The organism is Pedobacter alpinus (assembly GCF_042684645.1).
GTDB lineage: Bacteria > Bacteroidota > Bacteroidia > Sphingobacteriales > Sphingobacteriaceae > Pseudopedobacter > Pseudopedobacter alpinus.
The window spans coordinates 1-57,671 of the sequence record NZ_JBHULV010000055.1; the positions used below are offsets into that span (position 1 = coordinate 1).

Consider the following 57,671-nt stretch of genomic DNA (forward strand, 5'->3'; position numbering starts at 1 on the left):
ATAACTGTAAATCAATTAGTTAATAATTCCGTTTTACGAAATCGGAAATTGTTCGGACAGATATGATCAAAAAATGGATTTAAGAAGCAAAATGAACGATTAAAACCCAACTATTCGTAGTCTCAAACGAAGCATAACTTCTAATTAAGTAAAGGTAAAGAGTTTCCAAACTCTTTACCTTTGTCAAAATAAGCTATAAAAAATCCAAAAAGAACCTTAAAATTACATAAATGTAAAAATAAGAATAAAATAATATGCTTATTTGGTACATTTGGTAAAAATAGAACGAAAAATGGATTTCAATACCACTATTCCAACATCTAAAAGAATTGATCGCTTGCAGTACGAAAATCCTTGGTGGTTAAACGGAGAAGTGCAACAAACATATAGAGAAATGTCGAGACGTTTGTATTTCGATGTTTTTTATCCTTTTGTAAAAGATAATAAAGTAAAAAGAGCCTTAGTTTTAATGGGGCCTCGTAGAGTTGGTAAAACAGTGATGATGTTCCATGCCATCCAGCAACTTTTAACGGAATCTGTTTCTTCAAAAAAGATTTTCTTTATAGGTATTGATAATCCTATTTACATGCAACTAGGCTTAGAAGAATTACTTTTACTAGCAAAAGATGCTGTACAATTAGAAAATTTAGAAGGCTGTTTTGTTTTTTTTGATGAAATTCAATATTTAAAAGATTGGGAACGTCACCTAAAAGTTTTAGTTGATTTGTATCCTAAAACAAAATTTATTGTTTCAGGTTCGGCAGCTGCTGCTTTACGTTTACAAAGCTCAGAAAGTGGCGCAGGAAGGTTTACAGATTTTATGCTTCCACCACTCACTTTTCATGAATATATACACCTAAAAGGGCTAAATCATTTAGTTCAAAATAAATCAATCATTTACAATAACAAAGAAATACCCTATTATACTAGTCACGATTATAAAGCATTGAATAAAGAATTTTTTCATTACTTAAATTTCGGCGGCTATCCTGAAGTGGTGCTATCAGAAACCATACAAAGTGATATGGGAAGGTACGTGAAAAATGATATTGTTGATAAGGTTTTGCTAAGAGATTTACCTAGTTTGTACGGTATTAAAGATGTGCAAGAACTTAATAGTTTTTTTAGTTATTTGGCTTATAACACCGGAAACGAGTTTTCTTTTGAAAAATTAGGACAAGACAGCGGTATTATTAAAGAAACCATTAAAAGGTATTTAGAATATTTAGAAGCAGCTTTTTTAATTAAAGTTTTGTATAAAGTTGATGATAATGCTAAAAAATTTAAGCGTGTTACAAGTTTTAAAGTATATCTAACAAATTCATCACTCCGTACTGCATTATTTTCTCCAATTCAAGAAACAGATGAAGAAACAGGAAACATGATTGAAACAGCCATATTCTCGCAATGGATGCATCGTGAAAATTTAGATTTAAAATATGCCAGATGGAAAATGGGTAGATCGGAAGGTGAAGTTGATATTGTTTTATTAGATAACAAAAAACTAAAACCACAATGGTGTGTAGAAGTAAAATGGAGTAATCGGTATTTTGAAAGAACACAAGAATTAAAAAGCTTAATCCATTTTTGTAAGCAAAATAATATTAAATCTACATTGGTAACCACAATTGACTTATCAGGAAATAAAACAATAGACGATTTGAATATTACATTTTTGCCCGCTGCTATTTATGCCTACAATATTGGTGTACTTTCATTAGTTCAGAAATCATTTATTTAAAAATTATATCTTCAAAAATTATAAATCTAATTAGACATGAATAACAACCAAGATAATCAAATCCCCGAAGGAGGATTTAAGGGCTTATCCCTTATAGTAGCTACAGATGAAGAAAACGGCATTGGTAAAAACAACCAATTGTTATGGCATTTACCTAACGATTTAAAGTTTTTTAAAAAAGTAACCTCTGGGCATACCATTATTATGGGGCGTAAAACTTATGATTCTATTGGCAAACCTTTGCCAAACAGAAGAAATATAGTAATTAGCCGGCAAGCAAATTTACAAATAAATGGAGTAGAAATTTATCCCAATTTAGACGCTGCAATTGCAAGTTGCAAGAACGAAGAAGAGTGTTTTGTAATTGGTGGAGGCGAAATTTACAAACAAGCATTGCCGTTTGTGAAACAAATTTACCTTACCAAAGTAGCTAGTACTTTTAATGCAGATACATTTTTTCCTACTTTAAATGAGATAGAGTGGGAGGTTGTGTTTAAGGAAGAGCATCAAAAGGACGAAAAACATGCTTTTGATTATGCTTTTTTAATAATAAAAAACATTAGTTAATAAATTGTTGTTTAGGGATTTTATAAATTAAAAATTTAATTAGCTTTGCCCTCTTGAATAAAAATAGCAGAATTACACAAAATCAATTAAACTAAAAATGCAAAACAAAGGAATTATTAAGTTTGCAGCAATTGTATTAACACTATTATGTTTATATGCGCTTTCTTTCACTTTCGTTACCAACAAGGTAGAAAACGATGCTAAAGAGTACGCTAATGGCGATCCTGTAAAAGAAAGAAGGTATTTAGACTCTATTTCTAACCAACCAGTTTACCCACTTTTTGGCCATACTTACCAGTATGTAAAACAGAAAGAGATTCCATTAGGTTTGGATTTAAAAGGCGGTATGAACGTAACCATGGAGATAGAATTATCTGCTTTGGTAAGAAGTTTAGCCAATAACCCATCTGATGATACTTTTAATCAAGCATTAAAATATGCTGAAAGTCAGTTATCTAAAAGTCAAGATGGTTTAGTAGCTTTATTTGTTGCCGAGTATGAGAAGTTAAGTCCTAACGGTAAATTAGCTACCTTTTTCTCTACAAAAGAAAACGCTGCCGATATTAAGTTAAACGCTTCAAATGCTGAGGTTAAAACTTTCTTAGACAAGCAAGCAAATTCTGCTGTTGAGCGTTCATTTAATATTTTAAGAACCCGTATTGATAAATTTGGAGTAACACAGCCAAATATTCAATTGCAAGACGGTTCTAACAGAATTTTAGTAGAATTACCAGGCGTTACAGATAAAGAACGTGTTCGTAAATTATTACAAGGTTCTGCAAAATTAGAGTTTTACGAAACTTATGATAACCAGGAAATTTTCCCTGTATTACAAAATATCAATAATATTTTAGCAGCTAAAGAGCCTAAGACAGCAGCAAAAACAGCTACAGCTGACACAGCAAAAACTACTGCTACTAGTGATAAACCAGCTTTATTAAGTGCTAAAAAAGACAGTACTTCTAAAGATTCTGCAAATGTTGAGGCTTTAGCAAAATCAAACCCATTATTTGCAGTTTTATCTCCAGCTACTTTCCAAGGTCAAGACGGACAACAAGGTTTACGCCCTGGGCCAACTGTTGGTTATGCAGCACAAAGCGATACTGCTAAAATCAATGCTATTTTCGCTCAGGAAGACATCAAAGCTTTAATTCCAAATAATATAAAATTGCTTTGGGGTGTAAAATCAATGACTCCAGAAAACAAAATTTTCGAGTTATATGCTATTAAACCTACAGGTATTAACGGCGAACCAGCTTTAGCAGGAGACGTAATCTCTAACGCTCGTGAAGATTTTGACCAACGTGGAAACCCAGAGGTTGTAATGGTGATGAAAACTGATGGAGCAAGAGAATGGAAAAGAATTACTTTAGCAGCTTCAGGTTCTCCTCAAAGCGAAGAAGATAACAAATCTATTGCTATAGTTTTAGACAACTCTGTTTACACTGCGCCAAGAGTTTCAGGCGAAATTCCAAACGGTATTTCTTCTATCTCTGGTAATTTTACAGTTGAAGAAACAAAAGATTTAGCCAACGTTTTAAAAGCGGGTAAATTACCAGCACCAGCTAAAATTGTACAAGAAGCAGTTGTAGGCCCATCTTTAGGTGCTGCTGCAATTAGCTCAGGTTTAACTTCTGCTGTGTTAGGTTTAATTGTGGTATTAATTTTTATGATGTTCTATTACAATAGAGCAGGTACAGTTGCTAATATTGCAGTATTTACCAACGTGTTTTTCTTAATGGGTGTACTTGCATCATTGGGTGCGGTATTAACCTTACCAGGTATTGCAGGTGTGGTATTAACATTAGGTATGGCAGTTGATGCAAACGTTTTAATTTATGAGCGTGTACGTGAAGAATTAAATTTAGGTAAATCATTACGTTTAGCTATTTCCGATGGTTATAAACATGCTATGCCGTCAATATTGGATTCTCAAATTACCACTTTATTAACAGGTATAATTTTATACATATTTGGTTCTGGTCCAATTCAAGGTTTCGCAACTACTTTAATTATTGGTATTGTTACTTCTTTATTCTCTGCAATCTTAATCTCTAGATTAATTTTTGAATGGATGTTGAAAAAAGAAATGCCAATTAAATTTTCTAATCCTTGGAGTGATCATACTTTCAAAAATGCAAATTATGCTTTCGTTAAAAAACGTAAAATATTCTACGCATTATCTGGTATTTTCATCACTTTAGGTATCATTTCTATTATTGTTAGAGGTTTCTCTTTCGGTGTTGATTTTAAAGGTGGGCGTACTTATGTAGTTAAATTTGAGAAACCAGTAACTACAGAAGATGTAAGGGTTGCCGTTAATGAAACATTTGGTGTAGCCTCAGAAGTAAAAACTTTTGGTAGCGATGACCAAGTAAGAATTACAACTCCTTACATGATTGATAGTCAAGCAGAAAATGCCGATCAATTAGTTGAGAATAAATTAAAAGAAGGTTTAGCAAAAGTTTCTGGTAATAAAAGTACTATAGAAAGTTCTCAGAAAGTTGGGCCAACTATAGCAAACGATATAAAAATATCTGCTATTTACTCGGTATTGCTTTCAATTTTAGCTATAGCACTCTACATCTTTATTCGTTTCAGAAAATGGTCATACAGTGTGGGCGCTTTAGTAGCATTAACTCACGATGTTTTATTAGTGCTTTCATTCTTCTCTTTATTTAACGGAATATTGCCATTCTCTTTAGATATAGATCAAGCATTTATTGCTGCAATTTTAACTGTAATTGGTTATTCTATCAATGATACTGTAGTTGTATTTGACAGAATTAGAGAGTATTTAAGTGAGCATCATGCTAAAAATGAAAAAATGTCTGATGTAATTAACAATGCAATTAACAGCACACTAAGTCGTACTGTAATTACCGCTTTAACAGTAATATTTGTTTTAGCTGTATTATTTGTGTTTGGTGGCGAAGTAATTAGAGGTTTCTCTTTTGCTTTATTAATAGGAGTAATATTCGGTACTTATTCTTCAATCTGTGTTGCATCTCCAGTAGTGGTAGATTTAATTAAAGAAGACAAGAAATAAGTTTTAAACAACTGTAAAAAAAGGCTTTCAGGTTTAATACTTGGAAGCCTTTTTTGTTTTTAGAAAAGGTGCTGTAATGCTAGTTATTTTCAGCAGTCGGGCTTTACGCTCATACGCTTGCTCCATTTCACAAACCCAAAACACGGCCTTATCCACAAATGCCGGTAAACGCTTCAATCCCGTTTATTAAACAAAAGCCTTTGCAAGAGCAAATGATATTCTTTAAATATTTAAAGCTTCAACTAAATTTTAATATTCTTAACATTAAAACTTCTTCCTTTCTTAGGTGTGCTAATTATAAAAACTAAAACGGAATTGGTTTTTGTTAACTATAGTCATCATCGTAAATCAATAGCTGCAAAGTGTTAGAGGCCTAATGTATTTTAACAATACAATCTTAGGATATTCATGCTTTGTTATCCCAAATATTTTACGGTCAAGCACTCAAATAAATTTTTAATAAATAAGGATGAATCAAAAAAATAATAAAAAAAAGGATGATAACATAAAGTCATCATCCTTTTCAAAATAATATATGGGAATTAATTAAACCTTAAAAAAGTATAATTTCCTAAATTTACCTTAGGTAAAGTAGCGCCATATTTTAAATTAATTTGCGTCATCATTTCATTAGCAACAACTGCATATCCCATTGGGGTTAAGTGTACCCCATCTAAAGAAAATACTTTTCCTTGTATAAAAGATGTATTTAACGTTACTCCGTCAATTACTCGTCCTGTTCCTTTTAAAGAGTTTAAATACTTAAAAGCATCAAAAATTGCTAATCCTTTTGCGTTAGCTAAAGTTTTAATACTGGTGTTATAGCTATTAACAAAATCTCTAACATTAGCTACTTCATCCTTATCTAAAACATATTTACTTTCTATTGGATTGTTAGGGTGTAAACCATAAGGAAACGGAGCGCCAGGGCCAACGTTAGATTTCCCCATTAAACTGCTAGCTGGAAATGGCAAAATTATTAAATCTTCTGCAGTAGCAGTTCTTGCACCAGAAGTTGTAGAAATAAAAATATTTGCTATTATAGGGGTATTTGCAGGGCGGGCGGCATTTACACCAGCTAGTACGGCTGCAACAGTTACAGTATTAAAATAAGGTATAGCAGATACATCTGGTATAGTTGCAACAATTCCTTTTGCACCTTTGGCCGTTAGCTTGTTTAAAAGTTCTGAATACATGGTATTAAAATCTGCTTTAGGTGTAAGTACATCACCAACTCCGCCACCAGTAGCATAACCTAAGGCATCATTATTACCCAACCAGTTAGAAAAGAAAGTGAAATCTTTGGCAGTAACAAAATCTAAATAAGCAGTAGAATTTGTTCCTGCATTTCCCGGTAATAAACGTTCGTAAAAACCATTAACATTCCCGTAAACTCCTAATTTAATGTCACGTAATTTTATACCTGGCACACCATAATTATTAATGTCAGTTGTATATTTGGTATATAAGGTTACATTTCCAAAACCTGGAATTGTAGCCGAACCTCTAACTCCTAACGCTGTTGTTACCGGAATTAGAATTGGTGTTCCTGTAGCAGATAAACCACCATATCTTAAATAACCCGATCCGTTTTTTTGTGCTGTAGTAAATAGAGGCTGAGGAAATTCACCACCACCAGCTAGTTTCATTTGTTGAGCCATTATTGAAGGGAAAGAACTTAGCTGTCCGGCCAAATATAATCCATTATCAGCATACCCCGCAGTTAGTGAATTTCCTACAGAAATAAAACGGGTAAAGTCTGCTTTGCCAGCCTGTGGCGCTACAGTTACATTAGTATTACTTTCTGATTTACAGCCGATAACAAAAATTAAGCCTGCTAAAAAGAGGCATTGGGTAATGTTTCTAATTTTCATATTATATTTTTCTAATTGTGTAATAATTGGTTAAAGCAATTTAGGAATTGCCTTTTATTATGCAAGCATATCAAATGTATTATATATTTATCTATATATCAAATTTATTACCTCAATAAATAGAAATTAAATCATAAACAAAATGTGATAATGTATTTGATTTTCGAGTAATAAAATGTAATTTCGCAAACTCAAATACAAAAGCCCTAATAGGCTAAAAAACAAGGGATTTTAAAAAAAATACCATATAATATGCCAAATATTGGAAAAATAGCGCAAATCATCGGTCCAGTTATCGACGTTAGTTTCTCTGCAGAAGATGCAAAACTTCCGAAAATCTTTGATGCATTAGTCATCACTAAAGAAAACGGACAAAAAATTGTTTTAGAAGTTCAACAACATTTAGGTGAAGACAGAGTAAGAGCTGTTGCCATGGATTCTACTGACGGTTTAGTTAGAGGTATGGATGTTGTAGATAGTGGAGCGCCTATAAAAATGCCAATTGGAGAATCGATTAAAGGTCGTGTATTCAACGTGGTAGGTGAAGCTATTGACGGTATCGAAAACTTAGACAACACTAACGGAAAATCAATACACAACCAACCACCACGTTTTGAAGATTTATCTACAGAAAACGAGATTTTGTTTACTGGTATTAAAGTAATTGATTTACTTGAGCCTTATGCAAAAGGTGGTAAAATTGGATTGTTTGGTGGTGCCGGTGTTGGTAAAACTGTTTTAATTCAAGAATTAATCAATAATATTGCAAAAGCTTACGACGGTTTATCTGTATTTGCAGGTGTTGGTGAGCGTACGCGTGAAGGTAATGACCTTTTACGTGAGATGATTGAAGCAGGTATTATTAAATATGGTGATGCTTTCAAACATTCTATGGAAGAAGGTGGATGGGATTTAAGTAAAATTGATAAAGAAGCTTTAAAAGATTCTAAAGCAACTTTCGTTTTTGGTCAAATGAATGAGCCTCCAGGAGCAAGAGCTCGTGTTGCTTTATCAGGATTAACCATTGCTGAATATTATAGAGATGGAGAAGCCGATGGTCAAGGAAAAGATATTCTTTTCTTTATTGACAATATCTTCCGTTTTACTCAAGCCGGTTCTGAAGTTTCTGCATTGCTAGGTCGTATGCCATCTGCGGTAGGTTACCAACCAACTTTGGCAACAGAGATGGGAACTATGCAAGAGCGTATTACTTCTACTAAAAGAGGCTCTATTACCTCTGTACAAGCAGTTTATGTTCCTGCGGATGATTTAACCGATCCAGCTCCAGCAACAACTTTTGCCCACTTAGATGCTACAACAGTATTGTCTCGTAAAATTGCAGAACTAGGTATTTATCCAGCGGTAGATCCATTAGATTCTACTTCAAGAATTTTAACTCCAGTAGTTGTAGGTAGCGAGCATTACGATTGTGCACAAAACGTTAAAGAAATTTTACAACGTTACAAAGAATTACAAGATATCATTGCTATTTTAGGTATGGATGAGTTATCTGAAGAAGATAAATTAACTGTTTCTAGAGCAAGAAGAGTACAACGTTTCTTATCTCAACCTTTCCACGTAGCTGAGCAGTTTACAGGCTTAAAAGGTGTTTTGGTTGACATTAAAGACACTATCAAAGGTTTTAACATGATTATGGCAGGCGAAGTTGATGAGTATCCAGAAGGAGCTTTCAACTTAGTTGGTAACATTGAAGAAGCTATTGAAAAAGGTAAGAAAATTTTAGCTGAAGCAAACGCTTAGAAGATGTTAGATTTGAGTATTGGGTATTGAGACTAGAACTCACTACTCAATACTCACCACTCAATACTGAAAAAATGAATTTAGAAATTTTAACACCAGATAAAAAAGTATTTGAGGGAGAAGTTACTTCAGTAACAGTCCCAGGAAGTCAAGGTTCTTTTGAGATTTTAAACAATCACGCACCTATTATTTCAACTTTAGAAAATGGTAAGGTGGTAGTTAGAAGCGCAGGGAAAGAAGAAAAATTTTATACCGTTGGTGGTGTTGTAGAGGTTATTGATAATAAAGTTATTGTTTTGGCCGAAAGTGTTAGTCAGAAATAATTTAAATCATATTATTTAATTAAAACCAGCAAATTTTGCTGGTTTTTTTTATGCTCTAAATTCCGGTATTTTTAAAATTTGTTTTTGGTTTTAGGAGTTTTTAAGAAGAAATGGATAGGTTGCTATGCAAGCATAATACACTATACCATATACCGATTCGTTGTTTGGTATAAATATTTGGAAATTAAAGCTGTGGTAAAGGTTTTTTGCTGAAATTATATTCTGTTTTAAGGTTTAAAATAGAATATAATTTTTTTTCAAAAAAAATCGATAAGGTATTGATACCTAATTATCCTTACACTATCTTGAGATTGTAATTAAACAAAAATATTAAATGTTATTAGTTGTCATTATTCCTCTGTTAATTGTGTTGCTTATTTTAAGCAATAATCAGAAGGCGTGTGTTAACTAAAATTATAAAATTAAAACAGACGCCTTCCCAAAAAGAAGGCGTTTTTTTTATAGTTTTTATTAATTAATGAGATGGAAAGTTCAAATAAAAATAAGGTAATATATAAAGATGGGGAGTTTTTAAATTCTACCGATGCAGGAGTTGATTACTTTAGCCAAACTTTGCATTATGGTTTTGGGGCTTTTGAAGGAATAAGATCTTATTTAACACTTAACGGCACAAAGCTTTTTAAAGTTAGGCAACATTTTGAAAGATTAAAATCTTCTTGCGAGCAAATACATTTGCCTTTTAATTGGGATATAGAACAATTAATTGTAGATACCTATAAATTGCTAGAAGCAAATGATTTAAGTAACGCTTATGTGCGTCCTTTTGTTTATGCTGATGAAGATATGTCTATGGTGACTTCTAAAAAAGCTCATTTGGTAATTGTTGCTTGGCAATGGGATGCTTTTTATGGAGATAAAACATTAAGAACTTGTTTATCTGCTTACGAAAAACCATCGCCACAGGCTTTACCAATTACATCAAAAATTACAGGTAACTACATCAATTCTGTTTTAGCAATAACAGATGCTAAGAATAAAGGTTTTGACGAAGCAATTTTGTTAGATCAAAACGGATATGTTACCGAAACTACATCTGCAAACATATTTATAGAAAAAGCAGGGAAGTTATATACCCCTAAAAAAGGTAATATCATGGCAGGTATTACCAGATCAACAATTATACAAATTGCCGAACAATTAGATATTGAGGTTGAGGAAAAGGATATCACATTTGAAGAATTTAAAGCAGCAGAAAGTGCTTTTTTATGTGGTACTGCGGTAGAAATTATTGGTCTTAGATCAATTGATAATGTCGTTTTTCCCCAAAACTTTTCTGAGAGTTTAGGTTCAACAATTCAAAGGGTTTATAAAAGCCTTGTATTAGATAAATTAAGTTTCGAAGTTATTATATAATGGAATTAAATAAATACAGTAAAGTTTTTACTCAAGACAAAACACAACCTGCTACACAAGCAATGTTGTACGGCATTGGGCTTACCACAGACGATATAAAAAAAGCGCAAGTTGGAATTGCAAGTATGGGTTACGATGGTAACACTTGTAATATGCACTTAAATGATTTGGCTGCAATTGTAAAACAAGGTGTTTGGAATAACGACTTAGTTGGACTAACTTTTAACACAATTGGAATTAGTGATGGCTTAACCAACGGTACAGAAGGTATGCGTTATTCTTTGGTTTCTCGTGATTTAATTGCAGATTCTATTGAAGCTGTTTGTGCTGGTCATTTTTACGATGGTGTAATCACAATTCCAGGGTGTGATAAAAATATGCCGGGTTCTATTATGGCAATGGCTCGTTTAAATCGTCCTTCTATTATGGTTTACGGTGGTACAATCCATGCTGGTCATTATAAAGGAGAGTCTTTAAATATTGTATCTGCTTTTGAAGCTTTAGGTAAAAAATTAGCAGGAAATATTTCTGATGAAGACTACCAAGGAGTAATTGAACACGCTTGTCCAGGTGCGGGTGCTTGTGGCGGAATGTACACTGCAAATACCATGTCTTCTGCGATAGAAGCTTTAGGTATGAGTTTACCTTATAGTTCATCTAATCCGGCAACTAGCCAAGAGAAAAAAGATGAGTGTTTAGAGGCTGGGAAGTACATGAAAATACTTCTTGAAAAAGATATTAAGCCTAAAGATATTATGACCGAAAAAGCATTTCATAATGCAATGGTTGTAATTATGGTTTTAGGTGGTTCAACAAATGCGGTTTTGCACATGATTGCCATGGCTAAATCTGTTGGAGTAAGTTTAACCATCAATGATTTTCAAAATATTAGTGATAAAACGCCAGTAATTGCCGATTTAAAACCAAGTGGTAAATACTTAATGGAGGATGTTCATAATTTAGGAGGCATTCCTGCTGTTATGAAATATCTTTTAAAAGTGGGTTTAATCCACGGAGATTGCTTAACGGTTACTGGTAAAACAATTGCAGAAAATGTTGCAAACGCAGTCGATTTAGATTTTGATGAGCAAGACGTAATCCGTCCGTTAGAAAAACCAATTAAAGAAACTGGGCATTTACAAATGCTTTTTGGAAACATTGCGCAACAGGGTAGTGTGGCTAAAATTTCTGGTAAAGAAGGGGAGAGATTTACAGGACCAGCTAGGGTTTTTAATGGTGAGTTTGAATTGATTGAAGGAATTTCTTCAGGAAGAGTGCAAGCGGGTGATGTTGTAGTGATTCGTTACGCTGGACCAAAAGGAGGACCAGGTATGCCTGAAATGTTAAAACCAACCTCTGCAATTTACGGAGCGGGTTTAGGCGCCTCGGTTGCTTTAATTACTGATGGTCGTTTTTCTGGTGGAACACACGGATTTGTGGTTGGCCATATTGTGCCAGAAGCATTTGAAGGTGGAAATATTGCCTTAATTAAAGATGGAGATTCTATTGAGATTGATGCTACAAAAAACACCATGAACGTGATGCTTTCTGACGAGGAATTGGCAGCAAGAAGAAAAGAATGGAAACAACCAGAACCTCCAGTTAAAAGCGGCGTGTTGTACAAGTACTTTAAATTAGTTAAAAACGCAACAGAAGGTTGTGTTACTGACGAAGATTAGAATTTGTGTTAAAAAATGTGCGGACTTAATATCTAGCATAGTAATTAACCAGTCACAAATTGAGACTGGTTCAAACAAAAAGATAAATAAAGGAGATTATGGATACTCTTGAAATAGATAAAAATAAAGTTGAAGAACAAAAGCCAAAAGCGGTTTCTACCATTTCGGGTTCTCAAATTTTATTGAATGGATTGATTGAAGAAGGTGTTGAAACCATCTTTGGTTATCCTGGCGGAGCGATTATGCCAATTTATGATGCGCTTTACGATTATAAAGATCGTTTAGATCACATCTTAGTTCGTCATGAGCAAGGCGCTACACATGCGGCTCAAGGTTATGCTCGTACATCTGGAAAAGTTGGAGTGGTGTTTGCAACAAGCGGGCCAGGTGCTACAAATTTAATTACAGGTTTGGCAGATGCACAAATAGATAGTACGCCAATGGTTTGCATTACAGGGCAAGTTTTCGCACATCTTTTAGGTACTGATGCTTTTCAGGAAACTGATGTAATTAATATAACTACGCCGGTTACCAAATGGAATTACCAAGTTACTGATGCTTCTGAGATTGAAGAAGTGTTAGCTAAAGCTTTCCATATTGCACAAACAGGAAGACCAGGACCAGTTTTAGTTGATATTACTAAAAATGCGCAAATACAGTTAACAGAATATTTTGGTTATACAAAATGCGAACACATCCGTAGCTATAAACCAAAACCAGTAGTTAGAAAAAGCTATGTTGAGGAAGCTGCTGCTTTAATTAACGCTGCTAAAAAACCATTTGTATTATTTGGGCAAGGTGTTTTATTAGGAAATGCAGAACAAGAATTTAAAGCTTTTGTAGAAAAAGCAGGAATTCCATCTGCTTGGACAATTTTAGGAGCTGGAGCAATACCAACAGATCACCCATTAAACGTTGGTATGTTGGGAATGCATGGCAATTACGGGCCAAATGTTTTAACAAACGAATGCGATGTTTTAATTGCAATTGGGATGCGTTTTGATGACCGGGTTACTGGCCGTTTAGATAAATATGCAAAACAAGCTAAAGTAATTCATTTAGATATTGACCCAGCCGAAATTGATAAAAATGTAAAGGCAACTGTACCGCTTTGGGGCGATTGTAAAGAAACTTTACCAATGTTAACGGAGTTGGTGCAGCAAAAATCTCATACAGAATGGTTACAGAAATTCCGTGATTTTGATAAAAAAGAATGGGATCAATGTATTGATGCAGAAATTAACCCAACAGAAGGCGAACTTTCTATGGGCGAAATTATTAATCAATTAAACCAATTAACTAATGGCGATGCAGTAATTGTTACAGATGTTGGACAACACCAAATGGTGGCTTGCCGATATGCAAAGCTAAATAATACCAGAAGCAGCGTTACCAGCGGTGGTTTAGGAACAATGGGTTTTGCTTTACCAGCAGCTATTGGTGCTAAATTTGGAGCTCCAGATAAAGACGTTGTTGCTATTATTGGCGATGGTGGTTTCCAAATGACTTTGCAGGAATTAGGAACGATTATGCAGTCAAAAGTAAATGTGAAAATCATTATCCTAAACAATCAGTTCTTAGGAATGGTTCGCCAGTGGCAAGAGTTGTTTAACGATAAGCGTTATTCTTTTGTTGATATTACCAGTCCAGATTTTGTGGCTTTAGCAAAAAGTTACTACATAGAGGGAAAAAGAATTTCTGAAAGAACTGAAGTTAAAGAAGCATTAACAACCATGTTAAATCATGATGGAGCTTACCTTTTAGAAGTAATGGTTAAAAAGGAAAACAATGTTTTTCCAATGGTACCACAAGGTTGTAGTGTAAGCGAAATCAGATTAAAATAAACACCCGCCCCTTATTCCCCTAAAGGGGATGGCTAAAGGGGAATCAATAAATTGATTTAAAATGGAAGCAAAAATAGAAAAGCAGGAATTTAACATCACAGTTTATACCGAAAACCAAATTGGTTTACTTAACAGAATTGCGATTATCTTTAGTCGTAGGAAGTTAAATATAGAAAGTTTAAACACTTCTCCCTCTGAGATAGAGAGCATTCATCGTTTTAATATTGTTATTACCGAAACAGAAGAAGTTGTTAGAAAAGTTGCTCGCCAGTTAGAGAAACAAGTAGAAGTATTGAAGGTTTATTTTAATACCAATGAGGATGTGATTTGGCAAGAAATGGCTTTGTATAAAGTACCTACCGAAGTAATTGCTGAACATGTAAGTGTAGAACGTTTATTGCGTGAACATGGAGCAAGAGCTGTGGTAATTCGTAAAGATTATACTGTTTTTGAAGCTACTGGTCACCGTGAAGAAACTGATAATTTAGTAACTGTATTACAACAATATGGTTTAATAGAATTTGTTAGAAGTGCAAGGGTTGCTATTATTAAAAATAGTGATGGCTTTCATGCTAAACTTAAAGAGTTTGAAAGATTAGAACCAGGTGAAGATGTGATTGAGAACGAGTATTTAAATACTGGAGAAAAAGTTTTTACAATGTAATAATGGCACAAGAAATATTTAATTTCATCATACAAACTCGCGAGGCTTTTATCCGTTTGGTAAATTCACTTTCCGTGGAAGAGCTGAATCAAATTCCAGCAGGTTTTAACAATAACATCATCTGGAATTTTGGTCATATTGTGGTTACCACACCAGCACTTTGCTATGTGCGTACCGGAATTTGGACTGACGTATCAGCAATCAAATACTGGAATGAATTTAAAAAAGACTCAAAACCTTCTCGTGATATCAATGAAGAAGAAATTGCTGAGTTGAAGGCATTAGCAATATCAAGTATCGAAAGCATCAAAGAAGATTATAAAAAAGGAATTTTTAATAGTGTGACACCGTTTGCAACAGCTACTTATGGTGCAGATATGAACAGCTTTGAAGAAATTTTAGTAACCACAGTAGGGCATGATAATATGCACCTTGGTTATGCTTTAGCACAAAGAAAATTAATTATAAAATAAAAAAAGCAGAGTTTCTCGTTTAAACAGCGGTCTTAGGACTATCAACAGCAGACTCTTTAAAAACTAAACAAATAAAAACAATGGCAAATTATTTTAACACATTACCTCTTAGAGAACAATTGAACCAACTAGGGGTATGCGATTTTATGGACAATTCAGAATTTACTGACGGAGTTGAAGCTCTTAAAGGAAAGAAAATTGTAGTTGTAGGTTGCGGTGCACAAGGTTTAAACCAAGGTTTAAATTTAAGAGATAGTGGTTTAGATGTAAGCTACACTTTACGTAAGGAAGCTATAGAAGGTAAAAGAGATTCGTGGAAAAATGCTACTGAAAATAATTTCACAGTAGGTTCTTACGAAGAATTAATCCCAACTGCTGATGTTGTAGTTAACTTAACTCCAGATAAACAACATACAGCTGTAGTTACCGCAATTATGCCTTTAATGAAACAAGGAGCTACTTTATTGTATTCTCACGGTTTCAATATTGTAGAAGAAGGAATGCAAATCCGTAAAGACTTAACTGTAATTATGGTTGCGCCTAAATGCCCAGGTTCTGAAGTTAGAGCTGAGTATGTTAGAGGTTTTGGCGTACCAACTTTAATTGCTGTTCACCCAGAAAACGATCCAGAGGGTAAGGGATTGGCGCAGGCAAAAGCTTATTGTGTGGGAACTGGTGGTCATAGAGCAGGTGTTTTAAAATCATCTTTTGTGGCAGAAGTTAAATCTGATTTAATGGGCGAGCAAACTATCCTTTGTGGTTTATTACAAACTGGTTCTATTTTGTCTTTCGATAAAATGGTCGAAAAAGGAATTGACGCAGGTTATGCTTCTAAATTGGTACAATATGGTGTTGAAGTAATTACAGAAGCTTTAAAACATGGTGGTGTATCAGGTATGATGGACAGATTAAGCAATGTTGCTAAAGTTGAAGCCTTCAAAATTTCTGAAGAATTAAAAGACATCATGCGTCCTTTATTCCAAAAGCACCAGGATGATATTATGGCTGGCGAATTTAGCCGCATCATGATGGAAGATTGGGCAAATGGAGATAAAAACTTATTAGCTTGGAGGGCTGAAACTGGCGAAACTGCTTTCGAAAAAACTCCAGCTGGTGATGTTAAAATTGGCGAGCAAGAATATTTTGATAATTACCTTTTAATGGTTGCTTTTGTTAGAGCAGGTGTAGAGTTGGCTTTTGAAACTATGGTTGAAGCTGGAATTAAACCAGAATCTGCTTATTACGAGTCTTTACACGAAACCCCATTAATTGCAAACACCATTGCTCGTAAAAAATTATTCGAAATGAACAGAGTAATTTCTGATACAGCAGAATACGGTTGTTACTTATTTGACCAAGCTTGTAAACCATTATTAGCTGATTTTATGAAAAAAGTGGATACTGATTTAGTGGGTAAAAACTTTAACGATGGTAAAGATGGTTCAGTAGATAACGTTGAATTGGTAAGAATCAACGAAATTTTACGTAACCACCAAGTAGAAACTGTAGGTGTTAAGTTGCGTAAAGCAATGACTGCAATGAAAACTATTAAAACGGCGTAGCCTCACCCTCAATCCCCTCTCCGAAGGAGAGGGGAGCATTGTGGAAAGTTGAAGAGGAAAAGAATAATATTATTTAGGAAAGCAAAAGATTTAAGTGAAAGAGCAGAGCAACAATAACTCCCTCTCCTTTGGAGAGGGTTGGGGTGAGGCTAATAAGCAGAGCCATAATAACTCCCTCTCCTTCGGAGAGGGTTGGGGTGAGGTCTTTGTTTATATTTCAAATTTGTCTTTGCAATTCCAAAAAAAATCAGTTTTTTCTAATCTAAATTGGACTATTAATCTTGGTGAAAACTGGGTTTTGGGTGGAATTAGCGGAAGTGGAAAAACAGCGTTAGCTAAAATCATTAGTGCTAAGCAAAGTGCTATTAGCAATGTAAAAATCAACTTTAAAAACCCAAGCAATTTACCTGCTCAGGTTTTATATGTTGAAAGCTGGTATCAGTTTAAAAATATAGAAGGTGTTGCTAATTTCTATTTCCAACAACGCTACACCAGTTTACAAGCTAAAGATACTTTAACAGTAAGCGCAGAATTAGCACATTACGCTAAAGAGCATCAATTAGCCATTGCAGATGTTGAAAATTTAGTGAACGCATTAGGTTTTTCAGCTTTAAAAAACTCGCAGTTGATAGAATTATCAAGTGGCGAACACAAGAAATTACAACTGGTAAAAGCTTTATGGCTAAAACCGCAGTTATTAATCATCGATCAGCCTTATACAGGTTTAGATGCTGCATCTCGTGAAAACTTAAATGTTTTGTTAGATGAAGTTGCACAGAAAGGTGTAACGCTAATTTTAATTAGCAACGATGAAGAATTACCTTCTTGTATCAATTGCTTTGCAGCGATAAAAGATGGAAAATTGATAGAAACTGAGGAAAAAGAAAGTATTGCTATTTCAACAGAAAAGCAGTTCAGAAACATTCCTAGTTTTTTAAAGGAAGCACCACTTTATGCTTCAGAAAATATTGCCAAAATGATTGATGTGAGTATCAGTTATGGGGATAAAAAAGTGCTGAAAAACATTAACTGGGAAGTTAAAGCAGGAGAAAAATGGCTATTGCAAGGCCATAATGGTTCGGGAAAGTCGACACTATTAAGCTTAATAAACGGAGACCATCCGCAATCTTATGCCAATACACTTTACTTATTTGGCAACAAAAGAGGGAGTGGGGAGAGCATTTGGGACATTAAACAACATATCGGTTTAATTTCGCCAGAGTTTCATTGGTATTTTGATGCAAACTCAACAGTTTGGGAAAGTGTTGCATCAGGTTTGTACGATTCGGTAGGCTTGTTTCAACAACTGCCTTATTCAAAAGGCAAACAAGTTGATGAGTTGATAGCATATTTCAGTTTAACCGAAAGCAAAAATGAAGTTTTAAGCACTTTATCAATGGGTAAACAACGCTTGGTTTTATTAGCTCGTACGATTATTAAAAACCCGGAATTGTTGATTTTAGACGAACCTTGTCAAGGTTTAGACAAACAACAAACCGCGGAATTTAACCATTTGGTTGATGCGCTAAGTGCAAACGGAATGACGGTAGTTTATGTTGGGCATTTTGAAGCACAGTTACCAAGCTGTTTAACAAAGAGAATTGTATTAGAAAACGGTGAAGTAAAAACCATCGAAGAGATTACAAAAGATATTAAAATAGACAATTACTCAACATTAGTTGAACAATAATATAAATCTCGCTTAGGGCGGAAAATAAATAAATAATATGTTACACGATCCAAATCGCATTTACATTTTTGATACCACACTTAGAGACGGAGAACAAGTGCCTGGTTGCCAATTAACAACTTCTGAAAAGATAGAAATAGCACTGCGTTTAGAAGCTTTAGGCGTTGATGTAATTGAAGCGGGTTTTCCTATTTCTAGTCCTGGGGATTTTGAAAGTGTTGTTGCTTTATCAAAAGCAGTTACCGAACCTATTATTTGCGCTTTAACCAGAGCAAATACAAAAGATATTGATTGCGCAGTAGAATCATTAAAACATGCTAAAAGACCACGTATCCATACCGGAATTGGTTCTTCAGATATGCACATCAAATACAAATTTAACAGCACACGTGAAGATATTTTGCAACGTGGTGTTGATGCTGTAAAATATGCAAAACGTTTTGTTGAAGATATTGAGTTTTATGCAGAAGATGCCGGTAGGGCAGATAATGCTTTCCTAGCACAAATGGTGGAAGCTGTAATTGCTGCTGGTGCAACTGTAGTAAATATTCCAGATACAAATGGTTACTGTTTGCCAGATCAATATGGTGCAAAAATTAAATATTTGATGGATCATGTGAAAAATATTGACCAAGCAATTATTTCTGTGCATTGCCATAACGATTTAGGTTTAGCTACGGCAAATACCATTGCAGGTATTCAAAACGGAGCTCGTCAAGCAGAATGTACTATCAATGGGATTGGCGAAAGAGCAGGAAATACAGCTTTGGAAGAAGTAGCGATGATTTTGAAAACCCACCAAGCTTTAGGTAAATACACCAATATCAATTCAAAACATTTTTATGAGTTGAGCGGAATGGTTAGCCGTATGATGCGTATGCCAGTGCAACCGAACAAAGCAATTGTGGGTAAAAATGCATTTGCACATAGTTCTGGCATCCACCAAGATGGGGTGTTGAAACATCGCGAAAACTACGAGATCATTAACCCAGAAGATGTTGGTATAGATTCATCTGAAATTATTTTGACCGCCAGAAGTGGTCGTCATGCTTTAAAACATCACTTAGAAAGACTAGGCTATGTTTTAGAGAAAATTAATATAGACGATGTTTACGAGCGTTTTTTAGTTGTTGCCGATAGCAAAAAAGAGATTAAAGATGATGATTTATTAGCTTTGATGAGCAGCGGTGGTTCTGAACGTAATTATAAAGCAGGTGTAACCGTTAAATTATTACAAGTAATGTGCGGCGATCCACTAATTCCAACCTCAATTGTGAAATTAGATATTAGAGGAGAATTGAAAGAAGCATCATCATCTGGTAACGGCCCAGTAGATGCAACTATTAAAGCGATTAACTCTATTATTGAGAGAGAGGTAGAGATAAAAGATTTCCATATCGATGCGATACACGGCGGAAGTAACGACGTTAGTAAGGTGAATATGCGTATTAAATACGATGGAAAGCATTACAACGGTTACGGCTTTAGTACTGATATTGTGCAAGCATCGGCCAACGCTTATTTAGATGCGGTGAATAAGTTCATCTAGTTGGTTAGGTGGTTGGTTTGTTCGTTGGTTAGGATTTGAGGGAAGTAAAGCTTGCGTTAACGATAACAGCGGATACCGGCCTCGTGAATAAGGCCTGATTATTATGAGCGGATAGCGTGTTAAAACGCCCAAATGAAAATAAAAAATTAAGAACTCCAGCAATTGGATTTCAAAAGATAAAAAGAGAAAAAACAAATAAAATGAGTAATACATTATTTGACAAAGTGTGGGATAGCCACGTAGTTCGCCAGATTGAAGGTGGACCAGATGTAGTTTTTATAGATCGCCACATGATACATGAGGTGACAAGTCCTGTTGCGTTTTTAGGTTTAAAAAGCAGAGGAATTAAGGTTTTGCATCCAGAGCGTACTTTCGCAACGGCAGATCATAACACACCAACTATTAACCAGCATTTGCCTGTTGAAGATCCACTTTCGGCAAATCAGTTGAAAGCATTGGAAAGCAACAGTAACGAATACGGAATTTCTCACTGGGGTTTAGGTCACCAAAAAAACGGAATTGTACACGTAGTAGGTCCTGAATACGGAATTACACAACCGGGTGCAACCATCGTTTGTGGCGATTCACATACCTCAACTCATGGTGCTTTTGGTGCTATTGCTTTTGGTATTGGCACATCTGAGGTAGAAATGGTTTTGGCTTCACAATGTATTATGCAGCCTAAACCCAAGAAAATGAGAATCAATATTACAGGTTCTTTAGGTTTTGGAGTTACGCCAAAAGATGTGGCTTTGTTTATCATTTCGCAATTAACTACTTCTGGTGCTACAGGTTATTTTGTAGAATATGCCGGTAAGGTTTTTGAAGAAATGACGATGGAAGGGCGTATGACGGTTTGTAACCTTTCCATAGAAATGGGTGCAAGAGGTGGTATGATTGCCCCGGATGATACTACTTTTGACTATGTAAAAGGCAGAGAGTTTACTCCAAAAGGCGAAGCTTGGGATAAAGCAATGGCTTATTGGAAAACGTTAAAAACGGATGCTGATGCTATTTTTGATAAAGAATATACTTTTGATGGTAGCAAAATTGAGCCCATGATTACTTATGGTACTAACCCGGGTATGGGAATTGGTATTTCACAAGATATTCCAAATGCTGAAGCTGTTGAAGGTGGTGTTGCTACTTACGAGAAGTCTTTAAAATATATGGGCTTTGGACAAGGTGATGCAATGATTGGTAAACCAGTTGATTATGTATTTATTGGAAGTTGCACCAACGGTAGAATTGAAGATTTTAGAGCTTTTGCATCTATTGTTAAAGGACGCAAAAAAGCAGATAACGTAACAGCTTGGTTAGTTCCAGGATCTCACATTGTGGAGGCTGCAATTAAAGACGAAGGATTATTAGATATTTTTACTGAAGCAGGTTTTGTTTTACGTCAGCCAGGTTGTTCTGCTTGTTTAGCCATGAATGATGATAAAATTCCAGCAGGGAAATATGCAGTAAGTACTTCAAACAGAAATTTCGAAGGACGTCAAGGTCCAGGGTCACGTACATTATTGGCTAGTCCATTAGTTGCAGCAGCAGCAGCGGTAACAGGTAAAGTAACAGATCCGAGAGAGTTGATGGAGGAAGTAGTTGGTTAGTTGATTGGGTTGTTAGGTGGTTCGGGCCTGTAAAGTTCGAGATCCTTGCAATTTTAATAACCTCAGCAGCTATAAAATAATAAAGGTATAAAATTTAGGTTTTAATTTACAGTTTGGTATTCGCTTCAAAAGCCTAACAAACCAACAAACTAAAACCTAACAAACTAAACAAAATGGCATACGATAAATTCACAATATTAAAATCTACTGGAGTTCCACTTCCGATAGAGAACGTAGATACAGATCAAATTATCCCAGCTCGTTTCTTGAAAGCAACAGAGCGTGTGGGTTTTGGTGATAACTTATTTAGAGATTGGAGATACAATACAGACGGTTCTGCAAAAGCAGATTTCGTTTTAAACAACCCAACCTATAAAGGGAAAATTTTAGTTGGTGGCAAAAACTTTGGTTCAGGTTCTTCTCGTGAACATGCTGCATGGGCAGTTTACGATTATGGTTTCAGAGCAGTTGTTTCTAGTTTCTTTGCTGATATTTTCAGAGGAAATTGTTTAAACATTGGTGTTTTGCCAGTGCAAGTGAGTGCTGAGTTTTTGGATAAAATTTTTGCAGCTATCCACGCAAATCCAGAAACAGAATTAGAAATTAATTTAGAAGCACAAACTATTACTTTATTATCAAGTGGCGAGTCTGAAAGTTTCGACATTAGTTCTTACAAAAAAGACAATATGATGAACGGTTTTGATGATATAGATTATCTACAAAACATAAAATCAGAAATAAAAGCCTTTGGAGAGCAACTCCCTTTTTAATTAAATTTTTCAAAAATCTTGTTGATGAAAAGACGGAAAATAGAAATCATGGACACAACCTTGAGGGATGGCGAACAAACCTCGGGGGTATCTTTTTCGGTTTCTGAGAAATTAACAATTTCTCAGTTATTATTAGAAGAATTATTGGTGGACAGGATAGAAATTGCCTCTGCCAGAGTATCAGATGGAGAGCTGGAAGCTGTTAAAGCAGTAACCAAATGGGCTAAAGAGAATAATTGTTTACATAAGATTGAGGTTTTAACTTTTGTTGATAACGGCGTATCTATTGATTGGATGTTGCAAGCTGGTGTAAAGGTTCAAAATTTGTTAACTAAAGGCTCTTTAAACCATCTTACACATCAACTTAAAAAGACACCTGAAGCACATTTTTCGGAAATTGCAGAGGTTATCCAGTTGGCTTTAAGCAATGGGTTAAAAACCAATGTTTATTTAGAAGATTGGAGCAATGGAATGCGTAGTTCGAGAGATTATGTTTTTCAATACCTAGATTTTTTAACACAACAACCTATTGAAAGGGTTTTACTGCCTGATACTTTGGGTGTTTTAACTCCACATGAAACTTTTGAGTTTGTATCTGCTATAAAAGTAAGATATCCAAATACACATTTTGATTTTCATGCACATAATGATTATGATTTAGGTACAGCCAATGTTTTAGAAGCCATTAAAGCTGATATTGATGGCTTGCATTTAACTGTAAACGGAATGGGGGAAAGAGCTGGAAATGCTCCTTTAGCAAGTGTGATTGCTGTTATTAACGACTTTTTACCGGAGGTGGAAATTGGTTTAAAAGAATCTTCTATTTACAAAGTTAGTAAACTGGTCGAAACTTTTTCTGGTGTAAGAATTCCGGCTAATAAACCAGTTGTTGGTGAAAATGTTTTTACACAAACTGCTGGCATCCATGCTGATGGAGATAACAAAAAGAACCTTTATTTTAACGATTTATTGCCTGAGCGTTTTGGGCGTAAACGTTCTTATGCTTTAGGTAAAACATCAGGCAAAGCAAATATTGAGAAAAATTTACAAGAATTAGGTTTAAAATTGAATGATGCCGATTTAAAGAAAGTTACACAACGTGTAATAGAATTGGGCGATTTAAAAGAGACAGTTACACAAGATGATTTACCTTATATTATTTCTGATGTTTTAGCTAGTAACGCTTATCTGGAAATGGTAAAAGTAGAATCTTATATGCTTTCGCACTCTAAAGGTTTAAAACCTTCGGCAGCAATTGCAGTTAGGTTTTCAGGTATTTTGTACGAAGAACATGCACAAGGCGACGGTCAGTTTGATGCGTTCATGCTAGCGTTAAATAAGATTTATAAATCTCAAGGTAAAACTTTGCCTGCTTTAATTGATTATAGCGTTCGTATTGCTCCAGGAAGTAGCTCAGATGCACTTTGTGAGACCATCATTACTTGGAAAACCCCTAAAAAGACATTTACTACAAGAGGATTAGATTCAGATCAAACGGTTTGTGCTATTTTAGCTACTGAGAAAATGTTGAATATTATGGAGACGCAGCAGAATCAAGAATCAAGTATTAAGACACAAGAACACGAAAAAGTTGGTTAGATAGTTAGGTTGTTAGTTGGTTCGTCCAACTAAGTCTAACAAACCAACAAACTAAAAACTAACAAACTACATAAAAAATGAAACTAAATATTGCCCTTTTAGCGGGAGACGGAATTGGACCTGAGGTTGTTAATCAGGCTGTAAAAGTGATAGATGCTATTGCTGTTAAATTTAATCACGAAATCAATTATACATCTGCATTAACAGGTGCTTGTGCAATTGATGATTGTGGAGAGCCATACCCAGACTCAACTCACGAGGTTTGTTTAGCTGCTGATGCAGTTTTGTTTGGCGCTATTGGTCATCCAAAATATGATAACGATCCAAAAGCAACCGTTCGCCCAGAGCAAGGATTGTTGAAAATGCGTCAGAAATTAGGCTTATTTGCTAACGTTCGTCCAACTTTTACCTTCCCATCTTTAATTGATAATTCTCCATTAAAAAGAGAAAGAATTGAAGGAACCGATTTAATTATTTTACGTGAATTAACTGGCGGAATTTACTTCGGTGAAAGAGGTAGAAAAGACGGTGGCGATACTGCATTTGATACTTGTACTTATACCAGAGCAGAAATTCAGCGTTTAGCTAAAATGGGTTTTGAAATTGCGATGACACGTAGCAAAAAATTATGCTGTGTAGATAAAGCAAACGTTTTAGAAACCTCTCGTTTATGGAGAGAAACGGTGCAGGATATGGAAAAAGATTATCCAGAAGTAACTGTTTCTTACGAATTTGTTGATGCAGTTGCGATGCGTTTGGTACAATGGCCAAATTCTTACGATGTATTAATTACTGAAAACTTATTTGGAGATATTTTAACTGATGAGGCTTCTGTAATTTCAGGATCTATGGGGTTAATGCCATCAGCTTCTAAAGGTTTACATACCTCTTTATACGAGCCAATTCATGGTTCATACCCACAAGCAACAGGAAAAGATATTGCAAACCCACTGGCAACAGTTTTATCTGCAGCAATGATGTTTGAAGATGCTTTTGGTTTACAAGCTGAAGCTGATGCGATTAGAGAAGTAGTAAACAAATCTTTAGCAGAAGGAATTGTAACCGAAGATTTATCAGGAAAAAATAAAGCTTACGGAACCAACGCAGTTGGCGATTGGTTGGCTAAGAATATTTAAAATAATAATACCAATTAACCTAAACCCTAAAGACCGGCGACTCAACCTCGTCGGTTTTTTTTTGAAATTGAAATTTTAAAATTAATTGACTGCTAATCCATTCTGGCTTAAAAACCTAAAAGCATAATGCAAACATCACTGCTTACCTGCTAAAACTCGTATCCAACACAAAAATGCAGCGCAGTATTTATTGCTTTTTCATCATTAGTAATTAGTTCTTTTGGAAGGATATTCTGAATTCCTTGGGCATAATTGATATTCAAAAGCCAGCCTTTTCTAAATTGGTAGCCTGCTAAAAAATTAAAACCTACATCAGTTTTCTTAAAATCATCGGTTGTTTTATTTCCATAAGCAAGCTTACGCTCTTCCTCCTTATAAATAAACGATGATGATGAAAAATCTGTGGTTAACTTTTCTACACTTCCATCCAATGCATATCCTATATATGGTCCTCCACCTAAAACAACTTTCCCTTTTCCCAAAGGCAATTTAAAAACTCCGTTTATCGGAATTTCTAAATAAAATAATCTTAAATCTAACATTGTTTGAGCAAATGGATTTGTTGCAGATGGTTGCTCTAGGGCAGAAAAACCTCTGTCGGTATAAGAAAGCCCCGCTTGTAAAGCAAACTTATTAGTAATTGGCTTATTTAGAAATGCAGAGAAATGTCCCAATCCATTAGAACTTATCTGATCATATCTAGCGTCGTTAAACGAGATAATTGAGGATCCAACGCCTAATTTCAAGCCAAAACTTAATTTTTCATCTAAGCCACCGCTTGCATCAATTTGGGCTAAAGCATTGATAGAAAATAAGGAAATTATGATGATGAGTACTGTGTTTTTCATAGAATAATTTAAAGCACTAAATATATCAAAAACCTTGAATTATATTTATTTTAGCACTAGCTTAATAATTTTTTATTAATATTCTAATTAAAATAAATGCAAAAATCAACCCTACAAGAAATACAAGAACGTTTTGATAACGATGTTGAACGTTTCTCAAATTTAAATACCGGTCAGGTTTCTACTATAGATGCAGAAATATCTTTAGAATTGATTACAGAGGCAGCAAAAAGTATTAATCCTAAAGCTAAATCTGTTTTAGATATTGGTTGCGGTGCAGGCAATTATACTTTAAAAATGCTAACCAAACTTCCAAACTTAAATTGCACCTTGGTTGATTTAAGTGAGCCAATGTTAACAAGAGCAAAAGAGCGAGTTTCAGTTGAAACGGAAGGGGAAATTGAAGTTCGCCAAGGTGATATAAGAGCCATTAATTTTGGTGATAAAAAATTCGACATTATACTCGCCGGTGCAGTTTTACACCATTTAAGAGATGAAAAAGATTGGGAAGAAACTTTTAAAAAGCTTTATAATTTATTAAATGATGGCGGTAGTTTATGGATTTCTGATTTAGTTGTTGAAGATTCGGAGCTTATTACAAAATTGATTTGGGATAAATACGGCGATTATTTAGAAGGCATTGGAGGCAAAGATTTCAGAGAAAATGTTTTTGCGTACATAGAAAAAGAAGACTCTCCACGATCTTTAAACTTTCAGCTAGCTCTAATGAAAAAAGTTGGATTTAGCAGTACAGAAATTCTACATAAAAATTTATGTTTTGCCGCTTTTGGAGGGTTAAAATAATTTAAAAGCTAAATAACCTTAGACTGGAAAAGACTAAGGTTATTTTGTTAGAATTATATTTTAAAATATTTGATTATCAGTAAATAAGTGAAATTATATCTGTTAACGTGTTAAATTTAAACCATAAGTGATACGCTTAATCGTGGTTAAATTATAAAGATATTTATAAAACTGGACAATCTTATAGAGCCTACACGGTATTATACGGATAGTTAGAAAAGCATTTTAACTTTTAAACTCATTGGCTTTCAAATCTTCTAAAGTGATATAGAGCAAAGCATTTTCATGAGTAGCCTCTAAAATTACAGGAGGCGCAAAACCAAAGTCAAAAGCTTCTTTCCATCTTAAAGCACACAAACACCATCTATCACCTGCTTTTAAGCCAGGGAAATTACTTGCAGGATACGGACTAATTAAATTATTCCCCAAAGCTAAAGTGAACTCCAAAAAAGCATCAGTAACAACCGCAGCAATTACATGTTTGCCTGTATCTTGCGGGCCAGTACAGCAAAATCCATCTCTATAAAATCCAGTTAATGGGTCAGTTCCGGTAATTACCAAAGGAGTGCCTAAAACATTTTTATCAATAGGGTGAGTTTTGTTCATGTTTAATGTGAGCTATGCTTTGATAACCTTAAAAGCCTTAATTTGTTTTTGAAGTTTTTTTATAAATATAAGTTCAACTGGTAATTATTACCTATTGGTTAATAGCTTAAATAGCTCTTCATTAATATAATAATTTCCTGTTCCTAACTTATTTTTTTTCAGTATTCTGTCTTCTGCTAATTTATTTAAATAATTTCCAGCGGTTAATCTTGATACACCTAAATCATTCACCAAAAATTCAATTTTTGTGTATGGATGGGCAAATAAATTATTTAATAAATCTTGGCTGTAAAACTTATAATTATCCCTTAACTTATGCTTAAATTCTAGCATGAGTTCCTTAATGTTTAAAATAAGTTCTATTGTTTCTTTAGCAGTAACCTCAACGCCTTTAATCATAAATAATAACCACTCTTCCCAATTATTCTCTATTCTTACTTTTTGTAAAAGGCGATAATAATCTGCCTTATGTTTGATGATGTAATTACTCAAATATAAAATTGGAAGGTTTTGTAAATCTTTTAGAATGAGATAAAGGATGTTGATTATCCTGCCTGTTCGTCCGTTTCCATCATAAAATGGATGAATACTTTCAAATTGAAAATGGATAATTGCCATTTTGATTAAGGGGTCACAATCATATAGCTCATTATCATTGATAAACTTTTCCAGATTAGACATTAATTGCACAATGTCTTGATAGTCTTGTGGAGGTGTATAAATGGTATCTCCAGTAATTGCATTTTTAAGCGATGTCCCAGGCAATTTTCTAAAGCCAGCATTGTTTTCTTCTAAAGTTTCTTGAATTTTGATAATGGTTTTATTAGTTAACATTCCATTTTTTTGAATCAATTCAAATCCTTTTTTTAAAGCAGAAACATAGTTTTGCACCTCTTTTGCCTTAGAAGAATTAAAGGGATCTAAATTAAGTTCTGATTTGTATAAATCATCATGAGTGGTAATGATGTTTTCGATTGCAGAACTATCTTTTGCTTCTTGTAAACCTAATGTATTAATTAAAATTATTTGGTTTGGAATAGTTGAGGCGATTCCCTTTAATTCAGCTAAAGCTGCATGTGCAGATGGGAGCGCCTTCAAAACTTTTATTGTCTCTAATTCTTCTACTAATGGTAGTTTTTCAATTGTCCAGCTTTGCATATATGTAAAGAAAATCAAATAATCTATACAAAGGTAGTTTAATATGTAAAGAAAATCGAAAAATCTTTACATAAGGTTTAGAATGTTTATAGTTTTCTGATTTTTCTATACAAAAGGTAAACGTTAGCTCGAGATTTAACGAGTTTGAAGACTCTTTTTTATTTCTGAAATCGGTAGAGAGCGATGTGCTGAATTCTACATACAGGAGGGTGACTTGTACTTTAGAAAATTACTCCTTAACAATAAATTGAACTTGAATAATATAAAATCAAACTATTTAAGCACAAGTCAGGCTTTGGCACAGGACTATTTCACAAAGACTTGCACTAGGAACGGGGTCAATTATAAATAATTATACAAGAGGATACCATAATATATGATAGTGATACGAATAGAATTTTAAAAATAGATTTCAACTAACCTTTCAATTCCAGAATATTTCTGGTTTGATGTAAAAGACAGTATCAATAAAATATAGAATTTGATTAGCTGTTAATACATTTTCGTCATGCAAATCTTCTAAAATAATTCCCAATTGAGGATGGTAATAATCGTGATTTTTTGTGTTTTCAAACCCATTGTTTAACAAGAAATATTTAACACTTGCCAAGTCTGTAACTTGGTCTGCTGATACATAATTTTGCTCAACCAGCGCATAAATAATGTTTAAATCTGATTTGTAAAATCCAATAAGATGATATGCTGTATCGGGGAAGAAATAATTATTTAATAATAGGTTCTCTAAATAATCTTACCATGTTAAATAATAGATAGCATCATTTAGTTTGAATACTTTTTTATTGTTTTGGATGTAAACTCTTTGTTCTGCCCCGGCTGATAAGAAAGAACTGAAATCAACATCGCAATTCCAAAGTTGATTTTGATTGATGTATTTAATTAATTCCTTTGTTTCTTCTGATTTGTATTGCTTGTCTCCTTTAGCCATCGAACTTGTTTTTTGGCTTTCTCTAAGGTAACTGGCAATTGCTTGGATAGGTTCTCCGTTGCTAACTGAGCCCTTTCCTTGAAGGATATTTTGTAATTCATTTTGTATATTTTTAACAGTCATTTAAACTTAGTATTCTCAATTAGAAATTCTCTTCCACTGGGATTATTGAATAGCGTGTTGATTTTTGATAGAATAGTCTCTGTCTGACATTTTAGCTTTTTGTTTAGCTAATTTAGCTTTTATTTTGGAGTTTGGAAACTCCCATATATGCTGTAAATCCGAAGAGACCGCTACTGTCCGGAGAGTTAAGAGCAGCGTCTCTTCGGATTAGCAAATGAAATTGAGTCTCCAGACTCTAAATAAATTCAATTTCCAACAAACCTTTACCATCTGTACAATAATTAATTGCTGAGGAGTAAACATATTCATGCGATTGCCAAACAACTCTAGCCCTTACTGGATTTTCATGGATATAATTTAATCTCGTTTCAGTTATTTCATTAGTATCACATTCTATTGGGTGATTATCTTGCTGCCAAAACTGCAATTCTTTATTTTTATAGTTCTTTTCGCCAGCTCTTCTAAAAATCCATAACATCCAACTTTTTCTACTTTCATGCGGATTTTCTAAAATTGCTTTTGTAATATTATTTGAAGTGAATTTTTTTAGGTCTCTTAAAACGTCTGATAATTTATTGGGAGCCTGAACAGAAATTATTAAATGAACATGGTTTGACATGATGCACCAAGCATGAATTTTTAATCCTTTATTAGTTTGACAGTATTTTAAGCTTTCAATTAGTATATCGGCATATTCTTTCCTTGTAAATACATCTATCCATTGTACAATGGCAAAGGTTATAAAATGAATAGCGTTTTGGTTTTTGATGGTGTAGCCTCTTTCTGACATGTTAGCTTTTTTGTTAAGCTAATTTAGCTTTTATACGGGAGTTTGGAAACTCCCGTATATGGATTAATCCGAAGAGACGCTTCGCTTAACTCTCCGGACAGTTTGGGTCTCTTCGGATTTATAAATGAAAAAGAGTCTCCAGACTCTTAATAAAACCACACCACAAAAAAAAGCTTCCTGTTTCCAGAAAGCTTTTTTTTAATACAATTTGGGTTTGGAATTGAATCAAGCTGTTCGTGATGTTAGCATAGCGCATCTCGAACTTGTAATGATATGGATTTATTAATCCACCTTAGTAAAAAGAAAGTGTTGCAGCTGTGGATTGCAAATCCACTTTATTTTCCAACTGTCCGGAGAGTTAAGCGAAGCGTCTCTTCGGATTAACAAATGAAATTGAGTCTCCAGACTCTTAATAACATCACAACATAAAAAAAGCTTCCTGTTTCCAGAAAGCTTTTTGTGTTTAATATATTTTTGCGATAGGGATAGTAGCGACACCTCCCGATTTTTCATCGGGACTACAGCGGAAAGCCCGTCAAAACGCCCAAATTCTATTACCCTATCAAACCTTTACCCACTAAATACTCTGCAATTTGAACAGCATTAGTAGCTGCACCTTTACGTAAGTTATCAGCAACACACCACATATTTAATGTATTTGCCTGCGACTCATCTCTGCGGATACGACCAACAAAAACTTCGTCTTTTTCGTGAGCATCCATTGGCATTGGGTATTTTGCGTTTGCAGGGTCATCAACTACAATTACTCCGCTAGTTGCTGCCAATAATTGACGCACTTTTATTAAGTCGAAATCTATTTCAAATTCTATATTTAAAGATTCTGAGTGACCACCCATTACCGGGATACGAACTGTAGTAGCAGTAACTGCAATACTATCGTCGCCCATAATTTTTTTGGTCTCCAAAATCATTTTCATTTCCTCTTTAGTGTAACCGTTTTCTAAGAAAACATCAATTTGAGGAATCACATTTAAATCTATTGGATAAGCATAAGCCATTGGGCCGTCAGTAATTCCTTTACGCTCATTCATTAACTGATCTACCGCTTTAACGCCAGTACCAGTTACAGATTGATAAGTAGAAACTACAACACGTTTAATTTTATATTCGTCATGCAAAGGTTTTAAAGCTACTACCATTTGTATAGTGCTGCAATTTGGGTTTGCAATAATTTTATCATCAGCTGTTAAAGCATCGGCATTAACTTCTGGTACTACTAATTTTTTAGTAGGATCCATTCTCCAAGCAGAAGAATTATCAATTACTGTAGTTCCTACTGCTGCAAATTTTGGAGCTTGTTCTTTAGATGTATCGCCTCCAGCAGAAAATAAAGCTACATCTGGACGCATTGCAATAGCTTCTTCAACAGTTACAACCTTGTACTTCTTTCCCTTAAAATCAATTTCTTTACCCTTACTTTTTGCTGATGCAACGGGAATTAATTCTGTAACTGGGAAATTGCGCTCTGCTAAAACTTTTAACATTACCGTACCTACAAGGCCGGTTGCGCCTACAACTGCAACTTTCATGTTTTAAATTTAATGTTTAAATAATTTATTATTAATATCTTGTCGATAAATTTATGGTCGCAAATATGGGAAAGTTTTTACTGTTTTTTAGTCTATTTATTTCAAATGTTGTTTTTTGTCAGGTTAATGACAATTTTAGTGATGGAAATTTCACCCAAAATCCTGTTTGGCAGGGCAATGTAAACGGATATTTGATTAATTCTGGCAATCAATTGCAAACAACTGCAACAGGTGTTGCGCAAACCGTAAACCTTTATACCGCTTCCAATTTAGCTATAAATGCAAAATGGGAGTTCTTCTTGCAAATGAATTTTGACCCATCTGCATCAAATTATACTAGAATTTATTTAGTGTCTGACCAAGGTGATTTAAATGGCTCTTTAAATGGTTATTTTTTACAGGTTGGAGAAAGTGGAGCGTTAGATTCGTATGATCTTTATAAACAAGCCGGTACCACCATTACTAAAATTATTGATGGACCCGATAAAACGAGAGGTACTACAGAAATTAAAGCAAGAGTGCAAGTTACAAGAACTTCTTCTGGTTTGTGGGAGTTGAAAACTGATATTACGGGTGGAACAAATTATGTTTCTGAGGGTACAATAACTGATAATACTTTTGTGAGTAGTAATTATTTTGGTATTAAATCTGTTTATACAAGTACTCGATCTGGCATGCATATTTACGATGATTTCTCAATTACAGAACTTGTTCCAGATGTAACTGCGCCATTACTAAATTCTACCAGTACAAGTAACGGGACAGCTATTTTGTTAAACTTTAATGAAGCTGTCAATCCAACAGATGCTGCAATAACTAGCCACTATAATATTACCCCGGGAAACATTGTGCCTACAAGTGTAACGGTAAACGGCGCTGTGGTTACTTTAAATTTAGCTAACGAATTAAATACTGGAAATTATACAGCAACAGTAAATAGTATTAAAGATTTGAAAGGGAATACAGCTACAAGCCAAAGCAAAACTTTTACTTATAGAAAGCCTTATACAGCGGTGTTTAATGACATTGTGATAAACGAGATTTTTCCAGACCCAAGTCCGCAAATAGATTTACCTACCGTTGAGTTTATTGAGCTTTGGAACAGAAGTACAGAAGATATTGCGCTTTTAGGCTTTAAATATAGCGACCCAACCACAACATTTACGTTTACTGGTGATAGTATTAAAGCTAACCAATATATTATTTTATGCGCTATTGCCGATACCGCAAACTTTAAAAGTTATGGGAAAGTAATAGGTTTAAATGCTTGGCCAACTTTAAATAACGCAAGCGATGTAATTAAACTGGTCAATCAGAACGGAGCAACCATTTCCCAAGTAAATTATAGCGATGCTTGGTATGGTGATGCGGTAAAAAGACAAGGTGGTTACACGTTAGAACTGATAGACCCTTTATCTACCTGTAAACAATCTCAAAATTATTTGGCAAGTAAAGATGTAACAGGTGGAACACCAGGTAAGCAAAATTCTATTTATTTAAGCAATAGAACAACCGAGCCATTAAACCTTTTAAGCGTTTCTTTAAAAGATAGTGTTACGTTGAGTTTAGTTTTTAACAGAGGTTTAGATAGTTTGCAAGCTTCTTTACCATCTCATTACAGTGTTAATAATGGTGTTGGTAGCCCAACTATTGTTTATCCTTTAGCACCAACTTTTTCAACTATTGAATTAAAATATACTCAGAAACTAAACAGAGCACAAACTTATAACATTACCGTTAGCGGATTAACAGATTGTGGCGGCAATACTTTAACTACACAAACTTTAAGTTTTGTTTATCCGGGTTTAATGGAAATAGGTGATGTAATTATTAATGAAGTGCTTTTTAACCCAAAAACTGGAGGAGTGGATTTTGTAGAGGTTTACAATAAATCTGATAAAATTTTAGATTTTAAGGATTTAAAAATAGCGACAATTTTCTCTACAAAAGATTCTGTTGTTAGTATCAGAGAATTAACCCCAAGTACCATACTTTTTCAGCCTAAAACCTATTGGGTAATTACATCAAATCCGGATACTGTAAAATCTCAATACCTTACATCAAACCCAAACAACTTTATTAGAGTAGCTACAATGCCTAGTTATGCAGATGATAAAGGGAAAGTGGTGATTTTAAAAGGTGACACTCGTTTAGATCAGTTAGATTATAATAGAAACATGCACTTTGCGTTATTAAAGGATGTTGAAGGAGTTTCTTTAGAGCGTAGCAGTTTTACCGAAGCAACTAACGCAACTGGTAATTTCCGCTCGGCAACTTCGGCTTCTGGCTTCGCAACACCTGCTGATAAAAATTCTCAATTTTTAGAAGATATTGTGAATTCAGCTTCAGAAATCTCTATTCCTTCGCCTACTTTTTCGCCAGATAATGACGGCTTTGAAGATATTTTACGCATTCAGTATAAATTTCCTGTACCAAGCAAAGTGGCAAATGTCACCATTTACAGCGACCAAGGGCGTATGGTTAAAAAGTTAATTAGAAACGAAACGTTAAATACCGAAGGGCAATGGATTTGGGATGGATTGGATGAAACCGGATCAAAAGTTAAAACCGGAATTTACTTATTCTATTTTGAGATTTTAGATTTGGATGGAACGGTTAAGAAAACTAAAAAGACTGCGGTTGTGGCATCTAAGTTTAATTAAGCAAAAAAGACCACTTCTTTTTAAAAGAAGTGGTCTTGAAATATAATATTTTAATCTTTCTATTATTTAAACCTGTCTTTTAAGCCAGGTTTTTCACAACAACTCATATCAGCTTTAACATTACTTGCTGTAATTTTTGTTGCATGTTTGCAATTTGTCATGGTACACGTTTCTTGGGAATGAGTACACTCTTCGTCTTTAGCACACATTTCGCATTCTTTTTTGCTGCCAGCAGATGAATTGTTGGTCATCATTTTACAGTTTTCTCCTGCTTTGCAGTGGTGCATCATCATAGTGGTTTCATGTTGATGATTTTCTGAAATATTTGCAGAAACTGGTTGTGCTAAATAAGGCGCTATAACCAAAGAAACAATAGACATCAACTTGATTAAAATATTCATTGATGGACCAGAGGTGTCTTTAAAAGGATCTCCAACGGTATCACCAGTTACAGAAGCTTTATGAGCTTCAGAACCCTTGTAGGTCATTGTACCATTAATTAACACCCCTTTTTCAAAAGATTTTTTAGCATTATCCCAAGCACCACCAGCGTTAGATTGGAAAATCCCCATCAACACTCCAGATACGGTAACTCCAGCTAATAAACCACCTAAAACCTCGGCACCAAATATAAAACCAACTACTACCGGAGTTATTAATGCAATTGCACCAGGTAACATCATTTCCCTAATAGATGCTTTGGTAGAAATAGCCACACATTTTTCGTACTCTGGTTTAGCTTTGTATTCCATAATTCCAGGAATTTCTCTAAACTGACGACGAACTTCGTTTACCATTTCCATAGCGGCTTTGCCTACAGCCTGAATACATAAAGCAGAAAATATGAAAGGAATCATCCCTCCCACAAATAAACCAGCTAAAACTGGAGCTTTGTAAATGTCAATAGCATCAATACTTGCAATGCCTACAAATGCAGCAAATAATGCTAATGATGTTAAAGCGGCAGAAGCAATTGCAAAACCTTTACCTGTTGCAGCGGTAGTATTACCAACCGCATCTAAATTATCTGTTCGTTCGCGTACTTCTGGGGGTAACTGACTCATTTCTGCAATTCCACCAGCGTTATCAGCAATTGGGCCAAAAGCATCAATTGCTAATTGCATAGCTGTTGTCGCCATCATCCCAGCTGCAGCAATTGCAACGCCATATAAACCTGCAAAATGGTAAGATGCCATTATACCACCAGCCAAAGTTAAAATTGGGATAACTGTAGATTTCATCCCTACAGATAAACCAGCAATAATATTGGTAGCATGCCCAGTTGATGATTGTTGCACAATAGAATCTACAGGTTGTTTACCCATTGCGGTATAATATTCTGTCACTACGCTCATCACGGTACCAACTACTAATCCAACAATAATGGCATAAAAAACATCCATGCTTGTAAAATCGTAACCACGTAAGCTCAAGTTTTCTGGCAACATCCATTTTACTATGAAGAAAGAAGCTAAAGCTGTAATTGCAATAGAAGACCAGTTTCCTAAATTAAGGGCTGTTTGTACATTAGATTTTTCGTCTTTAATAGTTACAAACCAAGTTCCTACAATAGAAAATAGAATACCTAAACCACAAATTACCATTGGTAAAAGGATAGGAGACATGCCGCCAAAATTATCAGTAACCACAATTTCTTGCCCTAAAACCATAGTGGCTAAAATGGTAGCTACGTAAGAACCAAATAAATCGGCACCCATACCTGCAACATCACCCACATTGTCACCAACATTATCGGCAATAGTAGCTGGGTTTCTAACATCATCTTCTGGTATTCCAGCCTCCACTTTACCCACTAAATCAGCCCCAACATCAGCCGCTTTGGTATAAATACCACCACCAACTCTTGCAAATAAAGCGATAGATTCTGCTCCTAAAGAGAAGCCAGTTAAAACTTCAATTGCTGTTTTAACGCCATCATCACCTAAATCAGAAAAATAAGCTAAAAACGCAATGAATAAACCACCTAAGCCTAAAATTGCTAAACCAGCAACACCTAAACCCATTACGGTTCCGCCTGTAAAAGAGACTTTAAGTGCTTGTTTTAAACTTGTCCGAGCAGCTTGCGTAGTACGTACGTTTGCTTTTGTGGCGGCTCTCATTCCAATATATCCCGCTAATGCAGAAAATACAGCACCAATTACAAAGGCAATAGAAATTATCCAGCTAGAGTGAATTTCTTTACCATTAATTTCATGTATGGTGCCAGAATAAGCTAATAACGCAGCTCCAAAAAGCACAAAAATGCTCAAAACTTTCCACTCAGCTTTTAAAAATGCCATTGCACCATCAGCAATATAACCTGCAAGCTCTGTCATTTTAGCATCTCCAGCATCTTGTTTGCTTACCCAAATAGATTTCGAAGCCATTACTAATAGGCCTATAATACCTAAAAGGGGAATAAAATAAATTAAATTAGTTTGTAAAAATTCCATACATGTTTATAAAGTTAAAATTGGTTCAATTAGGTTTGTCCCTAATCTCCCAAATTTAGCAGGGTTAATGATATTTCCAAATATAAATTTTCGATTGTTGAATAATTTCTCATTTAACAACGTATTTTCTTTTTCTTACGGATAGTTATTTTAATTTTAAACAAAAATTAATTCCTATGAAAAATTTACTACTAAAATCAATTTTAGCCATTTTATTAGGCTTAACAAGCAATTTAATTTTATAGCACAAACCCCAGCTGGTAAAGCTAAACAGACTTTTAAATTAGACCAAAATGCGCAAGTAAGAAGTGTTGATGGTGTAGAGTATCCTTATGCAGTTTGGAAAAAATTATCTGCTACCGGAAAATACAGTTTCAAATTATTGGATGGCAAAAATCCTGCTGCACCAATATTTTTAATTTACGAACTCTCTTTACAAGAAATTGAAAGTAGGAGAGAAAGATTACCAAAGCCAATGGATAGCGGTGTTTTTAAAGAAGGAGACGACTTTAAATATTTTTCTTTTAGAGATACAGAAAACGTAAAATTTAAAAAAGAAGATTTAATTGGGAAGGTTTTGGTGTTAAATTTTTGGTTTATCAATTGTCCGCCTTGCAAAGCAGAAATACCCGAGTTTAATGAAATAGTAGCCGAATATAAGAATAATGAAAAAGTTGTTTTTGTTGCAGTAGGTTTGGACGAATGGGTGGATGTAAAGGAGTTTATTAAGAACAACCCTTATAATTTCCATTTAGTTACCGGAGGAAGATATATTGCAGATGATTATGGTGTTAATGGGTACCCAACAAATATTGTGGTTGATACTACTGGTAAAATTGCTTTTCAAAGTAAAGGTGGTTCAATGGCAAATCCTTTATGGATTAGAAAAGCTATAGATAAATCTTTGGAGTAAGTTTTAAACATAAATTCATATACTTTTTAAGTAAAATCTGCTTTTGGATAAATAAAACACTACTTAATTTCTATTTCAATTTCTTATTTTCGCCTAAATTTTAACATTTATAGCAAAATGAAAAACGTAAAGCTAGGTTTGGTACAAATGACCTGTAATGCAAATAAGGAAGATAATTTGCAGAAAGCCATTATTAGAATTAAGGAAGCTGCCGCAAAAGGTGCTCAAATTATATGCTTGCAAGAGCTTTTTACCTCTTTATATTTTTGCGATGTGGAGGATTACGATAATTTTGCTTTGGCAGAATCAATTCCTGGACCATCTACAGATGTTTTGCAACAAGTTGCTGGTGAGTTAGGGGTTGTAATTATTGCTTCGTTATTTGAAAAGAGAACCGAAGGATTATACCATAATACCACCGCAGTTTTAGATGCTGATGGTAGTTATTTAGGTAAATATCGTAAAATGCATATTCCTGATGATCCTGGTTTTTACGAGAAGTTTTATTTTACCCCTGGAGATTTAGGCTATAAAGTTTTTAATACAAAATTTGCTAAAATTGGAGTGCTTATTTGCTGGGACCAATGGTACCCAGAAGCTGCCAGATTAACTACATTAATGGGTGCCGAAATTCTTTTTTATCCAACAGCAATTGGCTGGGCAACTTCTCAAGACCAAGAAACAAATGAAGAGCAACACAATGCTTGGCAAACTATACAAAGTTCACATGCTATTGCTAATGGAGTTCATGTTGTTGGTGTAAATAGAGTTGGAGAAGAGGCTGGTGTTAAATTTTGGGGAGGTTCTTTTATATCAAATCCTTTCGGTAAATTATTATACAAAGGTTCTGTTAATGATGAAGAGGTACATGTGCAAGAGATTGATTTAGGGAAATCGGATAGCTACCGCATTCACTGGCCTTTCTTAAGAGACCGTAGAATTGATTCTTACAGCCAAATTACTAAGAGATTTATTGATGAGGATTAAATTAGTTCATTAGGGAATTGGTCAATAGTTAATGGTCGATAGCCCATAGTCTGGGTTGGTTAAAAAGCTAGCTAATTTACTTTTGAATATAATTGAGTGAATTTTTAATATACAACGATTAAAATAAATCAATATATGCCTTTTAAATTTGAAAGCCTTAATGTTTGGCATGATGCGATGGATTTAAATGATAAAATTCATTTGTTAACCAAGCAACATTTTCCCAAGGATGAACAGTTTGTTTTATCTCCACAAAGAAGAAGAGCATCAGACTCAATCGTTTTAAATATTGCCGAAGGTTCTACAGGACAATCTAATGCAACTTTTAAAAATTTTCTAAATTATTCTTTAAGATCAGGTATCGAGGTAGTTTCTTGTCTTTTTTTAGCTAGGAGGAGAAATTATATTGATAAAGATTTATTTAAGTCTCTTTATAACCAAATAGAGATCTTATCAAAAAAATAACAGCACTTAAAAACACGCTTTAACCTATGGACAATCGACCATTAACTATTGACAAATTAGTACAACTAAAAGGCTACTCTTTCCCACCCGAATGGGCAAAACATGAAGCTACTTGGTTAACTTGGCCACACAAGGAAGAAAGCTGGCCGGGTAAAATTGAAAGTATTTATCCTCGTTATGCAGAATTTATAAAGTATTTATCGCTCTCTGAAAAGGTACGCATAAATGTGCGAAACCAAGATATGAAGGATTTTGCTTTAAAGCATATTGAAGCTGCCGGAGCAGATTTGTCTAAAATAGAGTTTTACTTTAACACTAGTAACGATGCTTGGTGTCGCGATCACGGACCTGCTTTTTTGATTAACCCTAATACGGAACAATCTAAAGTAATTGTAGATTGGAATTTCAATGCATGGGGCGGTAAATATCCTCCCTTTGATTTGGATGATGTGATTCCGACAAAAATTGGCGCTTATTTTAATATTCCTGTTTTTTATCCTGACATTATTATGGAAGGTGGTTCTGTAGAATTTAACGGGGCCGGAACTATTTTAACTTCTAAAAGTTGTTTGTTAAATAAGAATAGAAATCCGCATTTAAACCAACAACAAATAGAACAATACCTAAAAGATTATTACGGGCAACAACAAGTTTTGTGGGTAAGTGATGGTATTGTTGGGGATGATACAGATGGGCATATTGATGATACAGTGCGGTTTGTAAACGCAAACACTGTGCTTACAGTTGTTGAAGAAAATCCTGAAGACGAAAATTACGAGTTATTGCAAACCAATCTTCAAGAATTAAGAGAAATGAGATTGCTAAATGGCGAAGCATTAAATATTATTGAATTACCAATGCCAGATGCAGTAATTTTTGAAGATACCCGTTTGCCTGCATCTTATGCTAATTTTTACATTAGTAATGCTCATGTAATTGTGCCAACTTATCGTTGCAGTAAAGATGTTATTGCTTTAGATATTATTGCTAAATGTTTTCCAGATAGAGAAACTGTTGGAATAGACTCAACTGATATTATTTGGGGTTTGGGTAGTTTTCATTGTTTAAGTCAGCAGGAGCCTGCTATTTAATTTTTTAACAAAGATTTTTTTAACTACAAACTTGAAACCCACAAAATTCTACATCTATCGCCATATTATAACTTTAAGCTTTTTGATTTTAATGGGCTTACGCTTTGGTAAAGTTAAAGGTGTTTTATTAGTAATTGTAGTTTACTTAGCTTTAAATATGGATTTTGTAAGGTGGGTTATCAATAGTTTTAAAAAGAATTTGTAGGTTATGTCTTTCATAAATCTTAAAACACATAAAAATTAATGGGAAACTTTAAAGAAATAATCAATCAAGATAAACCAGTATTAGTTGATTTTTTTGCAACCTGGTGCGGGCCATGCAAAACAATGTCGCCAATTTTAGCAGATTTGAAAAAAGAATTAGGAGACAAAGTTAGCATCATAAAAATAGATGTTGATAAAAACCAACAAGCTGCACAAGCTTACCAAGTACAAGGTGTGCCTACATTGATTTTATTCAAAAATGGCGAACAAAAATGGCGAAAATCTGGGGTGGTTATGAAAGCAGAATTATTGAAAGTAATTTTTCCGCTTTTTAATGAAGTTTAAGCCTTCTGATCATATTAAATTAGCCATTATATTATCGCTAACAATCGGTTTGGCGCCATTTACTCCGGTTCCACACTCATACCAAAAATTAAATTGGCTTTTCCAAGGTGGCAATGGCATGCAAACCTTAGATTATTTTGATTTGGTTTTACACAATTTACCTTGGTTGTATTTAGTATTTGCAGCTGTAAAGTATTTTAGAAAACATAACACCTAAAAATGGAGTTTGTAAAAATTAAGCAATGCTATTTACATAAAAGGTTAAAAACTTATAGAAATATAAACTATATAGAGCAAATTAAAACCAAGTGCCAATACCTAAACCCAAAGATTTAACTTCTAGCTTTCCTGTATTAATGTTAAACCTGCTAAATTCTTGATAATGGTATTTAGTTTCAATAAAATATTTGTTATTCTTTTTTGTTGTGATAATTACACCAGTTGCTGCTTCATAAGTAAATCCTTTATCGTAAGAATTAAATATCCGAGGGGCATAACCAGCACCTCCTTTTACAAAATAATTTAAACTTTCATCTGTATTTGGTTTTGCCATAAGGTGCAAATTACCTGTAAAAGCAATGGTGTTAAACCTTGAATTACTGCCAGCTCCTACAGTATTAAACGTTCCGGTTTCTAAACCAATACCAAAACCTACTTGGGGTAAAGTAAAACCAATAACTGTTTTAATATGAAGTGCGTTAACTTTTTTATCGGCAAAAGTTTCATTTAACCCAAACGTATAGCCTATACTAGTGCGGTTAAATAGTTTAAAATCTGACTTAGTTTTTGTTAACGATTGCCCGAAACTAGCTGTAATACTGATGCTTAAAATAAATAGGGTAGTTAAAAATCTGTTCATCATTTCAGTTTATATGGTAAATATATCATTTAAGCTTTAATGAAGCGTAATAAGAAATGCATTAATAAGGCTTAATCGGGTTTTTTACATTATGTTTGCAAACCAAATTTTAATAAGCTTGTTTGTTTTAAAATGCTTAAGCTAGACGAGATAAAGAAACCCATAGAAAAAGAGTTAGATGCTTTTGAAGAGAAGTTTAAAACTTCAATGCAAAGTACTGTCCCTTTACTTGATCGTATTACCCACTATATAGTAAAAAGAAAGGGTAAACAAATGCGTCCCATGTTTGTGTTTTTTTCTGCAGGTTTATGTGGCGGTATTACAGAATCTACTTACCGTGGCGCAGCATTGGTAGAACTTTTACATACCGCAACTTTAGTACATGATGATGTTGTAGATAATTCTTTTGAGCGAAGAGGCTTTTTCTCTGTTAATGCTTTGTGGAAAAATAAAATTGCTGTTTTAGTGGGCGATTATTTGCTTTCAAAAGGTTTACAGCTGTCTGTTGATAACCAAGAGTTTGATTTGCTTAAAATTGTATCAGATGCTGTACAACAAATGAGTGAAGGTGAACTTTTACAAATTGAAAAAGTACGCCGAATGGATATTAGTGAAGCAATTTATTATGAAGTAATTAGACAAAAAACAGCATCTCTTATTGCTTCTTGTTGCGCCGCTGGGGCGTCATCCGCAGGTGCTGATAAAGAAACTGTGGGTTTAATGAGTAAATTTGGCGAGAAGATTGGCATAGCTTTTCAAATAAAAGATGATTTATTTGATTTTGGCTTAGATGATGTAGGTAAACCAAAAGGAATTGATATTAAAGAAAAAAAAGTTACACTTCCGTTAATTTACGCATTAAATAAAGCTTCAAAAACTGATAAAAAGAAAATCATAAACATGGTAAAAAATCATGGTGATGATGAAACTAAAATTCAGACAATTATTGATTTTGTGCAACAAAGCGGCGGTCTAAGTTATGCCGAAGAACAAATGTTTACCTATCAAAAACAAGCATTTGATATTTTAATGACGTTTCCCGAATCTGAATTCAGAAACGGCTTAGAAAATTTAGTAAGGTTTACAACAGAAAGAAAAAAATAAATGAGTCACGAGTTAATATTTTTTGGAAGTTTTGCATTATTTATAGTGTTAATGTTAGCCCTAGATTTAGGCGTTTTTCATAAAAAAGACAAGCCTGTAAGTTTTAAACAGGCAGCTATAATGAGTGCCATTTGGGTTTCTTTTGCAATTGGGTTTTATTTGTTTCTAAAAACTGAAGGACAAGAATTACACAATATTAAAGATCAAGCACATTTAGAACAAGTTGTAAAAGACCATCAACACAATATAAGTGTAACATCTGCCAATTTTCAAGAAAATTTGAATCGTTATACAGACAATTTAAGCCTTGAGTTTATAACAGGTTATGTAATAGAATATGCGCTATCTGTTGACAATATTTTTGTAATGGTTTTAATATTCTCTGCCTTTGGTGTTAATGAGAAATATTACCATAGGGTGTTGTTTTGGGGTATTTTAGGTGCAGTTGTAATGCGCTTTTTATTCATATTTTTAGGTGCAACGCTTATAAGCCAGTTTGGATGGATATTGTACGTATTTGGTGCGTTTTTAATTTACAGTGGTTTAATGATGTTTTTAAGTAAGGAAGGAAATGATGAAATTGACCCAGAAAACCATAAGGTTGTAAAATTTATTTCTAAATTTTTACCCGTTTACCCAGAGTATGTGGGCAATAAATTTTTTCACAGGGTAAATGCTAAACTGTATGTAACGCCACTTTTTTTAGTGCTTATTGTAATTGAATTTACAGATGTAATTTTTGCGGTTGACTCTATTCCTGCAATATTTGCGGTAACTAAAGACCCTTATATTGTCTTCTTTTCTAACATATTTGCCATTTTAGGGTTAAGGTCTATGTTTTTCCTACTGGTTAACGTAATTCACAAATTCCATTACCTAAAAACGGGTTTAGCAGCATTGCTTGTTTTTATAGGAATAAAAATGCTGGCGCACCATTGGTTAAAAGATTGGGGTTTTACAACCACTCATTCCTTGTTTATTATTTTAGGCATTTTAACAGTTAGTGTGGTAGCATCTTTAGCTTTTCCTAAAAAAGAAGTTAAGTAATTGTGCTAATTATTTATTTCTTAATTGATGATATAGTCATCAGTATCTAACTCTTATTTCTCAAATTTTTGAGATTAAGTATTTATTTGATTCCTCAGATAACATCTATCAATCAAATAATATTTTTTTGTTAATGTTAGTTTTTAATATGTCTTTAATAAAAGACCGTGAATATTTGTTATAAAATAAATATTAACCCAGATTACCTGATAGAAATTTGCTGCAACAAAATTCTAATCAAATCTATCTCTATACTCTTTTTTTAAACATTAGAATAAAATAGCTATTCTTTCAATTAGAAAATTTCTGTGACTCATAGCTTTTTTTCTATAAAACTGTTTCGCTTTAATCCCTATTGCGTAATCAGGGATTAAAGCTTTAATCGTTATTTAAAACATAGATTTTTAATTTCTTATAAATCCTCAAAACTTTCTAAAACTTGGCAGAGATTTAGCTTATCGTTTAAAAAATGATAAAATATAATGAAAAATAATATACAAATAGCCGGAATGGGCGCAATTTTACATCAACAAGGGGTGTTTTTTAGAGTTTGGGCCCCGCATGCAAAGCAAGTTTTTGTTATGGGTAACTTTAATAATTGGACACCAAATGAACTAGAATTAGCACATGAAGATAATGGCTATTTTGCTGTAAATGTTGAGCATGTAAAAGCTGGCGCACAATATAAGTTTGTTATCATAACTGAAGACGGAAGAGAATTAAGTAAAAATGATCCTTATGCATTGGAAATGACTAATTCTAACGGTAATTCTGTAGTTTATGATAAACATAAATTTGATTGGGAGGGCGATGAGTCTTTTATGCCTTATTGGAACGAAGCAGTTATTTACGAATTGCATTTGGGAACCTTTAATGTGAAAGAAGAAGGTAAGCCTGGCGATTTTTATTCTTTAATAGAGAAGTTAGATTATTTAAAAGACTTAGGAATTAACGTTATAGAAATTATGCCGCCTTATGAGTTTCCAGGAGGGTTTTCTTGGGGATATAATCCATCTTATCCTTTCGCAATTGAAAGTGAGTATGGTGGGCCAGATGCACTTAAGGAGTTGGTGAAGCAAGCACACAAAAAGGGAATTGCCGTTATGTTAGATGCGGTATATAACCATTTTGGTCCTTCTGACTTAGATTTATGGCAGTTTGATGGCTGGAGTGAAAACGATAAAGGTGGAATTTATTTTTATAACGATTGGCGCTCAAGCACTCCTTGGGGAGATACCCGCCCAGATTTTGGACGAATAGAAGTATGTAATTATATTCAAGATAATGCAAGAATGTGGGTAGAAGATTTCCACGTAGATGGCTTACGTATGGATATGATTCCTTATATCAGAAATGTTGGTGCAGATGAGAATCCAGACGGAGTTTTAGATGGAGGTTTAAATTTACTTAGAAAAATTAACAAAGAAATTACCGAAAAATACCCTCATAAATTAACTGTTGCAGAAGATTTACATAAACTTGATTGGATTACAGACAAAGTTGGAGAAGGTGATGGTTTAGGTTTTGGTAGCCAGTGGGATGCTGCTTTTGTACACCCGGTTAGGCATTTGTTAACTACCCAACACGATGAAGATAGGGACATGAATGCCGCAGTAGAAGCTTTAACTCATAAATATAGTGGAGATTATTTTAGAAGAGTAATTTACACCGAATCTCATGACGAAGTTGCAAATGGGAGCGCAAGAGTAGCCCAAGAAATAGCTTTTGATGATGTTAATAATTGGTATTCAAAAAAACGAGCTTCTTTAGGCGTTGCTATGGTTTTAACAGCACCAGGTATCCCAATGCTTTTTCAAGGTCAAGAACTGTTAGAAGATAAATGGTTCTCTGATACCGACCCTATAGATTGGAGCAGATTAAAAGAATTTAAAGGACTTAAAAATCTACACAAAGATCTGATAAGTTTACGCCGTAACCTTTTTGGTGTTACTGCTGGTTTAACTGGACAAAATGTGCAGGTAATTAGAGCCGATAATACAGAGAAAATTTTGGCTTACCAACGTTGGAAAGAAGGTGGTGCTAAAGACACAACTATAGTGGTTTTAAATTTTTCGGGTACAGATAAAGCAGTTTATCGCATTGGCTTTCCTTATGCTGGCATGTGGAAAGTAAGATTTAATTCAGATTGGGAAGGTTATAACGAAGATTTTGGCAACTATCAATCTTATGATGTTGAAGCAAACGGTGATGCATGTGATGGATTTGAGCAAAGTGCAGAAATTTCTATAGCACCATATACAGCATTAATTTTATCACAAGATTAAAATTTTTCTTATAAATTCTATATAAAGATGGCTTTGCAGGCCATCTTTTTTTCATTAAATGCTTTTCTAAAGCTCATAAATTCTTAAGCAACTAGGCTTTTAATATTTTCCTCCTTTTCTTTAAAATTCACTCACCTAAAAAATTTATAGTACAGTTACATTGTAGTAACCAATTAAAAATTATACATAAATATTTGGTTAACCAATACATTTATGTATATATTTGGTTAACCAAATTTTGGTAAACCAATAAACCGTTTTATGAGAATGAATTTTTTAAGCCTTATACTGCTTAGTTTTATAGGTTTTTCTTGTAGTAAAGAAAAATCTGATAACGTTGTTCAAGTTCCGGTTGTTGTACCCGGTATAGAAATTCCTACAGCAACAAATCAAGTTAAAGGCTCAATTTTATCTGCAGATGGCAAAACCGATACCTATAAATTAATTAATAAAGTTTTTGGAGGTACCGGAGATGTAACCGAAACGCCAGATTGTGCACATGCTGCAGCGGGTCCGCACATTACCCAAGTTTATGATGAATTTTTAAAAACACATGTATTTGTATTTACTATTCACGTAACCCCAGATAATGATAGATGCTTACCAACAACAGACAGACAAAGGAATGAGATAAAAACTTATAATCAATCACCAGATTCTACCCTAGCTTCTCTAAACGAGAAAGTAAAATATACTTGGAAATTTAAGTTGGATAAAGATTTTAAACCATCTCCAAATTTTACCCACATACACCAATTAAAAGCTTTAGATGGTGATGATGATTTGCCATTGATTACACTCACAGCAAGATTCAGAACTTCAGGTAATAGAATAGAAGTGATTCATACAGGAGGCACAGGTAAAAACACATCGTTAAATTATTTAGCAACCGCTAATCTTTCAGATTTTTTGGATCAATGGGTAGAAGTTACAGAGGTGGCAACTTATTCTTTTACAGGTAAGTATGAAATAAGCATAAAAAGATTATCGGATAGTAAAGTACTGTTGAGCTACAGTAAAGATGGAATAGACATGTGGCGAGACGGGACTACATTATCTAGACCAAAATGGGGTATTTATAGAAGCTTATTATCTCCAACTTATTTAAGAGACGAGAGCATCAGATTTAATGATTTTAGTATAACAGAAATTAAATAAATATAATATGATAAAGAATACATTTTTGGCAATTTGTTTACTCGCTTCAACATCAGTTTGGGCGCAAACTTTTCCATTTAACTATGATTTTGGAGATACACCAGCATCATTTGCACCAAATCCAGGAGCTTCATCAACTAAGTTTTTACCTAAAATATTAGGTTCGGTTAAATCAGTGAAACCAGTTGTAAGAATACGCACTGCTTCTGATGGTTCTGGCGAATTTAATTTAGTTAAAAACGGAGCTGCTTTTATTAAAGGCTCAGGTTTAGAAGTGATTGCTGGTACAACCACAAGCAAACTTTCTATGTACGATTTAGAGTTTAAAGCAATCACTAAAACGAGTTTCGATTTAAAATTTGACGGTAGTAAATCAGGTCAGTGGATTTTTGCTAACGGAAATTCTAATAGTGAAGAGGATGCTTTTCAAGGAAATTCAGGTATCAAAGACACAAATTCTGAACTGTTTAGTGGTTTGCGTTGGGTGCTTACTGATGCAAACGAATTAAGCTTTTATGTACGTGAAGAGGTAAAATGGGTAAAGGTAAAAACGCATCCTTTTATTAAAGATCAAGAATTTCATATAGATATTATCAGCAATAATTCCGGAACAGAAAAAAATGGAATTGCAGCAAATTCTTATCAAATTATGGTGAATGGAAATAAGATAGGTGCTTATTTTAAAACCGGAGGATTAGAAACTAATGCAAAGTTAAATGGCCTATTATTTTTAGGATATAAACCTAAAGAAAGCACAGAAAAACCAAAAGTTTGGATAGATAATTTAGTGATTACAGAAGTGTTATAAAACCAAATAAATTATAAAACCAATTAAAAATTAGAAATTATGAAAAAACTATTACTAACAACTTTGCTGTTTGCTTTTGCAGCAGCAGGATTTTCTCAAGGAACATATTATTGGGTAGCGGGTACTACTGCTAGTAATCTTACATCAGGAAGTAGCTGGAATACACAACAAGATGGACTGGGCTCGTCTAGAGTGGCAAATGTAGGAGATGTTTTAATAATTGACGGTGCAAATATAGGCGGAACAAGCCCTACAACTGGAGTAGCTACAATTATTGTAAATGGAGCAACTACTGCTCAAGTTAAAATACAAAATGGAGCTAATGTTGTTCTGGTAAGATTAACGAGTACAGGTACGCTTACGTTGGCAAATAACACTGTCGGTCAGCCAGGTTTATTAGTTGACGCAACATCTTCATTACAGATATGTAATCAGGATTTAACAGGAACCTATTCAGGTGCGGTTTATTTAGATTTTCCAACATCTACTGCAATTATTAATGGGACCATAAAAATTGTTCAAGGAACTGCTATTGGAAATCCGAGAATGACGAGCAGAACTGCTGGTTCCATAGTTTTTACTTCAGGTGCTAGCTTAGAGTATAGTAATACATCTGGCTATCCTTTTTCAACCGTAGGAGTTGCAACTAGTAACTCCGTTAATTTTGCATTTGTTTTTCAATCTGGGGCAAGTTTAATTTGTGAGAGTATTTATTCTCCTTTTGGTAGTAGTTCAACTAATTCGATAGTGGATTTTAGGCCTGGAAGTAATTATTACGTTCGTAGAACCATGACAACTGGCTCTATCACCAATCAAAAAACATTTGCTAACGTTTTTATTCAAAATGGAGCAACTTTAACAACAGATGCAGCAGCATTAAATAAAATAGAAAACCTTACTGTTGATGCAGGCTGTAATTTAAATGTAGGCATATCATCAAGTACTCCGCTACCAATTACAGGAAATTTAGTAGTAAATGGAAATATAAATGGAGCCACACCTGGAACATTCCTATTAATTATGGGTGGTAATTCGCCACAATCTATTAGTGGAAGCGGAAGCATCAATGTTTCTAGTTTTATAGTTGCAAATCATGCTAATGTTGTTTTAAACAAAGATATTAGTGTAGCAAGTGCAGTAAATGTTTATGGTAGTTTAAATTTAAATACCCATCAAATAAATGGTGATGCAAGTTTTTCTTCTCGTGTAAATTTTGAGCCTCCAACTGTTTCGCAAGGAGGATCATCCGTAACAGAGGGTTCTTATCAAGTTAATATTGCATTAGGTTTAGCTTTATCTACTCTGCCGGGTTTGTCAATTACTGGTTCAGGTATTCCAGCAAATACTAATATTGTTTCCTATTCATCAGCAAATGGGCAAATTAATTTATCACAGCCCGCAACAGCAACAGGTAGTAATGTCACATTAACATTTGGAAGTAATGTGTCAACATTAGCAACTTCAAATACAAATGGTATTGATGGAAATATATTAGTTACTGGTACAAAAAACTTTACAGCCGGAACAAATTATGTTTTTAATGCTGCAACATCAGCTCCATTTCCAGCATCATCAACTAATGCTGTTGGAGATTTAAACATTAACGCCGCAGTTACTACCAATATTAATGCGACAGTTAATGGAAATATCACCTTAACTTCTGCTAAATTAACAATTGCAGAAGGGAATGAATTAACTGTAGCCCCAACTACAACTTTTAATGGTGTTTCTGCAAATTCTTATTTGGTAACAACTGCAAATACAGGAACTGGAGGAATTGGTATAGTAAAAATAGCTGGGTTATCTGCAAGTAAATTGTTTCCAATAGGTTCTCCAACAAATTACTTACCGGTAACTTTAGTTCCGGTAAATAGTTCTGATTTTACACTAAATGCTTTTCAAGGCGCAACAGCTAATGCCCAACCTAACGGAACTGCTTTAACTGCACCTCAAAAATTAGAAATGGTTGATGCAGTTTGGAATGTTAACCGTACTGCTGGTACAGGTGATGCCACTATTTCATTTGCTTGGCCAGATGCTTTAGAAGGAGCTAACTTTGTAGGTCCAGCGGGTTTAGGTGTTTCTCAATACACAACTTCTTATAGTTCATTTACAGGTACAGCAAGTAGCACTACAAATACTGCAAGTGTTACAGCAGCAAATGATGCTTTAGGAGGTTTTATTGTTGGTAAAACAACTACTTTACCGGTTACACTAATCTCATTTACTGCAAAAGCTGTTAACCAAACAACAGTTTTAAATTGGAAAACTACATCCGAAGTTAACTTGTCTCATTACTTAGTACAACGTTCTAATGATGGGGTTTCTTTTGAAACTTTATCAACTATAAGCGCAAACAATAAAGTAGGGGTTTTCAATTATGGATTTATTGATAAATCTCCAGCTTTTGGAGCTAATTATTACCAGTTGATAAGTGTTGATATTGACGGAACTGAAGTTGTAAGTAAAATTGAAGCTGTTAATTTTGGTTCAGTTATTAGTTTATCTGTTTACCCAAACCCAACGAAGGGCAATGTAAATATAGCAGGTTTAACAAAAGGTGATGTAATTAAAATTACTGATTTAGTAGGACGTACTTTAAAAACACAAACTTATGATGGTGAAGACGTGTTGAATTTAAACTTAGATAACGTTAACATAGGTGTTTATTTAATTTCTGTTTCTAAAAACGGAAAAGTATTGATTACTAGCAGAATAGTTAAAAATTAATTTTTATAGATAAACTTTAAAAAAACTTGCAAAGTCTATTGTTTTGTAAGTTTTTTCTAAGATTTTCGGTAAAGAACCAACTTAGAAAGGTTTATGAGGTAAGAGTTTTCAGGAAAAGAGTGATGTTTTTTTACTAAGAAATTAATGAAAGAATAATTTGAAATTAAATTTTACAAATCAATACAAATCCCTATATTTGGTAAACCAATTAATTGGTTTACCAAATATAAATTAAACTATGAGCTCATTAATAGATAACATTACTGCTATACAGTTAGAATCTCCGGTAGATAAAATTATAAATCAGTTAAAACAATTAATAACATCGGGCCAGTTAAAACCTGGTGATAGGTTGCCTGCAGAAAGAGTTTTATCAGAAAGATTTGGAGTAGGCAGAAGTTATATAAGAGAAGCTATTTTAAAGTTAGAATTTTATGGTTTATTAAAAACTAATCCACAAAGTGGTACTTATGTAGCTGGCTTAAGTATTAATGTGATTGATAGTATTATATCAGATTTAATAAAATACAATAAAGACGATTTTAACGCTTTAATAGAAGCCAGGTATCATTTAGAATTAACTGCTGTTAAACTAGCTGCCGAAAGAAGAACAGAAGAAGATTTAGTAGAAATAAAAAATGCATTATTAGATTACGAAAATAGAATTGCTACTGATGGCAATGGAGCGGTAGAAGAAGATATGATTTTTCATATTAAGATTGCTAAAGCCTCTAAAAACCCAGTAATAGAATCAATGATTTTGATTTTAATTCCGGATTTAATAAAAAACATAGTAGAAAATAAAGTTTGTGGAGATAATAGAGGTAAAACTGCAATTACAGAACATAGAGCCATATTAGAAGCTATACAAAAACAAGATTTTGCTTTAGCCGAAAGTGCAATGGCTAAACACTTAAACGAGATTTGGCAAATTAGTAAAGCTGGTTTTGCTACACAAAATATTATAAACGAGATCAGATAAATCAACCAATTTATTAGAATTTATGAACTACTTAAAACAGGTGGTATTGCTATTAGCATGCTTTTTTCTTAGCTTAAATTTAATAGCACAATCGCATCCAAGTTTAATGCTTACCAAAGTTAAATTAGAGGAAGTACGTAAAGGTTGCCAAAGTTATCCTTTGTTAAAAAGTTCTTTTCAAAAAATTATAGCCGATGCAGATTTAGCCATTTCTTTACCTATTACTGTTCCTATTCCTAAAGATGGCGGCGGTGGTTACACTCATGAACAACATAAAAGGAATTATAATGCAATGCTTAATTGTGCAACTGTATATCAAATTTCTAAAGATATAAAGTATGCCAATTATGTAAAAAACATGCTTTTAGATTACGCCAATCAATATCAAAAATGGCCAGTACACCCTAAAAGTAAAAACCAAAAAGATGGCGGACGTATTTTTTGGCAAAGTTTAAATGATTTTGTTTGGCAAGTTTATACCATACAAGCCTATGATTTAGTTTTTGATGCCTTAACAACTAAAGACAGGACTACCATAGAACAAAATTTGTTTATGCCAATTCTCAACTTTTTTACTGTTGATAGGCAAGAGGTTTTAGATAAAATTCATAATCATGGAACTTGGAATTTAGCAGCTGTTGGTATGACGGGTTACGTTTTAAATAAACCAGAGTATGTAGAAATGGCACTTAAAGGCTCAAAAAAAGATGGCAAAACTGGATATTTAGCACAAATTAATCAGCTGTTTTCTCCAGATGGTTATTATATGGAAGGGCCTTATTACCAACGCTACGCATTATTGCCTTTTGTAATGTTTGCTAAGGCAATAAATAATTATGAGCCCGAGCTTAAAATATTTGAATTTAGAAACAAGTTACTTGCTAAAGCTATACAAACGGCATTGCAATTAACTTATACCAACAAAGCCTTTTTTCCAATTAACGATGCTATAAAAGATAAAACTTACGAATCTATTGAGTTGGTTTATGGTTTAAACATTGCCTATACAGATATTAAAGCCGAGGCAGATTTATTAGACATTGCACAGCAACAAGAAAGAGTGATTGTTTCTGATGCAGGCTTAGCTGTTGCCAAAGCGATAGCAGAAGGAAAATCTGAACCTTTTAAATACAAATCTTTATGGATTAAAGATGGTGGAAATGGAGATGAAGGTGGCTTAGGTATTTTAAGGTCTGGCGCAAACACAAACCAACAGTGTTTAATACTAAAAGCCGCATCACAAGGAATGGGGCATGGCCATTTTGATAGGTTAAATTTTCTTTTTTATGATAACAATCAAGAGATATTTTATGATTATGGGGCTGCCCGTTTTTTAAACATCGACACCAAAAACGGAGGAGGTTATTTGGCAGAAAATGATAGTTGGGCTAAACAAACTGTGGCGCACAACACTTTGGTTGTGGATCAAACATCAAACTTTAAGGCTAATGTAACAGCAGCAGATGCACAACATCCAGATTTAATGAATTTTTCTGCTCATCCTGATTTACAAGTTGTAAGTGCTAAAGAAGAAAATGCTTATGCAGATGTTAAATTGCTTAGAACCGTAGCTTTAGTAAAAGTTACCGAAAGTAATAAGCCTTTATTAATTGATGTTTTCCAAGCTAGTTCTGCTAACGAACACCAATATGATTTACCTTTTTGGTACAAAGGGCAAATGGTAAATACTTCTTTTAAAGTTGATGCCCAAAGAAATAATTTACAAGCATTAGGTACACAGTTTGGCTACCAGCATTTATGGTTAAATGCTCAGAATCAATTAGATGAAAATGGCGGATTTGTTAGCGTCTTAAACAACAAGAGGTTTTACACCACACACTTTGTATCAGACAATCCTTTACAGGTTAAATTAGTTTCTATTGGCGCTAATGATCCTGAAATGAACTTAGTTGACGGAAAAGCATTTATGTTAACTCAGCCAAAAGCAAAAAACCAAACTTTTGTAAACATTACAGAAACTCACGGAAATATTGATCCAATAAATGAAACCGTTTCTGCGGCAAGCGGAAACCTGACAGATTTAAAATTAATCAGTTCTGATGAAAATAAAACGGTGATCTCATTTAAAATAAAAGACAAGAAATATCAATATCAAATTAATTATAATCAAAAAGACAATTATGTGGTTTTGAGTCAGTAGTTGATGGTTCATGGTCAATAGTCCATGTTCAATCGACTATCAACATCAAAGCTAACCAACTAACCACCAAAAAAACTAACCAACTAATAAAAAAAAGATATGCAAAGCGAATTATTTCAAATAGAAAACGAAACCTCTTGGGAGGATTTAGGAAACGGAATTAAAAGAAAAATTTACGGTTACGATGATGTAATTATGTTAGTTAAGGCAAAATTTGAAGCGGAAGCTGTGGGGACATTACATGAGCACCATCACTCGCAAGTAACTTATGTTGAAAGTGGTGTTTTTGAAATGACTATTGGAGACCAAGTTAAAATTATTAGAAAAGGCGACGGTTATTATGTTCCTCCTCATTCAATTCATGGCTGTAGATGTGTCGAGCCAGGAACATTGATAGATGTTTTTAGTCCACACAGAGAAGATTTTTTATAAAATTTTAAATAATAAAACATAACATGAAAAAGATTATAGCAATATGTTTCTTATTGGTAGTTGGTTTTTACACTAAAGCGCAAGAAACAACTGAGTATAAAAAAGTAGCTTATCCAACAGGTTATACAGAACAGTTGAATGTGGTTTATACCACCCCAAAAAATTGGGAAGGTAAAATGGATATTTATATGCCACCTAAAGAGAAGGGTTTAAGTCCGGTTGTAATTAACATACACGGTGGGGGTTGGAATAAGGGCGTAAAAGAAAGTCAAACTGGTTTCAGTTCTTTTTTCAAAAAGGGTTATGCAGTAGCAAATATCTCATATCGTTTATCGCAAGTAGCAACAGCACCAGCAGCAGTAGAAGATACGCGTTGTGCATTAATTTACTTAATAAAAAACGCTAAAGCCTTAAATATTGATGTGAATAGAATTGTGATAATGGGCGGTTCTGCAGGCGGGCATTTAGCATTAATGGGAGGTTTATTAGGTAACGATACCAAGTTTGATACAAATTGTGCAGGATTAAAAGAAGTAAAAGTGGCTGCAATTATTGATAAATACGGAATAACCGATGTTGGTGCTTGGCCAAGTAAATCGGCTGTAATGTGGTTAGGTAGTTACCCAAGAGAATCCGCATTCGCTAAATCAGTATCACCAATTTACCAAATAAAAAAAGACAGTCCACCTGTATTTATAGTTCATGGTAATGCAGATCCTGTAGTTAGCTATCAACAATCAGTAGATTTTAAGAAGAAACTAGATGAAATGGGGATTAAAAATGAATTTATTACGGTAGAAGGTGGTGAGCATGGGAAATTTCCTGCCGAAAAAAATTCGGAAGTAAACGCTCAAATTATGGAGTTTTTAAAAGGCTTAGGAATACACAAATAACAAAATGAAAAATTTTATCATCATACTTTCTTTGTTTTTTGCTCAGCTAGCTTATGCGCAAGAAGGGCAAGAGATTAAACAGGTAAGTTACCCGGTTGGTTACCAAGCACAGCTAAATGTGGTTTATACTACAGTAAATAATTGGGATGGTAAAATGGATTTGTATTTAGCACCTAAAGCAAATGGACCGTCTCCAATCATTATCAATATTCATGGAGGTGGATGGGCTAGAGGGAGCAAAGATTCGCAATCTGGTTTTGGTTCACTTTTTAAACAAGGCTATTCTGTAGCAAATATATCTTACCGTTTAGCTGTAACAGATAAAGCACCAGCCGCAATAGAAGATACGAGATGTGCATTAATTTATTTAATAAAAAATGCAAAAGCATTAAATATTGATATTAACAAAATTGTGATTATGGGCAGTTCTGCTGGGGGGCATTTAGCATTAATGGGTGGTCTTTTGGCTAACAACCCAATTTTTGATAAAAATTGTGCTGGCGAAAAAAATATTAAAGTTGCCGCAATTATTGATAAATACGGAGTATCTGATATCAGCGAAGCTGCTTTGGGAGATCAATCTAACCGAACGGTTAAGTTTTGGTTAGGCGATAAGTTTAGCGATAACGAATTCAAGAAATCTATTTCTCCAATTTATTATGTAACAAAAAATAGTCCACCAATATTTATTGTACATGGCGATGCAGACCCAACGGTTTCGTATCAACAATCTGTTGAGTTAGCTAAAAAGTTAAATAAATTGGGCGTAAAGCATGAGTTTATAACCGTTAAAAAAGGAGGTCATGGAGGTTTTGTAGCTGATAAAAGTGCCGAAGTTTCATTAAAAATTATTGCTTTTCTTAAAGATTTAGGGATATGAAATTATATAATCAATTAGTTTTATCGGTTACTACTATCGCATTATTAAGCAGCAGTGGAAAAATCAATCAGGCATCAGCGCAAGCGAAAAGAAACTTAATTAAAGTTGCAAACAGTACCGAATTAAAGAGTGTACTTTCAATTGCAAAACCAGGAGATTCTATTGTGTTACAAGATGGAGTTTATGAAGGTAAATTTGTGATAAAAAACACCAATAACGGAACTTTAGAAAAACCCATCACTTTAATTGGTTCCAGAAAAGCCATTTTAGATGCTGGTACAAAAGAAAGCGGTTACGCATTATCTCTGCAAGCTAATTATTGGAGAATTAAAGGTTTTACCATTCAAAATGCGCTTAAAGGTTTAGTAGCCGATGGCGCTAATTACTGCTTAATAGACGGTATTTTAGTTACCCAAATAGGAGAGGAAGCGATACATCTTAGAAAATTTAGTAAACACAACACCATCCAACGTACAGAAATTTCATATACAGGTTTAAAAACTCCTGATTATGGCGAAGGAATTTATATAGGTACAGCCGTAAGCAATTGGCCAAAAATTAGTAATGGCGAACCTGATAGATGTGATTCTAATAAAGTCATCAATAATAAAATTGGGCCTTACGTAGCTGCCGAATGTATTGATATTAAGGAAGGAACAACTGGTGGCATTATTAGAGGAAATACTTTTGAAGCACAAGGCATAACCGGAGCAAACAGTGCCGACAGTTGGATAGATGTGAAAGGAAATTCATATTTAATAGAAAACAACACGGGCAATAATACGCAACCATCTGTTTTAAAAGATGGTTATCAAATAAATTGTGCTGTTGCAGGCTGGGGTTGTTATAATGTGTTTAAAAATAACCTTAGCAATGTTAATGCAGCCGGACATGGCTTTAATGTTAGGTTGAAAAGCAGCAAGGGAGAGGCTGTTGGGAATAAAGTTTATTCAAACAATAAAGTAAATAATGCAGCAAGTGGTGTGGCAAATATTCCGCTTTTAACCAATTAAAAAATGAAACCGATATGTTTAAAATAATTATTAAGCACACAAGGCAATAATAATTTTAAATATTAAAGGTTCCATCTGGCAAATGAAAAATCGATAAATATAAACAGA

The 57,671-nt window shown here is 34.0% G+C and carries 47 protein-coding genes and 1 pseudogene (1 of these 48 running past the window's edge); 39 read left to right on the plus strand and 9 right to left on the minus strand.

Features of this window, described 5'->3' with window-relative positions; genetic code table 11:
• The first annotated feature begins 292 nt into the window (after positions 1–292).
• The 3 genes from ACFSSE_RS17130 to secDF all read left to right on the plus strand — a co-directional run bounded on the left by ACFSSE_RS17130 (position 293) and on the right by secDF (position 5,357).
• Positions 293–1,741, plus strand: coding sequence for an ATP-binding protein (locus ACFSSE_RS17130; protein ID WP_379044083.1), 1,449 nt, complete (start codon positions 293–295; stop codon positions 1,739–1,741).
• 36 nt (positions 1,742–1,777) lie between these two features.
• Positions 1,778–2,308, plus strand: a complete 531-nt coding sequence (locus ACFSSE_RS17135; protein WP_379044086.1) for a dihydrofolate reductase — start codon at positions 1,778–1,780, stop codon at positions 2,306–2,308.
• Between the two features lie 97 nt (positions 2,309–2,405).
• Entirely contained in the window at positions 2,406–5,357 is a 2,952-nt protein-coding gene (gene secDF / locus ACFSSE_RS17140; RefSeq protein WP_379044089.1) for a protein translocase subunit SecDF, read from the plus strand.
• A gap of 542 nt (positions 5,358–5,899) precedes the next feature.
• On the opposite strand, the gene ACFSSE_RS17145 is transcribed toward secDF, so the two are convergent.
• Positions 5,900–7,231 carry an SGNH/GDSL hydrolase family protein gene (locus ACFSSE_RS17145; protein WP_379044092.1) on the minus strand — a complete coding sequence of 444 codons (1,332 nt, stop codon included), beginning with the start codon at positions 7,229–7,231 and terminating at the stop codon, positions 5,900–5,902.
• Positions 7,232–7,483: 252 nt separating this feature from the next.
• Between ACFSSE_RS17145 and atpD the strand changes: the two genes are divergently transcribed.
• The 14 genes from atpD (at position 7,484) to leuB (ending at position 25,265) form a co-directional block, all read left to right on the plus strand.
• A complete protein-coding gene (gene atpD, locus ACFSSE_RS17150) occupies positions 7,484–8,992 on the plus strand; it encodes a F0F1 ATP synthase subunit beta (protein WP_379044095.1) in 1,509 nt (502 codons plus the stop codon).
• A 74-nt stretch (positions 8,993–9,066) separates the two neighbouring features.
• Positions 9,067–9,315 (plus strand): ATP synthase F1 subunit epsilon, encoded by a 249-nt coding sequence (atpC, locus tag ACFSSE_RS17155; protein WP_379044098.1) that lies wholly within the window; start codon positions 9,067–9,069, stop codon positions 9,313–9,315.
• Positions 9,316–9,798: 483 nt separating this feature from the next.
• A complete protein-coding gene (locus tag ACFSSE_RS17160) occupies positions 9,799–10,689 on the plus strand; it encodes an aminotransferase class IV (RefSeq protein WP_379044101.1) in 891 nt (296 codons plus the stop codon).
• Positions 10,689–12,368, plus strand: a complete 1,680-nt coding sequence (ilvD, locus tag ACFSSE_RS17165) for a dihydroxy-acid dehydratase (protein WP_379044104.1) — start codon at positions 10,689–10,691, stop codon at positions 12,366–12,368. The genes ACFSSE_RS17160 and ilvD overlap by 1 nt, the downstream gene beginning before the upstream one ends.
• A gap of 98 nt (positions 12,369–12,466) precedes the next feature.
• On the plus strand, positions 12,467–14,212 hold the full coding sequence (gene ilvB / locus ACFSSE_RS17170) for a biosynthetic-type acetolactate synthase large subunit (protein ID WP_379044107.1): 1,746 nt from the start codon (positions 12,467–12,469) through the stop codon (positions 14,210–14,212).
• Between the two features lie 61 nt (positions 14,213–14,273).
• Positions 14,274–14,876 (plus strand): acetolactate synthase small subunit, encoded by a 603-nt coding sequence (gene ilvN / locus ACFSSE_RS17175; protein ID WP_379044110.1) that lies wholly within the window; start codon positions 14,274–14,276, stop codon positions 14,874–14,876.
• A 2-nt stretch (positions 14,877–14,878) separates the two neighbouring features.
• Complete coding sequence (locus tag ACFSSE_RS17180) at positions 14,879–15,349, plus strand: DinB family protein (protein ID WP_379044113.1); 471 nt, start codon at positions 14,879–14,881, stop codon at positions 15,347–15,349.
• An 80-nt stretch (positions 15,350–15,429) separates the two neighbouring features.
• Entirely contained in the window at positions 15,430–16,911 is a 1,482-nt protein-coding gene (gene ilvC, locus ACFSSE_RS17185; protein WP_379044116.1) for a ketol-acid reductoisomerase, read from the plus strand.
• A gap of 94 nt (positions 16,912–17,005) precedes the next feature.
• Positions 17,006–18,601 carry an ATP-binding cassette domain-containing protein gene (locus ACFSSE_RS17190; protein WP_379044118.1) on the plus strand — a complete coding sequence of 532 codons (1,596 nt, stop codon included), beginning with the start codon at positions 17,006–17,008 and terminating at the stop codon, positions 18,599–18,601.
• A 37-nt stretch (positions 18,602–18,638) separates the two neighbouring features.
• The gene (locus ACFSSE_RS17195; RefSeq protein ID WP_379044120.1) at positions 18,639–20,150 is read left to right on the plus strand and encodes a 2-isopropylmalate synthase; all 1,512 of its coding nucleotides are present in this window, start codon (positions 18,639–18,641) and stop codon (positions 20,148–20,150) included.
• 200 nt (positions 20,151–20,350) lie between these two features.
• Positions 20,351–21,760 carry a 3-isopropylmalate dehydratase large subunit gene (gene leuC, locus ACFSSE_RS17200; RefSeq protein ID WP_379044123.1) on the plus strand — a complete coding sequence of 470 codons (1,410 nt, stop codon included), beginning with the start codon at positions 20,351–20,353 and terminating at the stop codon, positions 21,758–21,760.
• Positions 21,761–21,933: 173 nt separating this feature from the next.
• Positions 21,934–22,530 (plus strand): 3-isopropylmalate dehydratase small subunit, encoded by a 597-nt coding sequence (gene leuD / locus ACFSSE_RS17205; RefSeq protein WP_379044126.1) that lies wholly within the window; start codon positions 21,934–21,936, stop codon positions 22,528–22,530.
• A gap of 24 nt (positions 22,531–22,554) precedes the next feature.
• Positions 22,555–24,129, plus strand: a complete 1,575-nt coding sequence (locus tag ACFSSE_RS17210; protein WP_379044129.1) for an alpha-isopropylmalate synthase regulatory domain-containing protein — start codon at positions 22,555–22,557, stop codon at positions 24,127–24,129.
• Between the two features lie 77 nt (positions 24,130–24,206).
• Positions 24,207–25,265, plus strand: a complete 1,059-nt coding sequence (gene leuB, locus ACFSSE_RS17215) for a 3-isopropylmalate dehydrogenase (protein ID WP_379044132.1) — start codon at positions 24,207–24,209, stop codon at positions 25,263–25,265.
• A gap of 149 nt (positions 25,266–25,414) precedes the next feature.
• On the opposite strand, the gene ACFSSE_RS17220 is transcribed toward leuB, so the two are convergent.
• Positions 25,415–26,113 carry a porin family protein gene (locus ACFSSE_RS17220; protein ID WP_379044135.1) on the minus strand — a complete coding sequence of 233 codons (699 nt, stop codon included), beginning with the start codon at positions 26,111–26,113 and terminating at the stop codon, positions 25,415–25,417.
• Between the two features lie 96 nt (positions 26,114–26,209).
• On the opposite strand from ACFSSE_RS17220, the gene ACFSSE_RS17225 reads away from it, so the two are divergent.
• On the plus strand, positions 26,210–26,917 hold the full coding sequence (locus tag ACFSSE_RS17225) for a class I SAM-dependent methyltransferase (RefSeq protein ID WP_379044138.1): 708 nt from the start codon (positions 26,210–26,212) through the stop codon (positions 26,915–26,917).
• 225 nt (positions 26,918–27,142) lie between these two features.
• Here the strand turns inward: ACFSSE_RS17225 and ACFSSE_RS17230 are convergent, their stop codons facing one another.
• The 5 genes and pseudogenes from ACFSSE_RS17230 to ACFSSE_RS17250 all read right to left on the minus strand — a co-directional run bounded on the left by ACFSSE_RS17230 (position 27,143) and on the right by ACFSSE_RS17250 (position 32,090).
• A complete protein-coding gene (locus tag ACFSSE_RS17230) occupies positions 27,143–27,523 on the minus strand; it encodes a DUF2237 family protein (RefSeq protein ID WP_379044141.1) in 381 nt (126 codons plus the stop codon).
• A gap of 87 nt (positions 27,524–27,610) precedes the next feature.
• Positions 27,611–28,681, minus strand: a complete 1,071-nt coding sequence (locus ACFSSE_RS17235) for a Fic family protein (RefSeq protein ID WP_379044144.1) — start codon at positions 28,679–28,681, stop codon at positions 27,611–27,613.
• Positions 28,682–29,105: 424 nt separating this feature from the next.
• A pseudogene (locus tag ACFSSE_RS17240) lies at positions 29,106–29,750 on the minus strand (putative polyvalent protein kinase domain-containing protein).
• 235 nt (positions 29,751–29,985) lie between these two features.
• The gene (locus ACFSSE_RS17245) at positions 29,986–30,540 is read right to left on the minus strand and encodes an REP-associated tyrosine transposase (protein WP_379044147.1); all 555 of its coding nucleotides are present in this window, start codon (positions 30,538–30,540) and stop codon (positions 29,986–29,988) included.
• A 554-nt stretch (positions 30,541–31,094) separates the two neighbouring features.
• The gene (locus tag ACFSSE_RS17250; RefSeq protein ID WP_379044150.1) at positions 31,095–32,090 is read right to left on the minus strand and encodes an aspartate-semialdehyde dehydrogenase; all 996 of its coding nucleotides are present in this window, start codon (positions 32,088–32,090) and stop codon (positions 31,095–31,097) included.
• 65 nt (positions 32,091–32,155) lie between these two features.
• On the opposite strand from ACFSSE_RS17250, the gene ACFSSE_RS17255 reads away from it, so the two are divergent.
• Positions 32,156–34,753: a lamin tail domain-containing protein gene (locus ACFSSE_RS17255; RefSeq protein ID WP_379044153.1), complete on the plus strand. Its 2,598-nt coding sequence runs from the start codon at positions 32,156–32,158 to the stop codon at positions 34,751–34,753.
• A gap of 62 nt (positions 34,754–34,815) precedes the next feature.
• On the opposite strand, the gene ACFSSE_RS17260 is transcribed toward ACFSSE_RS17255, so the two are convergent.
• Positions 34,816–37,206 carry a sodium-translocating pyrophosphatase gene (locus ACFSSE_RS17260; protein WP_379044156.1) on the minus strand — a complete coding sequence of 797 codons (2,391 nt, stop codon included), beginning with the start codon at positions 37,204–37,206 and terminating at the stop codon, positions 34,816–34,818.
• Positions 37,207–37,588: 382 nt separating this feature from the next.
• Here ACFSSE_RS17260 and ACFSSE_RS17265 point away from each other — a divergent pair, with 382 nt between their 5' ends.
• The 7 genes from ACFSSE_RS17265 (at position 37,589) to ACFSSE_RS17295 (ending at position 41,428) form a co-directional block, all read left to right on the plus strand.
• Positions 37,589–38,119 (plus strand): TlpA family protein disulfide reductase, encoded by a 531-nt coding sequence (locus ACFSSE_RS17265; protein ID WP_379044159.1) that lies wholly within the window; start codon positions 37,589–37,591, stop codon positions 38,117–38,119.
• Positions 38,120–38,236: 117 nt separating this feature from the next.
• Positions 38,237–39,106, plus strand: a complete 870-nt coding sequence (locus ACFSSE_RS17270; protein WP_379044162.1) for a carbon-nitrogen hydrolase — start codon at positions 38,237–38,239, stop codon at positions 39,104–39,106.
• 135 nt (positions 39,107–39,241) lie between these two features.
• Positions 39,242–39,571, plus strand: coding sequence for a four helix bundle protein (locus ACFSSE_RS17275; RefSeq protein WP_379044165.1), 330 nt, complete (start codon positions 39,242–39,244; stop codon positions 39,569–39,571).
• Positions 39,572–39,597: 26 nt separating this feature from the next.
• Positions 39,598–40,662: an agmatine deiminase family protein gene (locus ACFSSE_RS17280; RefSeq protein WP_379044168.1), complete on the plus strand. Its 1,065-nt coding sequence runs from the start codon at positions 39,598–39,600 to the stop codon at positions 40,660–40,662.
• Positions 40,663–40,693: 31 nt separating this feature from the next.
• Positions 40,694–40,867, plus strand: coding sequence for a hypothetical protein (locus ACFSSE_RS17285; RefSeq protein WP_379044171.1), 174 nt, complete (start codon positions 40,694–40,696; stop codon positions 40,865–40,867).
• A 38-nt stretch (positions 40,868–40,905) separates the two neighbouring features.
• Positions 40,906–41,211 (plus strand): thioredoxin, encoded by a 306-nt coding sequence (trxA, locus tag ACFSSE_RS17290; protein ID WP_379044174.1) that lies wholly within the window; start codon positions 40,906–40,908, stop codon positions 41,209–41,211.
• Entirely contained in the window at positions 41,201–41,428 is a 228-nt protein-coding gene (locus ACFSSE_RS17295) for a hypothetical protein (protein ID WP_379044177.1), read from the plus strand. Before trxA ends, ACFSSE_RS17295 begins: the two co-directional genes overlap by 11 nt.
• An 81-nt stretch (positions 41,429–41,509) precedes the next feature.
• On the opposite strand, the gene ACFSSE_RS17300 is transcribed toward ACFSSE_RS17295, so the two are convergent.
• On the minus strand, positions 41,510–42,073 hold the full coding sequence (locus ACFSSE_RS17300) for a hypothetical protein (protein ID WP_379044180.1): 564 nt from the start codon (positions 42,071–42,073) through the stop codon (positions 41,510–41,512).
• A 129-nt stretch (positions 42,074–42,202) separates the two neighbouring features.
• On the opposite strand from ACFSSE_RS17300, the gene ACFSSE_RS17305 reads away from it, so the two are divergent.
• The 13 genes from ACFSSE_RS17305 to ACFSSE_RS17365 form a co-directional block, all read left to right on the plus strand.
• Positions 42,203–43,174 carry a polyprenyl synthetase family protein gene (locus tag ACFSSE_RS17305; protein WP_379044183.1) on the plus strand — a complete coding sequence of 324 codons (972 nt, stop codon included), beginning with the start codon at positions 42,203–42,205 and terminating at the stop codon, positions 43,172–43,174.
• Entirely contained in the window at positions 43,175–44,221 is a 1,047-nt protein-coding gene (locus ACFSSE_RS17310; RefSeq protein ID WP_379044186.1) for a TerC family protein, read from the plus strand.
• A gap of 482 nt (positions 44,222–44,703) precedes the next feature.
• Positions 44,704–46,506, plus strand: a complete 1,803-nt coding sequence (locus ACFSSE_RS17315; RefSeq protein WP_379044189.1) for an alpha-amylase family glycosyl hydrolase — start codon at positions 44,704–44,706, stop codon at positions 46,504–46,506.
• A gap of 267 nt (positions 46,507–46,773) precedes the next feature.
• Positions 46,774–47,664: a hypothetical protein gene (locus ACFSSE_RS17320; RefSeq protein ID WP_379044192.1), complete on the plus strand. Its 891-nt coding sequence runs from the start codon at positions 46,774–46,776 to the stop codon at positions 47,662–47,664.
• Positions 47,665–47,671: 7 nt separating this feature from the next.
• Complete coding sequence (locus ACFSSE_RS17325) at positions 47,672–48,472, plus strand: hypothetical protein (RefSeq protein WP_379044195.1); 801 nt, start codon at positions 47,672–47,674, stop codon at positions 48,470–48,472.
• A gap of 39 nt (positions 48,473–48,511) precedes the next feature.
• The gene (locus tag ACFSSE_RS17330) at positions 48,512–51,202 is read left to right on the plus strand and encodes a beta strand repeat-containing protein (protein WP_379044198.1); all 2,691 of its coding nucleotides are present in this window, start codon (positions 48,512–48,514) and stop codon (positions 51,200–51,202) included.
• A 238-nt stretch (positions 51,203–51,440) separates the two neighbouring features.
• Positions 51,441–52,184 (plus strand): FadR/GntR family transcriptional regulator, encoded by a 744-nt coding sequence (locus ACFSSE_RS17335; protein WP_379044201.1) that lies wholly within the window; start codon positions 51,441–51,443, stop codon positions 52,182–52,184.
• A gap of 22 nt (positions 52,185–52,206) precedes the next feature.
• Entirely contained in the window at positions 52,207–54,345 is a 2,139-nt protein-coding gene (locus ACFSSE_RS17340; protein ID WP_379044204.1) for a heparinase II/III domain-containing protein, read from the plus strand.
• A 99-nt stretch (positions 54,346–54,444) separates the two neighbouring features.
• Entirely contained in the window at positions 54,445–54,777 is a 333-nt protein-coding gene (locus ACFSSE_RS17345; RefSeq protein WP_379044207.1) for a cupin domain-containing protein, read from the plus strand.
• 23 nt (positions 54,778–54,800) lie between these two features.
• Positions 54,801–55,670, plus strand: a complete 870-nt coding sequence (locus ACFSSE_RS17350) for an alpha/beta hydrolase fold domain-containing protein (RefSeq protein WP_379044210.1) — start codon at positions 54,801–54,803, stop codon at positions 55,668–55,670.
• 4 nt (positions 55,671–55,674) lie between these two features.
• On the plus strand, positions 55,675–56,550 hold the full coding sequence (locus tag ACFSSE_RS17355; RefSeq protein WP_379044213.1) for an alpha/beta hydrolase fold domain-containing protein: 876 nt from the start codon (positions 55,675–55,677) through the stop codon (positions 56,548–56,550).
• The gene (locus ACFSSE_RS17360) at positions 56,547–57,563 is read left to right on the plus strand and encodes a chondroitinase-B domain-containing protein (protein WP_379044216.1); all 1,017 of its coding nucleotides are present in this window, start codon (positions 56,547–56,549) and stop codon (positions 57,561–57,563) included. The genes ACFSSE_RS17355 and ACFSSE_RS17360 overlap by 4 nt, the downstream gene beginning before the upstream one ends.
• A 107-nt stretch (positions 57,564–57,670) precedes the next feature.
• Position 57,671 carries a 1-nt sliver of an MFS transporter gene (locus ACFSSE_RS17365; RefSeq protein ID WP_379044218.1) on the plus strand. 1,298 nt of this gene lie beyond the right edge of the window, so a 1-nt sliver of its 1,299-nt coding sequence is all that appears in the window; only part of the start codon is in view: it crosses the right edge, with 1 base visible at position 57,671; its stop codon lies beyond the right edge, outside the window.

Excerpts from the sequence above, each read along its gene's own strand:
- ACFSSE_RS17130 (WP_379044083.1), top strand. The coding sequence starts at position 293 with ATGGATTTCAATACCACTATTCCAACATCTAAAAGAATTGATCGCTTG.
- ACFSSE_RS17135 (WP_379044086.1), top strand. The coding sequence starts at position 1,778 with ATGAATAACAACCAAGATAATCAAATCCCCGAAGGAGGATTTAAGGGC.
- secDF (WP_379044089.1), top strand. The coding sequence starts at position 2,406 with ATGCAAAACAAAGGAATTATTAAGTTTGCAGCAATTGTATTAACACTA.
- ACFSSE_RS17145 (WP_379044092.1), bottom strand. The coding sequence starts at position 7,231 with ATGAAAATTAGAAACATTACCCAATGCCTCTTTTTAGCAGGCTTAATT.
- atpD (WP_379044095.1), top strand. The coding sequence starts at position 7,484 with ATGCCAAATATTGGAAAAATAGCGCAAATCATCGGTCCAGTTATCGAC.
- atpC (WP_379044098.1), top strand. The coding sequence starts at position 9,067 with ATGAATTTAGAAATTTTAACACCAGATAAAAAAGTATTTGAGGGAGAA.
- ACFSSE_RS17160 (WP_379044101.1), top strand. The coding sequence starts at position 9,799 with ATGGAAAGTTCAAATAAAAATAAGGTAATATATAAAGATGGGGAGTTT.
- ilvD (WP_379044104.1), top strand. The coding sequence starts at position 10,689 with ATGGAATTAAATAAATACAGTAAAGTTTTTACTCAAGACAAAACACAA.
- ilvB (WP_379044107.1), top strand. The coding sequence starts at position 12,467 with ATGGATACTCTTGAAATAGATAAAAATAAAGTTGAAGAACAAAAGCCA.
- ilvN (WP_379044110.1), top strand. The coding sequence starts at position 14,274 with ATGGAAGCAAAAATAGAAAAGCAGGAATTTAACATCACAGTTTATACC.
- ACFSSE_RS17180 (WP_379044113.1), top strand. The coding sequence starts at position 14,879 with ATGGCACAAGAAATATTTAATTTCATCATACAAACTCGCGAGGCTTTT.
- ilvC (WP_379044116.1), top strand. The coding sequence starts at position 15,430 with ATGGCAAATTATTTTAACACATTACCTCTTAGAGAACAATTGAACCAA.
- ACFSSE_RS17195 (WP_379044120.1), top strand. The coding sequence starts at position 18,639 with ATGTTACACGATCCAAATCGCATTTACATTTTTGATACCACACTTAGA.
- leuC (WP_379044123.1), top strand. The coding sequence starts at position 20,351 with ATGAGTAATACATTATTTGACAAAGTGTGGGATAGCCACGTAGTTCGC.
- leuD (WP_379044126.1), top strand. The coding sequence starts at position 21,934 with ATGGCATACGATAAATTCACAATATTAAAATCTACTGGAGTTCCACTT.
- ACFSSE_RS17210 (WP_379044129.1), top strand. The coding sequence starts at position 22,555 with ATGAAAAGACGGAAAATAGAAATCATGGACACAACCTTGAGGGATGGC.
- leuB (WP_379044132.1), top strand. The coding sequence starts at position 24,207 with ATGAAACTAAATATTGCCCTTTTAGCGGGAGACGGAATTGGACCTGAG.
- ACFSSE_RS17220 (WP_379044135.1), bottom strand. The coding sequence starts at position 26,113 with ATGAAAAACACAGTACTCATCATCATAATTTCCTTATTTTCTATCAAT.
- ACFSSE_RS17225 (WP_379044138.1), top strand. The coding sequence starts at position 26,210 with ATGCAAAAATCAACCCTACAAGAAATACAAGAACGTTTTGATAACGAT.
- ACFSSE_RS17230 (WP_379044141.1), bottom strand. The coding sequence starts at position 27,523 with ATGAACAAAACTCACCCTATTGATAAAAATGTTTTAGGCACTCCTTTG.
- ACFSSE_RS17235 (WP_379044144.1), bottom strand. The coding sequence starts at position 28,681 with ATGCAAAGCTGGACAATTGAAAAACTACCATTAGTAGAAGAATTAGAG.
- ACFSSE_RS17245 (WP_379044147.1), bottom strand. The coding sequence starts at position 30,540 with ATGTCAGAAAGAGGCTACACCATCAAAAACCAAAACGCTATTCATTTT.
- ACFSSE_RS17250 (WP_379044150.1), bottom strand. The coding sequence starts at position 32,090 with ATGAAAGTTGCAGTTGTAGGCGCAACCGGCCTTGTAGGTACGGTAATG.
- ACFSSE_RS17255 (WP_379044153.1), top strand. The coding sequence starts at position 32,156 with ATGGGAAAGTTTTTACTGTTTTTTAGTCTATTTATTTCAAATGTTGTT.
- ACFSSE_RS17260 (WP_379044156.1), bottom strand. The coding sequence starts at position 37,206 with ATGGAATTTTTACAAACTAATTTAATTTATTTTATTCCCCTTTTAGGT.
- ACFSSE_RS17270 (WP_379044162.1), top strand. The coding sequence starts at position 38,237 with ATGAAAAACGTAAAGCTAGGTTTGGTACAAATGACCTGTAATGCAAAT.
- ACFSSE_RS17275 (WP_379044165.1), top strand. The coding sequence starts at position 39,242 with ATGCCTTTTAAATTTGAAAGCCTTAATGTTTGGCATGATGCGATGGAT.
- ACFSSE_RS17280 (WP_379044168.1), top strand. The coding sequence starts at position 39,598 with ATGGACAATCGACCATTAACTATTGACAAATTAGTACAACTAAAAGGC.
- trxA (WP_379044174.1), top strand. The coding sequence starts at position 40,906 with ATGGGAAACTTTAAAGAAATAATCAATCAAGATAAACCAGTATTAGTT.
- ACFSSE_RS17295 (WP_379044177.1), top strand. The coding sequence starts at position 41,201 with ATGAAGTTTAAGCCTTCTGATCATATTAAATTAGCCATTATATTATCG.
- ACFSSE_RS17300 (WP_379044180.1), bottom strand. The coding sequence starts at position 42,073 with ATGATGAACAGATTTTTAACTACCCTATTTATTTTAAGCATCAGTATT.
- ACFSSE_RS17305 (WP_379044183.1), top strand. The coding sequence starts at position 42,203 with ATGCTTAAGCTAGACGAGATAAAGAAACCCATAGAAAAAGAGTTAGAT.
- ACFSSE_RS17310 (WP_379044186.1), top strand. The coding sequence starts at position 43,175 with ATGAGTCACGAGTTAATATTTTTTGGAAGTTTTGCATTATTTATAGTG.
- ACFSSE_RS17315 (WP_379044189.1), top strand. The coding sequence starts at position 44,704 with ATGAAAAATAATATACAAATAGCCGGAATGGGCGCAATTTTACATCAA.
- ACFSSE_RS17320 (WP_379044192.1), top strand. The coding sequence starts at position 46,774 with ATGAATTTTTTAAGCCTTATACTGCTTAGTTTTATAGGTTTTTCTTGT.
- ACFSSE_RS17325 (WP_379044195.1), top strand. The coding sequence starts at position 47,672 with ATGATAAAGAATACATTTTTGGCAATTTGTTTACTCGCTTCAACATCA.
- ACFSSE_RS17330 (WP_379044198.1), top strand. The coding sequence starts at position 48,512 with ATGAAAAAACTATTACTAACAACTTTGCTGTTTGCTTTTGCAGCAGCA.
- ACFSSE_RS17335 (WP_379044201.1), top strand. The coding sequence starts at position 51,441 with ATGAGCTCATTAATAGATAACATTACTGCTATACAGTTAGAATCTCCG.
- ACFSSE_RS17340 (WP_379044204.1), top strand. The coding sequence starts at position 52,207 with ATGAACTACTTAAAACAGGTGGTATTGCTATTAGCATGCTTTTTTCTT.
- ACFSSE_RS17345 (WP_379044207.1), top strand. The coding sequence starts at position 54,445 with ATGCAAAGCGAATTATTTCAAATAGAAAACGAAACCTCTTGGGAGGAT.
- ACFSSE_RS17350 (WP_379044210.1), top strand. The coding sequence starts at position 54,801 with ATGAAAAAGATTATAGCAATATGTTTCTTATTGGTAGTTGGTTTTTAC.
- ACFSSE_RS17355 (WP_379044213.1), top strand. The coding sequence starts at position 55,675 with ATGAAAAATTTTATCATCATACTTTCTTTGTTTTTTGCTCAGCTAGCT.
- ACFSSE_RS17360 (WP_379044216.1), top strand. The coding sequence starts at position 56,547 with ATGAAATTATATAATCAATTAGTTTTATCGGTTACTACTATCGCATTA.